The organism is Streptomyces sp. NRRL S-350 (genome assembly GCF_000719705.1).
Classification (GTDB): domain Bacteria; phylum Actinomycetota; class Actinomycetes; order Streptomycetales; family Streptomycetaceae; genus Kitasatospora.
The window spans coordinates 1-57,671 of sequence record NZ_JOHO01000039.1; the positions used below are offsets into that span (position 1 = coordinate 1).

Consider the following 57,671-nt stretch of genomic DNA (forward strand, 5'->3'; position numbering starts at 1 on the left):
TCCAGCTCTTCGGTCGTCACAACCCGAATGCTGGACACCCTCCCCGCATGTCCGGAGCAGAACCGGCAAACCCAGCTGACTTCGGAACTACTCGTCTAGGGTCGGGGCATGCACGGTCGCGACGCCCACAGTGAGGAACCCGTCCGGGTCACCGCCTGGGTCCGGGGGAAGGTCCAGCAGGTCGGGTTCCGCTGGTGGACCAGGGCACGGGCGCTGGAGACCGGCTTGACCGGCTACGCGAGCAACCTCGGCGACGGCCGGGTGCAGGTGGTGGCCGAAGGGCCCGCGGCCGACTGCGAGCGACTGCTGGCCCTGCTGCGCGGCCCGGACACCCCCGGGCACGTCAGCGGTGTGACCGAGATCTGGACGGCCGTCGGCCCTGGCTACCAGGGTTTCGAGATCCGCTGAACCGCCGCCCGCCGCCGCTTTCCCCGCCCGCCCGGGAAAGCGGCGAAAAGATCGGGAACTGTCGGTGTCACGAGGTTGCCATCCGGGCAGACTCGTGGTTGACTCCGCATCGAACGATGATCCACGAGCACGTGGTGGACCCGCCCCGATGGCCCCCCAGGCGTGAGCACTCCGCCGGGCAGGTGACAGGGGCGCGGTAGCGTGCGGTGATCGTGTTGACCCGTACCGTCTTTGGTGAGACGCTGGAAGCCCGCGCACACGACCGCGTTTTCCCGGCAGGCGCCTGCCCTCGTGAGCCCAGCTCACGGTGCTCGCGCCGAAGTGCCCAGCCAGCACTTCCGGTGACGCGCCGCGCGTGCGTCCCCCTTCCCCCTAGACCTGGACCATTCCGGTTCGGTCACTCAGCGTGGAGGACCATACATCATGGCAAAGGCGCTTCTCGGGTACGTCGGCGGCCCCGACCCGCGAATGCTCTCCGAGATGCGACGGCTTCAGCAGCGCGTCCAGGACCTTGAATCCGAGCTCCTTCGGATGCAGGCCGAGAACGACGCGCTCACCGCTGTCGCTGACGAGCACTCGCTGCTCAACAGCATCGATCTGGATCAGCGGGAGCCGGCTCTCACCTGAGTCCCGCCCGGTCCTCGCAGATCGACGCCGCTGTGCACTGAGCCGCCCCGAAAGGGACGCAGCTTGCAAGGGACGCCCGGATGTGGCGTCCCTTCGTCGTGTCCGAGTCCGGATACAGTCGCACGCTGGGGCCCCTGGCGAGCGACGAGGAGACCGGCGCGTGCACCTGAAGAGCCTGACGCTGCGCGGCTTCAAGTCCTTCGCGTCCAGCACCACCCTGCGCTTCGAGCCGGGCATCACCTGCGTGGTCGGCCCCAACGGCTCCGGCAAGTCGAACGTGGTGGACGCGCTGTCCTGGGTGATGGGGGAGCAGGGGGCCAAGACGCTGCGCGGCGGCAAGATGGAGGACGTCATCTTCGCCGGGACCAGCGGGCGCGCCCCGCTCGGCCGCGCCGAAGTCAGCCTCACCATCGACAACACCGACGGCGCCCTGCCGATCGACTACGCCGAGGTGACGATCACCCGGACCATGTTCCGCAACGGCGGCAGCGAGTACGCGCTCAACGGCGAGACCTGCCGCCTGCTGGACATCCAGGAACTGCTCTCCGACTCCGGCATCGGCCGGGAGATGCACGTCATCGTCGGGCAGGGGCAGCTGGACTCCGTCCTGCACGCCGACCCGATGGGCCGGCGCGCCTTCATCGAGGAGGCGGCCGGCGTCCTCAAGCACCGCAAGCGCAAGGAGAAGGCGCTGCGGAAACTGGACGCGATGCAGGCCAACCTCAACCGGATCCAGGACCTGGTGGCCGAACTGCGCCGCCAGCTCGGCCCGCTCGGCCGACAGGCCCGGATCGCCCGGCGGGCCGCCGGCATCCAGGCCGAGCTGCGCGACGCCCGGCTGCGGCTGCTCGCCGACGACCTCTCCACGCTCCGCCGGGCCGTCGAGGCCGAAGTCGCGGACGAACTGGCGCTGCGGCTGCGGCGGACCACCGTCGAACAGGAACTGGCCCGCGCGGTGCAGCGCGAGCGCGTCCTGGAAGCCCAGGTCCAACAGCTCGGGCCGAGCCTGGAGACCGCCCGGCAGACCTGGTACCGGCTCTCCGCGCTCGCCGAGCGCACCCGCGGCACCCTCGGGCTGGCCGAGGCCCGGGCCCGGCACGCCGCAGCCGGCGGCCACGGCGAGGAGCGGCGCGGACGGGACCCGGAAGAGCTGGAACGGGAAGCCGAACGGGTCCGCGAGGAGGAGGCCGCGCTCGCCGAGGCACTGGAGGAGGCGCAGTACGCGCTCGCCGAGGCCGTCGAGCGCAAGGACGGACTGGAACGGGAGCTGGCCGCCGAGGAACGCCGGCTGCGCGACGCCGCCAAGGCCATCGCCGACCGCCGGGAGGGCCTCGCCCGGCTGCAGGGACAGGCCGCCGCCGCCCGCTCCGGGGCCGCCTCGGCGCAGGCCGAGATCGGCCGGCTCACCGAGGCCAGGGACGAGGCGCTGCTGCGCGCCGAGGCCGCGCAGGGCGAACTGGACCAGCTCCGGCAACAGGTGGACGGCCGCGCCGGGGACGACCGGCAGGCCGAGGCCGACCACCAGGCGGCGCGCGAACGGCTGGCCGCCGTCGAGCGCGAACTCGCCGCCGCCCGGGAGACGGCCGGCGCCGCCGAGCGCGAGCGGGCCGGACTGACCGCGCGGCACGAGGCGCTCTCCCTCGGACTGCGGCGCAAGGACGGCACCGGCGCGCTGCTGGCCGCAGGGGAGCGGCTGGGCGGGCCGCGCGGCCCGGCGGCCGTGCAGCTGCGGATCGAGGCCGGGTACGAGACGGTGGTGGCGGCGGCGCTCGGCGCGGCGGCCGACGCGGTGGCCGTCGAATCGCCGTCCGCCGCCGTCGAGGCACTGCGGCTGCTGAGGGCGGACGACGCCGGCCGGGCCGCGCTGCTGATCGCGGGTGCGGCCGAAGCCCCCCACCACGGCGTCGAGTTGCCGGACGGTGCCCGTTGGGCCGCCGAACTGGTCGACGGCCCGGCCGAGTTGACCGCCGCCGTCCGGCAGCTGCTGGCCGGGGTGGCGGTGGTCGCGGACCTGGACGCGGCGCTGCGGCTGCTCGACGAACACCCCCGACTGCCCACCGCCACCCCGGTGACCGCCGTGACCATGGACGGCGACCGGCTCGGCACCGGCTTCGCGCACGGCGGCTCCGGTGGCGCGCCGAGCCTGCTGGAGACCCAGGCCGCGGTGGACGAGACGGCCCGGGCGATCGACGAACTCGCCGCCCGCTGCGCCGAATCGGCCGAACGGCTGGCCGAACTCACCGAACGGCGCCGGGAGTCGGCCGCCGAAGTGGAGCGGCTCGCCGAGCGGCGGCGGCAGGCGGAGCAGGAACGGGCCCGGGTCGCGGGCGCGCTCGGCCGGCTCGGCGGGCAGGCCCGCGCCGCCGCCGGCGAGGCGGAGCGGCTGTCGGCCGCGGCCGCCCGCGCCGAGCAGGGCCTGGCCGGCCTGCTGGCCACCGCCGAAGAACTGGCGCAACGTCTGGCCGCGGCCGAGGAGTCGGCGGACGCCGGCGCGGACGAACCGGACGGCGGAGAGCGCCGGCGGCTGGCCGCCGCCGCGAGCGACGCCCGGCAGGCCGAGCTGGAGGCCCGGCTCGCGGTGCGCACCCACGAGGAGCGGGTCCGCGCGCTCACCGGCCGGGCGGACCAGCTGGACCGGGCCGCCCGGGCCGAGCGCGAGGCGCGCGCCCGGTCCGCCGAGCGCCGGCGGCGCGCCGAGCACGACGCCGCGGTGGCGAACGCCGTCGCCGCGGGCGCCCGGCAGCTGCTCGCCTGCCTGGAGGTGTCGCTGGCCCGCGCGGACGCCGAGCGGGCGGCCGTCGAGCAGGCGCGCACCGAGCGCGAGCAGGAGCTACGGGAGCACCGCGAGCACGGCCGCGGCCTCAAGGAGGAACTCGACAAGCTGGTCGACGCCGGGCACCGGGACGAGGTGCTGCGCGCGGAGAAACGGCTGCGGACCGAGCAGCTGGAGGCCCGGGCGCTGGAGGAGTTCGGCATCGACGGCGGCGAGCTGCTGGCCTCCTACGGGCCGGACCGGCCCGTCCCGCCCGCGACGCCGGAGGACGGGCAGGAGCCGGGGGAGCCGTACCCGTACGTCCGGGCCGAGCAGGAGAAGCGGCTGAAGGCCGCCGAGCGGGCGTACCAGCAGCTCGGCAAGGTCAACCCGCTGGCGCTGGAGGAGTTCGCCGCGCTGGAGGAGCGGCACACGTTCCTCGGCGAGCAGCTGGACGACCTCAAGCGCGGCCGGCGCGACCTGCTGGACATCGTCCGGGACGTGGACCAGCGGGTCGAGCAGCTGTTCACCTCGGCGTACCACGACACCGCCGCCCAGTTCGAGGGCGTCTTCGCCCGGCTCTTCCCGGGCGGTGAGGGCCGGCTGGTGCTGACCGACCCGGACGACATGCTCGGCACCGGCGTCGAGGTGGAGGCCCGGCCGCCGGGCAAGAAGGTCAAGCGGCTGTCGCTGCTGTCAGGCGGCGAGCGCTCGCTGACCGCGGTGGCGCTGCTGGTGGCCATCTTCAAGGCCAGGCCCAGCCCGTTCTACGTGATGGACGAGGTGGAGGCCGCGCTCGACGAGACCAACCTGCGCCGGCTGATCGGGATCATGGAGGAGCTGAGGGAGAGCTCCCAGCTGATCGTGATCACCCACCAGAGGCTGACCATGGAGTCCGCCGACGCCCTCTACGGCGTGACGATGAAGGGCGACGGCATCTCGCAGGTGATCAGCCAGCGGCTGCGCGCGGCAGGACCTCCCGGCCGGCGAGCCCCCGGAGAGCCCCGGGAACGGCGGAGCGCACCGCTCCTTTCGTGACGGTCCAGGGCGGCTGCGGTCCATCCGGGCTCCGGTCGCGGATACTGGAGCGGATATGGAATACGTGATCCTTGCCGTAGTCATCGCCGTGGTCGCCGTCGGCGCGATCGCGGGCCTCGTCGTTTCCGGCAGACGACGCCAGCAGCTGCCCCCCAAGTCGCAGGCGCCGGTCATCACGGCGCCGAAGCCCACCCCGCGGGAGCCCCAGGTCGGCGAGGAGTCCGCGCCGCCGACCGAGGAGCCCCGCCGCACCGTCGAGGAGGTGGAACTCCCGGCGGATCCCGAGGCCGCCGGGGCCGTGGAGGTCGTCGAGGTCGAGCCGGCCGAGGCCGAGGCGGCTCCGGCCGTCGAAGTCCCCGAGCCCACCGCCGGCCGGCTGGTCCGGCTGCGCTCGCGGCTCTCCCGCTCGCAGAACTCGCTCGGCAAGGGCCTGCTCTCGCTGCTCTCCCGCGAGCACCTGGACGAGGACACCTGGGAGGAGATCGAGGACACCCTGCTCACCGCCGACGTCGGCGTCGCCCCCACCCAGGAGCTGGTCGAGCGGCTGCGCACCCGGGTGAAGGTGCTCGGCACCCGGACACCCGACGAGCTGCGCGCGCTGCTGCGCGAGGAGCTGGTCGAGCTGATCGGCAAGGACGCCGACCGCACCGTCCGCTCCACCAAGCACGAGGAGGGACCGGCCGTGGTCCTGGTCGTCGGCGTCAACGGCGTCGGCAAGACCACCACCACCGGCAAGCTGGCCCGCGTCCTGGTCGCCGACGGCCGGACGGTGGTGCTCGGCGCCGCCGACACCTTCCGTGCCGCCGCCGCCGACCAGCTGCAGACCTGGGGCGAGCGGGTCGGGGCACGCACCGTGCGCGGCCCCGAGGGCGGCGACCCGGCCTCGATCGCCTTCGACGCCGTCAAGGAGGGCATCGCCGAGGGCGTCGACACCGTGCTGATCGACACCGCCGGCCGGCTGCACACCAAGACCGGCCTGATGGACGAGCTGGGCAAGGTCAAGCGGGTCGTCGAGAAGCACGGCCCGGTGGACGAGGTGCTGCTGGTGCTGGACGCCACCACCGGCCAGAACGGCCTGATCCAGGCCCGGGTCTTCGCCGAGGTGGTCGACATCACCGGCATCGTGCTGACCAAGCTGGACGGCACGGCCAAGGGCGGCATCGTGGTCGCCGTGCAGCGCGAGCTGGGCGTGCCGGTCAAGCTGATCGGCCTGGGCGAGGGCGCGGACGACCTGGCGCCGTTCGAGCCGGGTGCGTTCGTGGACGCGCTGATCGGGGACTGACCGGGTACCACCCCGCCGGTGAGGGTCCGCTCCTTCGGGGGCGGGCCCTTTCGCGTGCCCGGCCTCCTGCGGGCGCGCGCCAAGTTTCTGCCGGGTTTTCCTACGGCGCGTGCCGGGGCTCGCTACGAGGCCAGCCAGGCCGGCTCGGCGGTGCGCTCGCGGCTGCGGTGGCAGGCGTACGCGAGGGTGCCGAGCAGCAGCCGGGCCTCGGGCGGGCAGCCGGCGTTGTCGCGGGTGGGGCGGCGCAGCCAGCGGACCGGGCCGAGGCCGCCGAGGACGGTCGGCGGGGCGGCGACGTAGCTGCCCTCGCCGTGGCAGGTGAGGTCGAGCGCGGCGTCGTCCCAGCCCATCCGGTACAGCAGGTCGGGCAGCCGGCGGGCGGCGCCGGCGGCGACCAGGAACTGCAGCCGGCCGGTGGGCGCGGCGAGGACCGGCCCGACCTGGGTGCCCATCCGCTCCAGCCTGACCAGCGCCTGCAGACCGGCCTGCTCGGGGACGTCCAGGACGTCGAAGGCGCGGCCGGTGGGGAACAGCACCGAGCCCTCGGCGCCGCGGGTGGCGCGGCTGCGGCCCTCGGTGCCCGGTACGGGGTGCAGACCGGGCGCGGCGCAACGGGCGGAGCCGCAGGGACAGCGGGTCGGGGCGGTGGCGGCGTCGGCGGGGCCGCCGGTGGCGACCGCCCAGCCCCAGCGGCCGGTGTACTCCGCGGCGGCCCGGGACGCGGTGGCCTTGGTGCGGCGGCGCGCGCCCAGCGGTGCCAGTCGCAGGTGCCCCAGCCGGAGTTCGCCGAACAGGTTGTCCATGCCTCCCCCAACAGGTTCTCGTTGCCGATGGTTACGGGATGGTGACTGTGTGTTGATTGTCAGCTGCGTGGTGCGTGGTGCGGTGGCGGCGCGCAGCGCGTGGCGTGCGCCTCTTCCGGGGGTGTGCCTCGGGCGCCGCCTTGTCGGGGCGGCGCGGATGCCGGATCGTCGTGGGCGCGGGACTGGTGCCGCCCGGAGTGGGTGGTGAACTCGCCTGTGGCTGCGGGGTATTGCCGGGTCTGCCGGGTCCGCCGGGATGAGCCGGAGGACTTGGCGGCCCGCATATGCCGGACCGTCGCGACTATCCAGTGAAGCGTGTGCCCCCTGACTTCGGTTCACTCCTGGGGGTGGCGAAAGGTGGCGTTTCGCCAGGGCCGCTCCCACGGGCCCCTCGCGGGGCATTACGTTCAGCACGCGGATGTCGTCAGGGAGTCGGCTCCTGGCCTTTCGGGGAACGGGAGTTGGGAAGCTGACGGGTCGTCCGCGACGATGGCACACCAGTACGACGACAGTACGACGACGACAGCACGACGACAGCACTGAACTGACGACAGCACGACGACGCGGCACGGCAGCACCTCAGGCACGGCACGTCTGGCAAGAGCCCGCAACCGTCGGGCGTCACGATCGGGGGCCCCGCGAGGGGCCGGGCGGGATGGGACGTTCCCATGGCAGAGAAGCAACCCAATGAGAAGCTGACCACGTGGTTCGCCCGCAGCGGCTGGTCCAAGGGCGAGTTGGCCCGCCAGGTCAACCGCCGGGCCCGGCAGATCGGCGCCCACCACGTCTCCACCGACACCTCGCGGGTGCGCCGCTGGCTCGACGGCGAACAGCCGCGCGAGCCGATCCCCAAGATCATGTCGGAGCTCTTCTCCGAGCGGTTCGGCTCGGTGGTCTCGATCGAGGACCTCGGCCTGCGCGCCGCGATCCCGGTCTCCACCGTGGGCGGCGGCGTCGACCTCCCGTGGAGCGGCCCGCAGACCGTCCAGCTGATCAGCGACTACTCCCGCAGCGACCTCATGCTGAACCGCCGGGGCTTCCTCGGCACCTCGCTCGCGCTGACCGCCGGCGCCGCCCTGATCGAGCCCATGCAGCGCTGGCTGGCCCCCGGCCCGACCGGCATCCCCACCCCGATCCTCACCGCCGCCAACGGCGGCGAGGCCTTCACCGGCCGGCTCTCCGAGCCCGAGCTCGAACTGCTCGAGCAGACCACGGTCATGTTCCGGCAGTGGGACGCGCAGAACGGCGGCGGGCTGCGCCGCAAGGCCGTCGTCGGCCAACTCCACGAGGTCACCGACCTGCTCCAGGAGACGTACAGCGAGGACACCACCCGGCGGCTGTTCCGACTCACCGCCGAACTCGCCCACCTGGCCGGGTGGATGTCCTACGACGTCGGGATGCACCCAAGCGCCCAGAAGTACTACGTGCTGGCCCTGCACGCGGCCAAGGAGGCCGGCGACCGGCCGTTCGGCGCGCTGATCCTCACCGACATGAGCCGCCAGATGATCCACCTCAACCGGGGCGAGGACGCCCTGGAGCTGATCCACCTGGCCCAGTACGGCAGCCGCGACACCGCCACCCCGCGCCAGCAGTCCCTGCTGTACGCGATGGAGGCGCGCGCCTACGCCACCATCGGCGAGGTCAACCGCTGCGCCCGCGCGATCCGGCTGTCCGAGGACACCTTCACCGACATCCGCGAGGGGGACGACGAGCCGGACTGGCTGAAGTTCTTCTCGCCGGCCGAGCTGAACGCCGAGAACGCGCACTCCTTCCGCGACCTCGCGTACCACTCCGACAACGCCCGGCTGTACGCCTCGATGTCCGCGCCGGTGATGGAGCGCGCGGTCGACCTTTTCCGGCAGGACGGCGACCACGTGCGCTCGTACGCCTTCAACCTGATCGGCATGGCCAGCGTGCACCTGCTGCAGAACGAGGCCGAGCAGGCGGCCGTGATGGCCGAGCAGGCGGTCGACATCGCCACCAAGGTGCGCTCGGAGCGGCTGAACTCCCGGGTGCGCAAGACCACGGAGGCCGCGGCGGCCCGGTTCAAGGGCGTGGACGCGGTGAGCCGGCTCAAGGAGCGGGTCGTCCAGGACATCCCGGAGTACGTCTCGGTGGTCTGAGCGGCCGCGCGCTCCTCCTGGCTCCGCCGCTCTTCCCTGGCTCCGCCGCTGCTCCCGGGCTCCGCCGGGCCCTCCCGACCCCACCGACCGTGGCGGCCGCCGCCGCCACGGCCGGTGGCGTTCCACCGGTGCGGCGTCCCCCCGCCGGACGGGTCGGCGGCCCGTGCGGCGGCACGGTAGCCCGTCCGGACGACGGCGGGGACGCGGTTCACGCAGCCGTAACCCGGGCGTCGCACGCGTCACGGCCGCGAAACAACCGGCCGCACTGGCCGAAACCAGCCTTCGGCACGCTCCTGTTCATCGCCGACACCCCGGGTGGCACGGGACAGGTACCCGGGTGCGGATCGGCTTTGACGCAGAGGAGACGCCGATGCCGGACGGCTTCAGCGCAGGCGACACCGCCTTCGTACTCATCAGTGCGGCCCTGGTCATGCTGATGACCCCGGGCCTGGCCTTCTTCTACGGGGGCATGGTCAGGGCCAAGAGCACGCTCAACATGCTGGCGATGAGCTTCCTCTCGCTGGGCATCGTCACCGTGCTCTGGGTCCTCTACGGGTACTCGCTCAGTTTCGGGCCCGACTCGTTCGCCGGACTGATCGGCAACCTGGACTTCCTCGGGATGCGCGGGATCGGCCTGAACGAGCTGACCGGGAGCATCCCGATCACCGCCTTCGCGGTCTTCCAGCTGATGTTCGCGATCATCACCCCGGCGCTGATCAGCGGTGCCATCGCGGACCGGGCCAAGTTCGCCGCCTGGGGCCTGTTCATCGCGCTCTGGGTGACGATCGTCTACTTCCCGGTCGCGCACTGGGTGTTCTTCTTCGACGGCGGCCACGGCGGCTGGCTCGGTGACCGGAACGGCGTGATCGACTTCGCCGGCGGGACCGCCGTGCACATCAACGCCGGGGTCGCGGGCCTCGCGCTCTGCCTGGTGCTGGGCAAGCGGGTCGGCTTCAAGAAGGACCCGATGCGCCCGCACAGCCTGCCGCTGGTGATGCTCGGCTCCGGGCTCCTGTGGTTCGGCTGGTTCGGCTTCAACGCGGGCTCGGCGCTGGCCGCCAACGGGGTCGCCGCGATGGCACTGGTCAACACCCAGGTCGCCACCGGTGCGGCGCTGGTCGGCTGGCTCGTCTTCGAGAAGCTCAAGCACGGCGCGTTCACCACGCTGGGCGCCGCCTCCGGCGCGGTGGCCGGGCTGGTCGCCATCACCCCGGCCTGCGGCTCGGTCAGCCCGCTCGGCGCGGTGGCGATCGGCCTGATCGCGGGCGCCGTCTGCGCCGCCGCGGTCTCCCTCAAGTACCGCTGGGGCTTCGACGACTCGCTGGACGTGGTGGGCGTGCACGCGGTGGGCGGGGCGATCGGCTCGCTGCTGGTCGGCCTGTTCGCCACCGGTGGCGTCGGCCAGGCGGCCAAGGGCCTGTTCTACGGCGGCGGGCTGGGGCAGCTCGGCAAGCAGGCGCTGGGTGTGGCCGTCGTCGCGGCGTACTCCTTCGTCCTGTCCTGGCTGCTGGCCAAGGCGGTCGACAAGCTGGTCGGCTTCCGGGTCGCCGAGGAGGTCGAAGTGGCCGGCATCGACCAGGCCGAGCACGCCGAGTCCGCCTACGATTTCAGCGCCGTCGGGGCTGGTCTGGCCCGGGCCCTGCCGGGCCTGGCCGCCGCCGCGCCGGCCGGCCCGTCCGCCGGGAAGCCCGCGGCGGCGTCCGCCGGGAAGAGCGCCGAGAAGCCCACCGAGAAGGCCGCCGGAACGACGGCCGAGAAGACCGAGGTCGACGCCTGATGAAGCTCATCACCGCCGTGATCAAGCCGTACCGCCTGGACGAGGTGAAGGCCGCGCTGCAGGCCTTCGGGGTCCACGGCCTGACCGTCACCGAGGCCAGTGGCTACGGCCGCCAGCGCGGCCACACCGAGGTGTACCGGGGCGCCGAGTACACCGTGGACCTGGTGCCGAAGATCAGAATCGAGGTCCTGGTCGAGGACGAGGACGCCGACGACCTGATCGAGGTCCTGGTGAAGGCCGCCCGGACCGGGAAGATCGGCGACGGCAAGGTCTGGAGCATCCCGGTCGACACCGCCGTACGGGTCCGCACCGGCGAGCGCGGCCCGGACGCCCTGTAGCCCCCACACCCATGGCGGGCCCGTGACCCCCGGGGAGGGGACGCGGGCCCGCCCACGGCGTCCCTCCGCTCACCCGGACGGCGGCGCCCACCCGGAGGACGGCCTCCCCGCGGGGCGGGCCGCCCGTAGGACGGCCTCAGCCGGCGGACGGCTCACCCGTAGGACGGCCTCACCCGTAGGACGGCCCCACCCGCAGGACGGCTCACCCGCACGACGGACGGGACTCACGCGCATGACCACCGAGACCAGGCCTTCCGGCCCCGCCGACCCCGCCGACCACGCCGCCGCCCTGGCCGCCCGGGCCGCGCTGCTCGCCGACCCGGGCCCGGTCGGCCGCCCCCGCCGCGAGGCGCTCGCCAAGCTCACCGACGACTGGCTGGCCGGCCTGCTCGCGGCCGCAGGCGCCCCGCCCGGCGTCGCTCTGGTCGCCGTCGGCGGGTACGGCCGCGGCGAGCTGTCCCCGCGCAGCGACCTGGACGTCCTGCTGCTGCACGACGGCCCGATCTCCCCCGAGCTGCCCGAACGGATCTGGTACCCGGTCTGGGACGCGGGCGCCAAGCTCGACCACTCGGTGCGCACCGTCACCGAGGCCCGGGCGGTCGCCGCCGCCGACCTCAAGGCCCAGCTCGGCCTGCTGGACGCCCGCCACCTCGCCGGCGACCCGGCGCTCACCGCCGAACTGCGCTCCGCGGTGTTCACCGACTGGCGCGCGAACGCCCCCGTGCGCCTGCCCGAGCTGCGCGAGCTGGGCCGCGAGCGGGCCGAACGGCACGGTGAGCTGTCCTTCCTGCTGGAACCCGACCTCAAGGAGGCCCGCGGCGGCCTGCGCGACGTCGTCGCGCTCAACGCCGTCGCCGCCAGCTGGCTGGCCGACGCGCCCCGGGACGGCCTCGACGCCGCCGCGATCCGGCTCGCCGACGTGCGCGACGCCCTGCACCTGGTCACCGGCCGCGCCACCGAGCGGCTCAGCCTGCAGGACCAGGACCAGGTCGCCGAGCGGCTCGGCGTGCTGGACGCCGACACCCTGCTGCGCCAGGCCTACGAGGCCGCCCGCACCATCGCCTACGCGAGCGACGTCACCTGGCGGGCGGTGGACCGGGTGCTCGCCGCCCGGGCCGGACGGGGCCGCCGCGCGGTGCGGCGCGCGTTCCCGTTCACCGGGCAGTTCACCGCCCCGTTCACCGGCGCCGGCCGCGGCGCGGGCGCCGTGGCCCGGGGCGACGTCGAGCGCCGCCCGCTCGCCGAGGGCGTGGTCGAACAGGACGGCGAGGCGGTGCTCGCCCAGGGGGCCCGCCCGGCCGCCGACCCGGTGCTGCCGCTGCGCGCCGCGGCCGCCGCCGCGCAGAACGGGCTGACCGTCTCGTACGCGACGGTGCGCCGGCTGGCAGCCGAGTGCCGTCCGCTGCCGGTGCCCTGGCCCGACGAGGCGCGCGAGCAACTGGTCACCCTGCTGGGCGCGGGGGAGGCGGCCGTCCCGGTGTGGGAGGCGTTCGAGGCCGAAGGCCTGGTCACCCGGCTGCTGCCGGACTGGGAGCGGGTGCGCTGCCGTCCGCAGCGCAACGCCGTGCACCGCTGGACGGTGGACCGGCACCTGGTGGAGACGGCGGTGCGGGCCGCGGCGATGACCCGCAGGGTCGCCCGGCCGGACCTGCTGCTGGTCGCCGCGCTGCTGCACGACATCGGCAAGGGCTGGCCCGGGGACCACAGCGAGGCCGGCGAGGTGATCGTCCGCGACCTCGCCGCCCGGATGGGCTTCGGCCCCGAGGACACCGAGACCCTGGCCGTGCTGGTCCGCCAGCACCTGACGCTGGTCGACACCGCGACCCGGCGCGACCCGGACGACCCGGCCACCGTCGAGGCGATCACCAAGGCCGTCACCACCCTGCCGGAGCTGGAGCTGCTGCACGCGCTCACCGAAGCGGACGCACTGGCCACCGGCCCGGCCGCGTGGAGCAGCTGGCGGGCCTCCCTGGTGGACGGCCTGGTGGCCCGGGCCGCGGACCGGCTGGCCGGGGCGGCCGCGGCCCCGGTGGAGGCGGCCCCGACCGCCGAGCAGGAGCGGCTCGCGGTCGAGGCCGCCCGCACCGGCGAGCCGGCGCTGTCGCTGCGGGCCCAGGCCGAGGGGGCGGGCCAGGGCACCGAGCCGATGGGCGTCGAGCTGAACCTGGCCGTCCCGGACCGTCCCGGGCTGCTCGGCGCCGCCGCCGGGGTGCTCGCCCTGCACCGGCTGACCGTCCGCTCGGCCGGGCTGCGCGGACTGGACCCGGTCGGCGCCGGGCCGGTGCTGCTGCTGTCCTGGCGGGTGGCCGCCGAGTTCGGCGAGCTGCCGGAGGCGGCCCGGCTGCGGGCCGACCTGCGCCGGGCGTTGGACGGCTCGCTGGACGTCGCCCGCCGCCTCGCCGAGCGGGACGCCGCGGCCCCGCGACGCAAGGGCATCCCCACCCCTCCGCCGCTGGTCTCGGTGGCGCCCGCGGTGGCCTCGGCGACCGCCACCGTGCTGGAGGTCCGCGCGCACGACGCACCCGGCCTGCTGCACCGGATCGGCCGGGCGCTGGACGGGGCGGGCGTCCGGGTGCGCACCGCGCACGTCTCCACGCTCGGCGCGGACGCCGTCGACTCGTTCTACCTGACCGACGAGGCGGGCCGTCCGCTGGCCGCCCAGCGGGCCGGGGAGGTGGCGGCGGCGGTCCGGGCGGCGCTGGGCTGAGGGGCTCCGGGAGCGGGGCGGGGAGCTTGGGGAGCGGGGGTGGAGACCGTACCCGGGGCGGCCGGATACCCTGGGGACGACGACCGTACCGTTACCGATGCCGCAGAGGACCCGCGACGACGTGTTCGACACCCTTTCCGATCGCCTCGCAGCGACGTTCAAGAACCTCCGGGGCAAGGGCCGCCTGAGCGAGGCGGACATCGACGCCACCGCCCGCGAGATCCGCATCGCGCTGCTGGAGGCGGACGTCGCGCTGCCGGTCGTCCGGGCCTTCATCAAGCGGGTCAAGGAGCGGGCGCTCGGTGCCGAGGTCTCCGGCGCGCTGAACCCGGCGCAGCAGATCATCAAGATCGTCAACGAGGAGCTCATCGCGATCCTCGGTGGCGAGACCCGACGGGTGCGGTTCGCCAAGAACGGCCCGACGGTCATCATGCTCGCCGGTCTGCAGGGTGCCGGTAAGACCACCCTCGCGGGCAAGCTCGGCCACTGGCTGAAGCAGCAGAAGCACACCCCGCTGCTGGTCGCCTGCGACCTCCAGCGCCCCAACGCGGTCAACCAGCTCCAGGTGGTCGCCGAGCGCGCCGGCGTGGCCTTCTACGGCCCGCAGCCGGGCAACGGCGTCGGCGACCCGGTGAAGGTGGCCGAGGACTCGATCGAGTACGCCAAGCAGAAGCAGTACGACGTCGTCGTCGTCGACACCGCCGGCCGCCTGGGCATCGACGCCGAGCTGATGCAGCAGGCCGCCGACATCCGCGCCGCGGTGAACCCGGACGAGGTCCTGTTCGTCGTCGACGCGATGATCGGCCAGGACGCGGTCACCACCGCGCAGGCCTTCCTCGACGGCGTGGACTTCACCGGTGTCGTGCTCTCCAAGCTCGACGGCGACGCCCGCGGCGGTGCCGCCCTGTCGGTCGCGCACGTCACCGGCCGGCAGATCATGTTCGCCTCCAACGGCGAGAAGGTCGACGACTTCGACGCCTTCCACCCGGACCGGATGGCCTCGCGCATCCTCGGCATGGGCGACGTCCTCTCGCTGATCGAGAGGGCCGAGCAGACCTTCTCGCAGGCCGAGGCGGAGAAGATCGCCGCCAAGCTCCGCGGCGGCCCGAAGCAGTTCACCCTGGACGACTTCCTGTCGCAGCTGGAGCAGGTCCAGAAGATGGGCTCGATCTCCAAGCTGCTCGGGATGCTGCCCGGCATGGGCCAGATCCGCGAGCAGATCAACAACATCGACGACAAGGACGTCAACCGGGTCGGCGCGATCATCAAGTCGATGACGCCGACGGAGCGCGCCGAGCCGGAGCTGATCAACGGCTCCCGCCGGGCCCGCATCGCCAAGGGTTCCGGCGTTCAGGTCGGCGAGGTGAAGAACCTGGTCGAGCGGTTCTTCGAGGCCCGCAAGATGATGTCCGCGATGGCCTCCGGCAAGGGCATGCCCGGCATGCCGGGGATCCCCGGCATGGGCGGCGGCGGGAAGAAGTCCGGCAAGAAGGCCCCGCAGGCCAAGGGCAAGCGCAAGAGCGGCAACCCGCTGAAGCGGGCGCAGGAGGAGGCCGCGGCCGCCGAGCGCCGCGCACTCGGCCCGGGCGGCGACCAGGCACCGGCCGGCGGCGGCGCCTTCGGCCTCGGCGCGGGCAAGGGCCCGGCCGACTTCGAACTGCCCAAGGAGTTCAAGGACCTGCTGTAGTCCTCGGGCGGCCCGGGGCCTGCCCCCGATCCGCCTTGAGCGGCCTTGACGGACTCTGTCCGGCCTGCCGGCCTGCCGGCCTGTTGGGTCCGTCGGGCTGGTGGGCCCGTTCGGCCCGTTCGATCCATGCGGCCCGTCGTCCGGCAATTCCGGGCGGCGGGCCGATCGCGTGTCCGATGATGGGGGCATGCGAGTGATGATCAAGGCCCCGAGGGCCGAGGACGCGGTCGGGTACGCCGAGGCGGTCCGGCGGTCCGCCGACCACATCGGCCGGTGGAACCCGGTCGAGCCGGACGGACTGCCCGAACTGCTGGAGCGCCAGGGCACAGGCCTGCGCACCTTCCTGATCGTCGACCGGGAGACCGGCGGGCTGGTCGGCAAGGTGAACGTCGCCAACATCGTGATGGGCCGCTTCTGCAACGCCACGCTGGGCTACGACTCGTACCTGCCGTTCGCCGGCACCGGGCGGATGTCCGAGGGCATGCGGCTGGTCCTGGACCGCTGCTTCGCCCCGCAGTCAGCCGACGGCCTCGGGCTGCACCGGCTGGAGATCAACGTCCAGCCGGAGAACGAGCGCTCGATCGCGATGGCCAAGCGGCTGGGGTTCCGGCACGAGGGCTTCTCGCCGCGGATGCTGTTCCTGCAGGGCGACTGGCGCGACCACGAGCGGTTCGCCCTCACCGCGGAGGAGTGGCCGGGCGCCTCGGCGTAGCAGCCGCCGGTGGCGGGCCCCGGCGCGGCTCAGGGCGCCGGCCTGGCGAGGCTGTCCGGGTGACCTGGCGGGGCTGTCCGGGTGGCCGGGCGGGCGGCCGGGCGCGGCGTTGCGGTTGGCCCGCCCGAGCGCCTGTCCGTATCGTCCGGTGGGTGACCGAACCCGTGCCGCCGCGTCAGACCCCGGACCAGCCCTGGCGCTCCGAGGGCGCCCCGCCCCCGCCGCCGCCCCGCCGTCGGATGCCCGGTGGCTGGACCGGGCTCGTCCTCACCGCCCTCATGGTGTTCCTGATCTCGGACGTGCTGCTCTCGTTCTTCGGCAACGAGGGCGCCACCACGGTCTCCTACACCGAGTTCAACAACCAGCTGAACAAGGGCAACATCACCAAGATCTACGCCAAGGGCGACGCGATCGAAGGCACCCTCAAGAGCGCCCAGCCCAAGCCGGACGGCGGCAAGGGCGACTACACCGAGTTCGCCACCCAGCGGCCCTCCTTCGCCGGTGACAACCTCTGGACCACCCTGCAGCAGCAGGGGGTAGAGGTCACCGCGACCTCGCCCGTCCAGCAGCGCAGCTTCCTCACCAACCTGCTGCTCTCGCTCGCCCCGATGCTGCTGCTGGTCTTCATCTGGGTGCTGCTCGCCCGCCGGATGGCCGGAGGCCTCGGCGGCGGGCCGCTCGGCCGCAAGGCCCCGCCCAAGCCGGTCACCGCCGAGCAGGGCAGGCGCACCACCTTCGCCGACGTGGCCGGAATCGACGAGGTCGAGGCCGAACTCACCGAGGTCGTCGACTACTTGAAGAATCCCGAGCGGTACCGCAGGCTCGGCGCCAAGATGCCGCGCGGCGTCCTGCTGAGTGGCCCGCCCGGGACGGGCAAGACCCTGCTGGCCCGGGCCGTGGCCGGCGAGGCGGACGTGCCGTTCTTCTCCGCCTCCGCCTCCGAGTTCATCGAGATGATCGTCGGCGTCGGCGCCAGCCGGGTCCGCGAGCTGTTCGCCGAGGCCCGCAAGGTCGCCCCGGCGATCATCTTCATCGACGAGATCGACACCATCGGACGCCAGCGCGGCGCGGGCGGTGGCATGGGCGGGCACGACGAACGCGAGCAGACGCTGAACCAGATCCTCACCGAGATGGACGGTTTCACCGGCTCCGAGGGCGTCATCGTGATCGCCGCGACCAACCGGGCGGACGTGCTCGACCCGGCACTGCTGCGCCCCGGCCGCTTCGACCGGCGGATCACCGTCAGCCCCCCCGACCGGGAGGGCCGCGCCGCGATCCTGCGCATCCACACCCGCACCGTCCCGCTGGCCGGCGGCACCGACCTCACCCAGCTGGCCAAGGTCACCCCGGGGATGACCGGCGCCGAACTCGCCAACCTCGTCAACGAGGCCGCCCTGCTGGCCGTCAAGCGCGAACAGGACGCGGTCGGCGAGCGGGACCTCTCCGACGCCCTGGAGAAGGTCCAACTCGGCGCCGTGCGGCCCCTGGTGATGCCGCAGGAGGAGCGCGAGCGGACGGCGTACCACGAAAGCGGGCACGCACTGCTCGGCATGCTCCAGCCCGGCGCGGACCCGGTCCGCAAGATCACCATCGTGCCGCGCGGCCGGGCGCTCGGCGTCACCCTCTCCACCCCGGAGAACGACCGCTACTCGTACACCGAGCCCTACCTGCGCGGCCGGATCATCGGCGCACTCGGCGGCATGGCGGCCGAGCAGGTCGTCTACGGGGTGATCACCACCGGCGCGGAGAGCGACCTGGAGCAGGTCACCAACATCGCCCGCGGCATGGCCGGGCGTTGGGGGATGAGCGAGCGGGTCGGCCGGCTCACCGCGGTGCCCTCCGACCCGCAGGGCGCGTACGGGCTCTCCGCCGCGCCGACCACGCTGGACGCGGTGGACGAGGAGGCCCGGCGGATCGTCTCGGAGTGCTACGACGACGCGGTGCGGCTGCTGACCGAGCAGCGGCCCCGGCTGGACGCGCTGGCGGCGGCCCTGCTGGAGGCGGAGACGCTGGACGAGGAGGCGGCGTACCGGGCGGCGGGGATGCCCCCGGCGGGGATGCCCCGGGAGGGGGCCTCGGAGGAGGCCGGCGGCTCCACCGGGGCTGTTGGCTCTGACAGCTCTGACAGCTCTGACAGCTCTGACAGCTCTGACGGCTTTGACAGCTCTGACAGCCCCGGCGGGTCTGTGGGCCCCGGCGGGCCGGACGGGAAGGCGCTCGACCAGGCGTGAAGCCCGTCGCCGGGGGCGCTCGCCGACCTGGCGGGCGCCCCCGGTTTGCGTTCCCTACCGCGGCCGCTCGGCGATCAGGTAGCGGAAGACGTTCTCCATCCGGACCGAACCGTCCGGGCGCAGGTGCGGCTGCAGCGCCTCCTCCAGCTCCTTGGCCACCAGCGAGGCGCCGGAGAACTCCTCGGCCGCCTCGAACAGGCCGGTGGAGAGCAGGCCGCGCACCGCGCTGTCCAGGTCCGGGTAGGCGAACGGGCAGCTCACCCGGCCGCTGCCGGCCGGGCGCAGGCCGGCCGGGTCGAGCAGGTCCTCCAGCGCCCCGGGCGTGCTCAGCTCGAACGGGTCGCGCGCGGTGGTCCGGCCCGCCATCCGCCGGGCCACGTCCAGCACCGGGGCGCTCTCGCAGCGCTCCGGCGGCCCCCAGGCGGCGAGCACCACGTGGCCGCCCGGGAGCGTGAGCCGGGCGGCCTCGGCCACCACCGGCGCCGACTCCCCGGCGCCCGGCAGCTGCTCGAAAACCGTCACCAGCGAATGGGCCGAGCGGGGGACGGCGGCGGCCGGCCGGGCCCCGGCGCACACCCGCAGCCGGCGGTCGTGCGCCAGTGCGCGCAGCTCCTCGCGAGGCTCCTGCCCGGAGACCTGGGCGCCCCTCCCGGCGGCGAGCAGCAGCGCCAGGCCGGACCGGCAGCCCAGGCCCAGCACGCTGCTCGCCGGCCCGACCTCCAGCCGGTCGTAGACCGCCTCGTAGAGCGGCACCAGCATGCGTTCCTGGATCTCGGCCCAGTCGCGCGCCCGCGTGGGCCGGGGCCCCGCGGGCTGCGGGTGGTGCGCGCGTGCGCCGGTTGGTCGTGCGGTCGTGCCGGTCGTGCGAGCTGAAGCCATCGCGGCCTCCCATCCGGTCCTTCGGTGTGCTGCTACGGCTCCCCCAAAGTCCCGCCCCGCTCCAAGCGAACAGCGGGTCGGGCCCGGCGTCCAGAGGGGTGCAGGGTGGTGCGCGCGTCTCGCGGTGGTGCGCCCCCCTGCGGTCGGCCCGGCTCGTCACCGGCCACGGGTGTGATACCGATTCGAAGTCAGGGGGCCGCTCCCCGTACGATTCGCCCATGGCTAAGGCACCCGTTCTCACCCCTCAGGCGGAAGACTTCCCGCGCTGGTACCAGGACCTCATCAACAAGGCCGAACTGGCCGACAACGGTCCGGTGCGCGGCACCATGGTCATCCGACCGTACGGCTACGGCCTGTGGGAGCGGATGCAGCAGGAGATGGACGCGCGGATCAAGAAGGCGGGCGCGCAGAACGCCTACTTCCCGATGTTCATCCCGCAGTCCTACCTGACCAAGGAAGCGGAGCACGTCGAGGGCTTCGCCCCCGAGCTCGCGGTGGTCACCCACGGCGGCGGCAAGCAGCTGGACGAGCCGGTCGTCGTCCGGCCGACCTCCGAGACGATCATCAACGAGTACTTCTCGAAGTGGGTGCAGAGCCACCGCGACCTGCCCCTGCTGATCAACCAGTGGGCCAACGTGGTCCGTTGGGAGCTGCGCCCGCGCGTCTTCCTGCGCACCACCGAGTTCCTCTGGCAGGAGGGCCACACCGCCCACGCCACCTACGAGGACGCCCGCGAGTACGCGTCGATGATCCACACCCAGGTCTACGGCGACTTCATGACCAACGTGCTCGGCATCGACGTCGTGCTCGGCCGCAAGACCGCCAAGGAGCGCTTCGCCGGCGCCATCAACACCCTCACCCTCGAAGGCATGATGGGTGACGGCAAGGCCCTGCAGATGGGCACCAGCCACGAGCTGGGCCAGAACTTCGCCAAGGCGTTCAACACCACCTACCAGCTGCAGGGCGCCGAGCGCGAGTACGTCTGGCAGACCTCCTGGGGCGTCTCGACCCGCATGGTCGGCGGCCTGATCATGTCCCACGGCGACGACAACGGCCTGCGGGTGCCCCCGCGCCTGGCCGCCGTCCAGGCCGTCGTGCTCGCGATCAAGGGCGACGACGCGGTCATCGCCAAGGTCCGCGAGATCGGCGCCCAGCTGGAGGCCGCCGGCATCCGGGTCGTGGTGGACGACCGCACCGACACCCCGTTCGGCCGCCGCGCCGTCGACTGGGAGCTGAAGGGCGTCCCGCTGCGCATCGAGGTCGGCCCGCGCGACCTGGAGAACGGCACCGCGATGCTGGCCCGCCGCATTCCGGGCGGCAAGGAGCCGGTCTCCATCGACGCCCTGGCCGCGCTGCTGCCCGGCGTCCTGGAGGAGGACCAGGCACTGCTGCTGCGCCAGTCGCGCGAGCGCCGCGAGGCCCGTACGGTCGACGTCGCGACCATCGACGAGGCCGTCGAGGCCGCCGCGACCGGCTGGGGCCGGATCTCCTGGGCGGACCTCGGCGCGGAGGGCGAGGCCAAGCTGGCCGAACAGGGCGTCTCGGTGCGCTGCATCGTCGCGGCCGACGGTTCGGTGCCGCAGTCGGACGACCAGGACGGCAATATCGCGATCGTCGCCCGCGCGTACTGACACCGGTTCGGCGTCTGTTCCGTATCCGTTCCACCCCCGGGCGATGTCCGCCGGATGTCCGTTACCAGCGGGTAATGACCGTCGGCGGCGACATTTGCCCGGAATGCGGATGGGTAAGAATCCGGTAACTCTTCCGAGCGGGTCCCGGCCGGGACATCCCTACTGGCCGGTCAACTCCCGGTATTAACCGAATAGCGGTACGGTGTACGGCCCGTGGCCCTGTCAATCCGGCAGGACCGCGGGCCGTACGTCCTGGGGCGACAGCCCGCTCCCGGACGGAATTCCTCAGGCCCGCCGACTCTGCGACGGGCCGAAACCGGCAGGGGGTTGGTCTTGCGTCAGATCCGGAGCGCGCAATTCGCGCGCGGCCTTGCATTCCTGGGAGTTCCCTGTGAATTCCCGAAGGACGGGAACATGCGGAACATCGGCTCGCACTCCATCGTTGGTCTAGCGTGAGCACGACACAGCCCCTCGTTCTCGCGGCCGAACTGGCCGCCGCCTGGAGTGACATCCAGGCCTACCACCAGGATCTCCCCGACCTGGCCTCGCCCGAGGCCCTGATCGGCGAATCCTCCTCGGCCTGTGGGACGCGGCTCGGTTTCGAGCGGCTCCTCCACGAGGCTGCCCACGGTCTGGCCGCGGCCCGGGACATCCGGGACACCTCGCGGGCCGGCCGCTACCACAACCGGCGCTTCCTGATGCTCGCCTCCGAGCTGGGTCTGGCGCACCCGGTCGAACCGCACGCAAGCAGCGGCTTCTCCCAGGTGACCATGCTCAAGGAGACCCAGGAACGCTACGCCGGCACCATCGAACGCCTGGACCGCGCCCTCGGCGCGCACCAGGAGGCGGTGACCGGCGATGGCGCGACGCGTGCCTTCCGCGGCCCGGCCGCCCGGCACGGCTCCTCGGGGGGCGGCGTCCGGGTCAAGGCGGTCTGCGGCTGCGGGCGCAACGTCCGGGTCGTGCCGTCCGTGCTCGCGCAGGCGTCCATCGTCTGCGGTGCGTGCCAGCAGCCGTTCAAGATCGCGTAAGCGGTCGGCGGCTTGGCGGTCGTCGGCCCAGTGGTCCGGCGGTCCGGCGGCTCGGCCATCGGTTGCTCGGCCACCCGGCCACTCGGCGGACTGCTGTGCGGGCAGCGGTCCGGCAGTGCCGGCGCGTACGAGCAGGTGCGGCCACGCACGGGCGAGAGTGGCGCGAATGGCGTCGCGCAGGCGCGAGCGGGGTCGAGCAGGGTTGAGCAGGCGTGAGCGGCCAGGTGCTGGGCGACGGGACGGTCGTGCGGCACACCAGTGCCGAACGCGCCAGTGGTGAACACATGGTGAACGCGTGGGGTGGACCGGGAGCGGGGGCTCCCGGTCGAGCCCTGATCGGTCCCCGGGCCCGTGTGCGGGCGGTTCGCGCCGGTATGGCAGAATGGACAGCTGAGTACTCGGCAGCCGGGCAAGGACCCCTCTCTCCTACGGCTGGCGTGTCCCTTGAACGGTCCGCCCCGCAACCCCACGCGACGGCGAGCCCGCTCACCCACGTCAACACCAGGAGAATCCACTCCCGTGGCAGTCAAGATCAAGCTGAAGCGTCTCGGCAAGATTCGCTCCCCGCACTACCGCATCGTCGTCGCCGACGCCCGCACCAAGCGTGACGGTCGCGCGATCGAGGAGATCGGCATCTACCAGCCGACCTACAACCCCTCGAAGATCGAGGTCGACAGCGACCGCGCCCAGTACTGGCTGTCCGTCGGCGCCCAGCCGACCGAGCCGGTCCTCGCCATCCTCAAGCTGACCGGTGACTGGCAGAAGTTCAAGGGCCTGCCGGCTCCGGAGCCGCTGAAGGTCGCGGAGCCGAAGGTCGAGGACTTCTCGCACCTGTTCGCCAAGGCCGTCGCCGGCTTCGAGGACGCCACCACCGGTGTCGCCATCACCCCGAAGGCCAAGAAGTCGGACAAGGCCGAGGCTGAGGCCGACGCCGCCGTCGAGGCCTGAGCGTGATCGAGGACGCCCTCGACCACTTGGTGAAGGGCATCGTCGAGCACCCCGACGAGGTGCAGGTGCGCTCGCGCAACCTGCGTCGGGGGAACACCATCGAGGTGCGAGTGCACCCCGATGACCTCGGCAAGGTGATCGGCCGGGGTGGCCGCACGGCGCGCGCTCTGCGCACCGTGGTCGGCGCCCTCGGCGGTCGCAACGTCCGGGTCGACCTGGTCGACGTGGACAACATTCGCTGACGCAGCTGCTCGTTCAGCCGTCAGGGCTTGGGGCCGACCGGGACGCATGCCGTCCCGGTCGGCCTTTTCTCGTTTCCTCGCACCACCGTTTCGCGTCACCGCTTCATCCCAGCGCCTCATCCCAGCGCTTCGTACCAACGCTTCGCACCATCCTTCGCATCACGGCTTCCGTTTCGTCGTGCTTTTCGATTCGGCCCAGGAACTCCAGGAGAACGATCACCGTGCAGCTCGTCGTCGGCCGGATCGGCCGTGCCCACGGCATCAGGGGGGACGTCAGTGTCGAGGTCCGCACCGACGAGCCGGAACTCCGGCTCGGCCCGGGTGCCGTCCTGCTCACCGACCCCGCGTCGACCGGGCCGCTCACCGTCGAGTCCGGTCGGGTGCACAGCGGGCGACTGCTGCTGCGCTTCGTCGGCGTCAAGGACCGCAACGCGGCCGAGGCCCTCCGGGGCACCGTGCTCATCGCCGAGGTCGACCCGGAGGAGCGACCCGACGACCCGGAGGAGTACTACGACCACCAGCTGATCGGCCTGGACGTGGTGCTGCTCGACGGCACGCTGGTCGGTGAGCTGACCGAGGTGGTCCACCTGCCGTACCAGGACCTGCTCACGGTCAAGAAGCCGGACGGGACGGAAGTGCTGGTGCCCTTCGTCCACCAGATCGTGCCGACCATCGACCTGGAGAACCAGCGCGCGGTGATCACCCCGCCCGGCGGCCTGATCGACCCGGAGCAGGCCGACGTCGCCGGGACGTCCTCGGTCGACCAGGCGGACGAGGCAGGCGAGGCGGGCGAGGCCGAGGGCCCGGAGGAGTCGGAGTGACCGTCGAGGAGAGCGGCGGTACACAGGGCAGCGGTGCGCAGAGCGGCAACGCACACGGTGGCGGTGCGCAGAGCGGCATGCGGATCGACGTCGTCTCGATCTTCCCCGAGTACCTGGAGCCGTTGAACGTCTCGCTGGTCGGCAAGGCGCGCGCCCGCGGCCAGCTGGACGTGCACGTCCACGACCTGCGCGAGTGGACGTACGACGTGCACCGCACGGTGGACGACAGCCCGTACGGCGGCGGCCCCGGCATGGTGATGAAGCCCGAGCCGTGGGGCGAGGCCCTGGACGCGGTGGTCGCCGGGGGCCCCGAGGGCGAACTGCCCACCCTGGTCGTGCCCACCCCCAGCGGGCGCCCCTTCACCCAGGAGCTCGCGCAGGAACTGGCCGGCCGCCCCTGGCTGGCCTTCGCCCCCGCGCGCTACGAGGGCATCGACCGTCGCGTGATCGAGGAAGCCGCCACCCGCATGCCGGTGGTCGAGGCCTCGATCGGCGACTACGTGCTGGCCGGCGGCGAGGTCGCGGTGCTGGTGATGGTCGAGGCGATCGCCCGGCTGTTGCCCGGGGTGCTCGGCAACGCCGAATCCCACCGCGACGACTCCTTCGCGCCCGGGGCGATGGCCGACCTCCTGGAGGGCCCGGTGTACACCAAGCCCGCCGAGTGGCGCGGCCGGGTCGTGCCCGATGTGCTGCTCAGCGGCAACCACGGCCGGATCGCCCGCTGGCGGCGCGAGCAGGCCTTCGCCCGCACCCTGGCGAACCGGCCCGACCTGGTCGAGCGCTGGCAGTACGGCGCCTTCGACAAGAAGGACCGCGAAGCGCTCAGCATCCTCGGCCTGGCCTGGGACGAGCGGCTCGGCCGATTTCGGTCCGCGGCCGGTGATGTGGAAGAATAGGCGGCTGCTGTCTGTCGCTGGTCCCCTCTCGTAGGGGGCACGTGGACCGGCGCCCCCGCCACGGGGGGATCGCCGCCAGCCGATGCGGCCCGCAGCAGACCCCATTGTGACTATTTCCGTGGGCGGCCCGTGGCGCCTGCGATGGAGAGCAACATGAGCAACAAGCTCGCTGCTGTCGACGCGGCCTCGCTGCGTACCGACATCCCGGCCTTCCGTGCCGGTGACACCCTGAAGGTCCACGTCCGGGTCATCGAGGGCAACCGCTCCCGTGTCCAGGTCTTCCAGGGCGTCGTCATCCGTCGTCACGGCGCCGGCGTCGGCGAGACCTTCACCGTTCGCAAGGTCAGCTTCAACGTCGGCGTGGAGCGCACCTTCCCGGTGCACACCCCGGTCGTCGAGAAGATCGAGGTCGTGACCCGCGGTGCGGTTCGCCGCGCCAAGCTGTACTACCTGCGTGACCTCCGCGGCAAGGCCGCGAAGATCAAGGAGAAGCGCGACCGCTGATCCACCGGCCCCCGGCCCTGCCGGGGGATCGGATCGCTCTGGGGGCGTGAACCGCCGCAAGGTAAGCTCACCCCCCGATGAGCACGCACGAACCACCCGCGGACCGCGACGGCAGTCCCGCACCCACCGGTGCGGACTCGCTGTCGCGGTCCGCGGTCGTTCCCGGGGTCGTTCCCGTGGCCGGTCCCGCTGTTGTTCCCGGGGAGGCTTCCGGGAACGTCTTCCAGGAGTCGGTGACCGGTACGGCTGCTGCTTCCGAGCGCACCGCCGGGAGCGCCACCGCGAGCACCGCCGGGAGCACCGCCGCGGGCGGCACGGAGAGCACGACCGTGGGCGCCACGGAGAACGTCACCGCGAGCACCGCCGTGGGCTCGGAGCCGCACGAAGAGCCGGACGAGGAACCCGGCGAGGAACCCGGCGAGGAGCCAGGCCGTTCGCACTCGCGCGACCTGCTGCTGTTGGTGGGGATCTGCCTGGCAGCCCTCCTGCTGGTGAACGCCTTCGTCGCGCGTCCGTTCTCGGTGCCCTCCGGATCGATGGAGGACACCCTTCGCCCGGGCGACCGGCTGATCGCGAACCAGCTCGCCTACGCCTTCGCCGGCCACCCGCAGCGGGGCGACGTCGTAATCTTCGACGGGACGGGCTCCTTCCTTCCGGAGACGGCGAAACCGCAGGGCTTCTGGGAGGGCCTGCGCTCGTTCGCCCAGGACCTCGGGCTGGCCCCGGCAGGGGACACCGTCTACGTCAAGCGGGTGATCGGCGTCGGAGGGGACCGGGTGACCAGTGCCGGCCCGGGCAAGCGGATCACCGTCAACGGTGTGCCGGTGGACGAGACCTCCTACCTGGCGGCGGGGGACGACCCGTCCAGCGTGGCCTTCGACGTGGTGGTGCCGGCCGGCGAGCTGTGGGTGATGGGCGACCACCGCAGCGCCTCCCGTGACTCCCGGGACCACCTCGGGGAGCCCGGCGGCGGCTTCGTGCCCGAGGAGAAGGTGATCGGCCGGGCGGACTGGGTGGTGTACCCGTTCTCGCGCCTGACCGGCCTGAACCGGCCCGCGGCCTTCGCCGCGACTGCGGGGACGGGCGGTCATGGGGACCAGAGGTAGGGGGAGGCTCGCCGACCGCCCGACCCGGACGCCGGGTGGTACCGGACCGGCGGACACCGGGACCGCCGAAGCCCGGGCGGCCCAGGGCCGGGCCGAGCGCCGTCGCCGTGCCCGAAGGGTGGCCCGTCGGCGCAAGCGGTCGCTGGTGCGCGAGGTCCCGCTGATCATCCTGGTGGCCCTGCTGGTGGCCCTCGTGATGAAGACCTTCCTGGTCCAGGTGTTCGTGATCCCGTCGGGTTCGATGGAGCAGACCATCCAGGTCGGGGACCGGGTGGTGGTGGACAAGTTGACCCCCTGGTTCGGCAGCGAGCCGCAGCGCGGCGACGTGGTGGTGTTCAAGGACCCGGGCGGTTGGCTGGAGCAGGACCGTAAGCCCTCTGCCGACGGCGCGGTGCTCGGCGCGGTCAAGCGGGTGCTGACCTTCGTCGGGCTCCTGCCGTCCGACAACGAGCAGGACCTGATCAAGCGGGTGATCGGCGTCGGCGGCGACACCGTCGAGTGCTGCGACGCGCAGGGGCGGCTGAGCGTCAACGGCCACCCGGTGGACGAGCCCTACCTCGCCCCCGGCAACCCGCCGTCCCGGCAGCCCTTCAAGGTGCAGGTGCCGCAGGGGCGGCTGTGGGTCATGGGCGACCACCGGGACGTCTCCGCCGACTCCCGCTTCCACATGGGCAATCCGGGACAGGGCACGATCCCGCTGAGCGGCGTGGTCGGCCGCGCGTTCGTGATCGCCTGGCCGCTGGACCGCTTCCATCAACTCGACGTGCCGGGTTCACTCTCCTCTCTTGCGCAGGCTCCGCAGCCCGCCGGAACTGCCGCGGAATCCGTGCCCGTTGGGCCGGTTCCTCTGGAACCCCCGCTCGTTATGGGTGTGTTGGGCATCCTTCCGCTCGTCGTTCGTCGGCGGGGCCGGCCTCCGGAGTGAGCCGCGCCGTTCGCCGACCGGCCGGGCCTCGCGTGTGGAACCGCGAGCCGGATGCCTTGGAGTGATAGAGAAGTGCAGGTGCGGCCGGGAGTGCTCCCGGCCGTCCGCCGAGGCCGTGCCGGTGTCAGAGGAGCCCGCGGTGGGCAACCCTGAGGCGTTCATGGTCATGGCGAGCGTGGTGCCCGCTGTGCGGCACTTTGAGCGCGGGCGCGCGGGCGTCCGCACAGCAGGGAGGAGACGTTGTGGGGGATTTGGTGATCGGTGCCCGCTCGGGCGCTGGAGAGCCCGAGGGCCCAGGCCGTCGGGCGGCCCGGTCCGCCGAGCCCGCCGCGTCCTCGGCCGCGGTCGAGGACACCGCGGCCCAGACGGCGGACGAGCACGGCGCCGGGGCGGACGACGCCCCGGAACCCTCGCACTTCGAGAGCGAGTCGACGGACGGCTCGGAGTCGGAGACACCGGCCAAGCCGCGCAAGCCGCGCTCCTTCTGGAAGGAACTGCCGATCCTGGTCGGCATCGCGCTGATCCTCGCGCTCGTGATCAAGACCTTCTTCGTCCAGGCGTTCTCCATTCCGTCGGAGTCGATGCAGAACACGCTGCAGGTGGGCGACCGCGTCCTGGTGGACAAGCTGACCCCCTGGTTCGGGGCCGAGCCCGAGCGCGGCGAGGTCGTGGTGTTCCACGACCCGGGCGGCTGGCTGAACGACGAGCCGAGCCAGCAGAGCAGCAACTCCTTCGTGCGCGGTGTGCAGGACGTGCTCAGCTTCGTCGGCCTGATGCCCTCCGCCGATGAGAAGGACCTGATCAAGCGGGTCATCGCAGTCGGCGGGGACACCGTCGAGTGCGAGGGTGTCGGGCCGGTCAAGGTCAACGGCGTCGCACTCGACGAGCCGTACGTCTACCAGGGCAACACTCCTTGCGGGGACCACCCCTTCGGGCCGGTCAAGGTGCCCGACGGCCGGATCTGGGTGATGGGCGACCACCGCGCCGACTCCCTGGACTCCCGCTTCCACATGGACCAGCCGGGCGGCGGCACGGTCCCGGTGGGCAACGTGATCGGGCGCGCCTTCGTGGTGGCCTGGCCGGTCGACCACTGGTCGACGCTGTCCGTGCCGGGCACCTTCGACCAGAAGGGCCTGGCGGCGGCCGCGCCGTTGGCACCCCCCGTGGCCGGGGCGGTGGGGGCCGTCGCCCTGCTCCCCCTGGTGCGTCGGGCACGGGGCCGGGTGGAGCGCCGGAAGGAGTCCTGAATTCCTCCGGGTCGTCGCCGACTCTTGCGCGGGCCGTGGTACCGACGAGTAATCTGCTCGGACGTGCCACGGCCCGTCGGCTTTTCCGCCGGTGCCCCCGGCGTGCCAGTGGTGTTCTCCGGTCGGCCAGAGGTGGACGGTTTCGATGAGCGGTGTCGTGGAGCAGGCGGCCGACCACCCGGTCGTGCCCACCGGTGGGCGCCGCGGGCCGGCCGCGATCCTGCAGGGCGTCGCGCTGGCGCTCGGATTGCTGATGATGATCGGCGGCTTCGCCCTCATCGCGGTCGACTACCGGCCGTACGACATCCCCACCCCCTCGATGCACCCGACGCTGCAGGCCGGGGACACCGTGCTGGCCCGCAAGGTCGGTGGCGGTGCCATCGGGCGGGGCGACGTGGTGGTCTTCCGGGACCGGGACTGGGGCGGTGAGCTCATGGTCAAGCGGGTGGTCGCCGTCGGTGGCGACACCGTGGCCACCAACGGGGACAACCGCCGACTGACGGTCAACGGACAGCCGGTGGACGAGCCGTACCTCGCGGCCCAGGGCCGCCAGGGCGAGTCGTTCAGCGTCACGGTGCCGCCGGGCCGGCTGTTCCTCCTGGGCGACAACCGGGTGGGCTCGCTCGACTCGCGGACCCACCTGGAGGTCGACGGCGGGAGCGTACCGGCCGATGCCGTCGAAGCCAGGGTCGAGGCCACCGTGAAGCCCTTCGGGCGGATGGGTCTGCTGGCCCGTACCGCGGCCTTCGACGGCTTCGCGGGCCCGAAGGCGTCGCAGCCGGGGCCGCTGGAGCCCGCCGCCTACGCCGCCGTCGCGGGTGCGGCCCTGATCATCGTGACCTCGGCGGTGGGCGGGGTGGCGGGCCTGGCCCGCCGGCTCCGCCGGGGGCGCAGCTCCTGAGCGGTGCCGTCGCGACGCGGGCCGCTCTGCCGAACATCGCCCCGGACGACCGCGCCGGGTGGCAGGATCGGTAGCGCGACCGATGCGAACGGAAGGAGCGTGGAGCGCAGCCATGACAGCACAGCGCCGCCGGGCGGCGCGGATCCTGCTGCTGGACGGGCTGGATCGCATCCTCCTCTTCCTGGGTGCCGATCCCGCGGTACCCGGCGAGACGTGGTGGTTCACGCCCGGGGGCGGCTTGGAGGCGGGGGAGGACGTGCGCGAGGCGGCGGAGCGGGAGCTCGCGGAGGAGACGGGCTTGCGGGGCGTGGACCTGGGGCCCTTGGTGGCGTACGGCACGGTGTCGTTCTCCTTTCGGGGACAGCACTACGAGCAGGAGCAGTGGTTCCACCTGGCCCGGACCACGGAGACGGGGCTGGACCACTCGGACATGGGCGCGGAGGAGCACGCCCAGCTGCTCGGGGCGCGCTGGTGGACGGTCGAGGAACTGAGGGGGACCGCCGAGACGGTCTATCCGGTCGGTTTGGCGGACTTCCTGGAACGGCTGCTGGTCGAGGGCCCGCCGGTGGAACCGGTACGGCTCTGACCGTGGGTGCGGTGGTCCACAATGGGTGGACGTGACAAGTTGAGGGGACGCCTGGGATGAGTGCCGAAGATCTCGAGAAGTACGAGACCGAGATGGAGCTCAAGCTCTACCGGGAGTACCGGGACGTCGTCGGCCTGTTCAAGTACGTGATCGAGACCGAGCGACGGTTCTACCTCACCAATGACTACGAGATGCAGGTGCACTCGGTCCAGGGCGAGGTGTTCTTCGAGGTGTCGATGGCGGATGCGTGGGTCTGGGACATGTACCGGCCGGCCCGGTTCGTCCGCAAGGTCCGGGTGCTGACCTTCAAGGACGTGAACATCGAGGAACTCGCGAAGAGCGATCTGGAGCTGCCTTCGGACGAGTCCGGCTTCGGGAACTGACGTTGAACGACTCCGTCCCGCGTTGTCCAGTCGAATTTCGCGGTACGGGGGCTTCTCACCCCTGCGGGTGACAAAAGTTGTCCACAGGCCCGGGTTATCCACAGGGAACGAGAATTTCCGGGCCCCGCCGAGCGCATTGGTGCAGCCTCCTCGGCGGAGGTGGTCACCATGCAGCACACCGTTGTGCAGGACCAGGCCGTACCGGATGCGGCCGCATCGGCCACGGCCGGGCCGAACCCGGCCACGCCGGCCACGGCCGGGCCGGGAACTCCCGGGCTCGACGCTTCCGGGCCCGGGAAGAGGACACGGGTCGTCCCGGACCGCACCACCAGGAGCGGGCTCGGTCGCTACGGCGAGCGGGTCGCCGCCCGCCACCTCGTGGAGGCCGGGCTCCGCATCCTCGACCGCAACTGGCGCTGCGTCGAGGGCGAGCTGGACATCGTCGCCCTCGACGGCGACACCATCGCGGTCTGCGAGGTGAAGACCCGCTCCGAGCGGGGCTTCCAACAGCCCAGTGAGGCCATCGACCAGGCCAAGGCCGCCCGGCTGCGACGCCTGGCCGAGCGCTGGATGGTGGAGCGTTGGCCCGGCCACTTCGCCCGCCTGGCCGGGCTCGACCACGACGCCGGCCCGACGGATCCGCACTGGCCGCCCGCCCCACCGGGTGGTGTGCGGATCGACCTGGTCGCGGTGGTCAACCGGGCGCGGGGTGCGGCCCTGGTCGACCACCTGCGGGGGGCGGTCTGAGATGGCCTTCGCCCGTACCTGTTCCGTCGCGCTGGTCGGCGTCGACGGCGTGATCGTCGAGGTCCAGGCCGATCTGGAGCCCGGGGTGGCCGCGTTCGCCCTGGTCGGCTTGCCCGACAAGGCGCTCACCGAGGCCCGCGACCGGGTCCGTGCCGCGGTCGTGAACAGCGGGGAGTCCTGGCCGCAGCGCAAGCTGACGGTCGGCCTCAGCCCCGCCTCGGTGCCCAAGAGCGGCAGCGGCTTCGACCTCGCGGTGGCCTGCGCCGTGCTGGCCGCCGCCGAACGGCTCGACCCATCCGTCATCGCCGACCTGCTGATCATCGGCGAGCTGGGGCTGGACGGCAGGGTGCGGCCGGTCCGCGGGGTACTGCCGTCGGTGCTGGCCGCGGCGGACGCCGGGTACGAGCGGGTCGTGGTCGCCGAGCAGACCGCGCCTGAAGCCTCGCTCGTCCCCGGGGTGACGGTGATCGGCGTCCGCAGCCTGCGCCAACTGGTCGCCATCCTGACCGGTGAGGCGCCGCCGGAGGAGCCGCCCGATCCGATCGCCGGCCGGCCCGATCCGCTGATGGCCGGGCTGATGCTGCCCAGCGCGAGCGTGCGCGGCCTGGCCGACGACAAGGCGGCCCGCCTCGACATGGCCGACGTGGCCGGCCAGTACGAGGCCCGGCGGGCACTGGAGATCGCCGCCGCCGGGGGCCACCACCTCTACTTGAAGGGGCCGCCGGGTGCCGGCAAGACCATGCTGGCGGAGCGGCTGCCCTCGCTGCTCCCGCCGCTGACCCAGAAGGAGGCGTTGGAGGTCACCGCCGTCCACTCGGTGGCCGGCCTGCTCCCGGCGGGGCGCCCGCTGATCTCCGTCCCGCCCTACTGCGCTCCGCACCACTCCACCACGATGCCCGCGATCGTCGGCGGCGGCAGCGGCCTGCCGAGACCGGGCGCCGTGTCGCTGGCCCACCGGGGAGTGCTGTTCCTGGACGAGGCCCCGGAGTTCCCCGTCCGGGTGCTCGACGCGCTGCGCCAGCCGCTGGAGGCCGGCGAAGTGGTGATCGCCCGCGCGGCCGGGTCGCTCAGGCTCCCGGCCCGCTTCCTCCTCTGCCTGGCCGCCAATCCCTGCCCGTGCGGCCGCTACTCGCGCCGGGGAGAGGGCTGCGAGTGCACCCCGGCGATGGTCAGCCGCTACCAGGGGCGGCTCTCCGGGCCGCTGCTGGACCGGGTCGACCTCCAGGTCCAGGTGGCGCCGGTGACGAGGGTCGAGCTGATGGAACGGGACAGCACGGCGGAGACCACCGAGACCGTCGCGGCCCGGGTGCTGGCGGCACGGGAACGGGCGGCGGCCCGGCTGGCGAACACGCCCTGGCGGACCAACGCGGAGGTGCCGGGCCACGAACTGCGCACCCGCTGGCAGCTGGAGTCCGGCGCGCTCAACGACGTCGCGCATCAGTTGGAGCGGGGGGTGCTGACGGCCCGAGGCCTGGACCGGGTGCTCCGGGTCGCCTGGACGGTCGCCGACCTGGCCGGCCGCGACCGGCCCGACCAGCGGGACGTGCGGACGGCCCTGGTCCTGCGCACCGGCGTGGAGCACGGCCTGCCGCTGACCGAGCGGATGTTCGGCCGCCTCGGACGCATCCCGGCCCGGCGCACCGGCCGGCCCGACGACGGCCGGCCCGACGACGCCAGGCCAAATGACGGCCGGTCCGACGACGGCCGTCCCAGTACGGGCGAAGAGTGTTCGGAGAGGGCGGAGGGCCCGGCATGAACCAGTTGTTCAGGTACCCCCGAGCAACCTGCACGACCGGGGTTGCGGGCGACGGCGTGGCAGCGCCCGAACCCGAGCGCCTCGCCCGTGTCGTGCTCAGCCGGCTCAGCGAGCCGGGGGACGCGGTGGTGGGCCGCTGGCTCGACCGGCTTCCCGCCGCCGACCTGGTCGAGGCGATCCGGACCGGGACGGTGCCCGACCACCCCGGGCTGGACGCCACCCGCCTGGCCGGCTACCAGGCACGGCTCCCGGGCCTGGACCCGGAGACGGACCTGAAACGGGTACGGCACACCGGTGGCCGATTCATCATTCCGGGGGACACGGAATGGCCCAGCCAGCTCGACGATCTGGGCGACGGACGCCCGGTCGGGCTCTGGGCGGTCGGCACCGGCTCGCTGCGGCTGCTTGCGCTGCGCTCGGTCGCCGTCGTGGGCTCCCGCGCTTGCACGGCCTACGGCGCCCATGTCGCCGGGGAGCTGTCGGCCCAACTGGCCGAGCGCGGCTGGGTGGTGGTCTCGGGCGCCGCCTACGGGATCGACGCGGCCGCCCATCGAGGGGCGCTCGCCGTCGGCGGGATGACCATCGGGGTGCTCGCCTGCGGCGTCGACGTGGCCTACCCGAAGGGCAACGCCGAACTGATCCGGCGGATCGGCGTCCAAGGGCTGCTGGTCAGCGAACTCCCGCCCGGGGAGCACCCGAACCGCTTCCGCTTCGTCCTCCGCAACCGGGTCATCGCGGCGCTCACCCGGGGCACCGTTGTGGTCGAGGCGGCCGTGCGCAGCGGCGCACTGAGCACGGCCCGACGGGCACGGGACCTCAACCGCCACACCATGGGCGTGGCCGGCCCGGTGACCTCGGAGCTCTCGGCCGGGGTGCACGCCCTGATCCGCAGCGGCGGTGCCACGCTGGTGACCGACGCGGCCGAGATCGGCGAACTGATCGGGGCGATCGGGGACGACCTGGCCCCCCAGCGCAGCGGACCGGTGCTGCCGCGCGACCTGCTGGAGCCTCCGGTGGCCCGGGTGCTGGAGGCCGTGCCGGCGACGGCGGAGGGTGCACCGGTCGAGCGACTGGCCCGCCGGTCCGGGCTCCCGCCGGACGAAGTGCTGCAGCGGCTCTACGAGTTGGGCTCGCTCGGCTTCGTCGAGCGGCACGGTGCGCACTGGCGCTTGGTACGGAGGAGGTGAGCGTCCGCACGGAGAACACCTGTGCGCAGAGGGTGGCGCCGCGGAGACGGCCCAGCTGACCTGCTGATCCGCTTCTTCCGCTCGTGTGCACGGATCCGGTGAGTGAACGCCACCGGATCGGGGGACGACTGAGTGGCGGTAGCGCTTTGCAGTGAGTCGGTCACGCTACGCTCCACATGCCTTCCCTATCAGCACATGACTCGGCAGAACGGCGCAGACCCACGCATGCCCACACACATTCCCGGACACAGAGTGACCGGCGGTGCTCGGTCCTCGGGAGGGCCGCGGACCGAGCGGCGCTCCGCGACCGAGTTCCCGTCCAAGTCGGCGGGGACGAGGGGAGGCCTGTCGCGCCAGGGCGGCCGGCCGACGGTGGTGCCAGGTCAGTCCGCGGACGCGGACCGGAGCACCGAGGAGACGAGCGGTGCTGAGGCGGCGCGTGCCGCTGACACCCCCGCCGACGCGCCCGCGCCCGTACCGGTGGACGCGCCCGCCGGTACCGGCGCCGGACCGGGCACCGCCGTCGACGGCGCGGCTCGGTCACCCGGAACCGCGCGGTCACCCGGAACCGCGCGGCCGCCGGACGCCGCCGTCCAGGGGCGCAGCGCGCTCGAAGACCTCTGGCGCTCGTACAAGGGGAGCGGGGACCAGCGCCTGCGCGAGCAACTGATCCTGCACTACTCACCGCTCGTCAAGTACGTGGCGGGGAGGGTCGGGGTCGGGCTGCCCTCCAACGTCGAACAGGCGGACTTCGTCTCCTCCGGGGTCTTCGGGCTGATCGACGCGATCGAGAAGTTCGACATCGACCGCGCCATCAAGTTCGAGACCTACGCGATCAGCCGCATCCGCGGTGCGATCATCGACGAGTTGCGCGCCCTGGACTGGATCCCCCGCTCGGTGCGGCAGAAGGCGAAGGCGGTCGAGCGGACGTACGCGACGCTGGAGGCCCGGCTGCGCCGGACCCCCCACGATCCCGAGGTCGCGGCCGAGATGGGCATCGCGATCGAGGACCTGCACGCCATCTTCAGCCAGCTGTCGCTCGCCAACGTCGTGGCGCTGGACGAACTGCTCCACCCGGTCGGAGAGGGCGGCGACCGGCTGAGTCTGATGGAGACCCTGGAGGACCACGGCGCGGACAACCCGGTCGAGGTCGCCGAGGACCGCGAGCTGCGCAGGCTGCTGGCCCAGGCGGTCAACACCCTTCCTGAGCGGGAGAAGACCGTGGTGACGCTCTACTACTACGAGGGGCTCACCCTCGCCGAGATCGGCCAGGTGCTGGGGGTGACGGAGAGCCGGGTGAGCCAGATCCACACCAAGTCGGTCCTCCAGTTGCGGGCCAAGCTCTCGGACGTCCGGTAGCGGGCCCGCCCCCGGGCGGCCCCGGGCAGCCCCCTGCACCTCCATGCGCGGCGCCGTGTCGGCCGCAGGTAGGGCTCCGTACAGTGGGACCGTGCCGAAGATCCGAGCGGCCACGGTGGCCGAGCATCGCCAGCTGCAGCGCGCAGCCCTCCTCGATGCTGCCCGCATCCTGCTCACCGAGGGCGGCATGGAGGCCCTGACCTTCCCCGTGCTCGCGGCGCGCACCGGGCTGGCGCGCTCCTCGGTCTACGAGTACTTCCGTTCCCGCGCCGCCGTGGTGGAGGCGCTCTGCGAAGTGGACTTCCCGCTCTGGGCGGCCGAGGTCGAAGCCGGGATGGAGAGTTGCGACACCGCTGCCGAGCGGATCGAGGCGTACGTCCGGGGGCAGCTGGCGCTGGCCTCCGATCCGCGCCACCGCGCGGTCGTGGCGATCTCGGCGCTGGAGCTGGACGAGGCCGCGCGCGAGCGGATCCGGGCTGCGCACGGCAGGCTGGCCGGTCTGGTCGTCCAGGCGCTGGAGGACCTGGGCCACGAGCAGCCCCGGCTGGCGGCGGCACTGCTGCAGGGGGTCGTGGAGGCGGCCGTCCGCCGGGCCGAGCAGGTGGCCGCCGGGACTCGCGCCGGGTGCCCGGCCGAGGGGCCCGAGCAGATCGCCGACGCCGCCGTCGCCCTGGCGCTGCACGGACTCGGCCGGGCCTGAGCCGGCCTACTCGCCTCCGCCCCCCAAGGGCAGCAGCCGTGCCGCGCCCGCGCCGAACAGCGCCAACGGGTCCAGGTAGCGGCTCCCGCGCAGCAGCCCCCAGTGCAGGCAGTCGCGCGCGGCGCAGTGCCGCCCGTCCGCGGCGAGCTGCCCGATCACCTGCCCGGCGGCCACCGCGCTGCCGACCGGAACGGTGCCGGTGACGGGCAGGTAGGTGGTCCGGAGCGGGGGAGAGCCCGAGCCCGGATGGCTGACAGTCACCACGGGACGGCCCGCGACCAGTCCGGAGAAGGTGACCACTCCGGCGGCGGCCGCCCGTACCTCTGCTCCGGGGGAGGCGACGAGGTCCACGCCCCGGTGCCCGGCGGCCCAGGGTTTCGCCGGCGGCTCGAACCGTCCCAGCACTCCGCCGGGACCGCCCACCGGCCAGGCCCGCGTGCCGCCCCGGTCGAGCCCGCCACCCGAGCCACCCTTATCGCCCGATCCCCCGGATCCCCCGGATCCCCCGGATCCCGTGGAACCTTCGGAGGCCCCGGACCTCTCGGAAGGCCCCGAAGGCCCCGAAGCCCCGGAAGCCCCCGGAGCGGCCGACAGCACGAGCGTCACCCCCACCACCGCGGAGAGCACCCACCGGACCCCGACGAACCACGCACGAGCAGTCATGCGGGAAGGCTCGTGCTCGCGCCGCCTCCCGTGCCACCCACATCCGGATTCCTGTGGACAAACCGCCCCCACGCCCGACCGTCGTCCCCCCAACGGGTGTACGGACGCCGCCATCCGGTGTATGGGCGGCATACCCGCATCCGGCGGAGGGCAGGCACCCGAGCAGCCCGCACCCGCGCTCCACCCGCGGCGGGGCGGCTCTTTCCAGCCGTTTCCCGGGCTCTTCCCAAGCCCCCGGCAGGCTCCCGGCCGCTCGCGAAGTCGCTCGTCGCTCGGCGCTTCCCGTACACTTCACACGCGACCCGGTCCGCTGGGTCGACTTCGCACGCCCCGCCACCGGTGGTCGGACGCGGTTCGTCCGCAACGTCGCCAGGTGCGAGTGCCGCTCGGTCCGCCGAGCCCGACCGGCCCCAGGCCGAGCGGGTGGAGCGGCTCGGCACGTTCGGGGCGTCAGGCGTGGCTGTCACCTGGCCGCCACGGACAAACCGAGCCTGACCCGGCTGTGGGCGATCGCCGCGACGCGGTGCCGCTGCCGGGCCGTAACACCTGAGGAGCACGGCAATGGCCGTCGTCACGATGCGGGAGCTGCTGGAGAGCGGCGTCCACTTCGGTCACCAGACCCGCCGCTGGAACCCGAAGATGAAGCGCTTCATCATCACCGAGCGCAACGGCATCTACATCATCGACCTCCTGCAGTCGCTGAACTACATCGACCGCGCCTTCGAGTTCATCAAGGAGACCGTTGCCCACGGCGGCAGCGTCCTCTTCGTCGGCACGAAGAAGCAGGCCCAGGAGGCCATCGCCGAGCAGGCCACCCGCGTGGGCATGCCCTACGTGAACCAGCGCTGGCTCGGCGGCATGCTGACCAACTTCTCGACCGTCTACAAGCGCCTGCAGCGCCTGAAGGAGCTCGGCGAGCTGGACTTCTCGGACGTGGCCGGCTCCGGCCTCACCAAGAAGGAGCTCCTGGTCCTCCAGCGCGAGCACGACAAGCTGGAGAAGACCCTCGGCGGTATCCGTGACATGCAGCGCGTTCCCAGCGCCGTGTGGATCGTGGACACCAAGAAGGAGCACATCGCGGTCGGCGAGGCCCGGAAGCTGAACATCCCGGTCGTCGCCATCCTCGACACCAACTGTGACCCCGACGAGGTCGACTACAAGATCCCGGGCAACGACGACGCGATCCGCTCCGTCACCCTGCTGACCCGCGTGATCGCCGACGCCGTGGCCGAGGGCCTGAAGTCCCGCGCCGGTGTCGCCAAGGGCGACACCAAGGCCGAGCCGGGCGCCGACCAGCCGCTGGCCGACTGGGAGAAGGACCTCATCGAGGGCGAGAAGAAGGCCGAGGAGGCCCCCGCCGCCGCCGAGGCTCCGGCCGCTGAGGCCCCCGCCGAGGCTCCGGCCGCCGAGGCTGAGGCCACCGAGGCCCCGGCCGAGCAGGCCTGACGCACCAAGGGTGAGGGGCAGCCGCCGGCACGAAGCCGGCGGGTGCCCCTCTCTCCCGCGCCGGGGCCGAACCACCGGTCCCGGCGGCACCCCACGCAGACACGCGAGACGCGAGAAGAGATTCACACCATGGCGAACTTCACCGCCGCGGACGTCAAGAAGCTCCGTGAGCTCACCGGCGCCGGCATGATGGACTGCAAGAAGGCCCTGGACGAGGCCGAGGGCAACGTCGAGAAGGCCGTCGAGCTCCTGCGCATCAAGGGCCAGAAGGGCGTTGCCAAGCGCGAGGGCCGTGACGCCTCCAATGGCGCCGTCGCCGCGCTGATCGCCGAGGACAAGAAGTCCGGCGTGCTGGTCGAGCTGAACTGCGAGACCGACTTCGTCGCCAAGGGTGACAACTTCGTCAAGGTCGCCGACGCGATCGCCGCCCACGTGGCCAAGTCCGCCCCGGCCGACCTGGACGCCGCCCTGGCTTCCGAGATCGAGGCCGGCAAGACCGTCCAGCAGTTCGTGGACGAGGCCAACGCCACCCTGGGCGAGAAGATCGTCTTCCGTCGCTTCGCCCGGTTCGACGGTGAGGGCTTCGTCGCCGTCTACCTCCACAAGACCAGCCCCGACCTGCCGCCGGCCGTCGGCGTCCTGGTCGAGCTGGACAAGGAGAACGCCGAGGTCGCCAAGGACGTCGCGCAGCACATCGCCGCCTTCGCGCCGAAGTACCTGTCCCGCGAGGAGATCCCGGCCGAGGAGCTCGACAACGAGCGCCGCGTCGCCGAGGCCACCGCCCGCGAGGAGGGCAAGCCGGAGGCCGCCCTGCCGAAGATCGTCGAGGGTCGCGTCACGGGCTTCGTGAAGGAGAACTCCGTCCTGGAGCAGGCCTTCGCGAAGGACAACAAGAAGACCGTCGCCAAGGTCCTCGAGGAGAACGGCGTCGCCCTCAAGCGCTTCGCCCGCTTCCGCGTCGGCGCCTGAGCCACGTTCCACCTGGTCCCCGGTCCCTTTAGGCTGGGAACCGCCCCCGCCCGCTGACCGGGGCGGGAGGACGCCGAACGGGCTCACCCAGCGCCAACCGCCCACGGGCGGGCTCGCGTCGGCACCATGAACGACGAGGAGGCCATTGCCGTGCAGGACACCGAACCGGTTCCCGCGGCAGTGGCCTCCTCGCGTGTACGCGCAGGCGGGGCATCCGCACACCCGCGCCTGTGACCAGTAGGTGCAAAAAGGAGAAGTCCATGCAGGAGACGCAGGAGACCGCGCAGGACCCCGAAGCCGGCTCGCGCCGCCGGGTGCTGCTCAAGCTGTCCGGTGAAGCCTTCGCCGGTGGCGGCGGCCTCGGCGTCGACCCGGACGTCGTGCACGCGATCGCCCGGGAGATCGCCACGGTCGTCCGCGCCGGTACCGAGGTCGCGGTGGTCATCGGGGGCGGCAACTTCTTCCGGGGGGCCGAGCTTCAGGTCCGCGGCATGGACCGGGCCCGTTCCGACTACATGGGCATGCTCGGCACCGTCATGAACTGCCTGGCGCTGCAGGACTTCCTGGTCAAGGAGGGCATCGAGACCCGGGTCCAGACCGCGATCACCATGGGTCAGGTCGCCGAGCCGTACCTGCCGCTGCGGGCCGTCCGGCACCTGGAGAAGGGCCGCGTGGTGATCTTCGGCGCCGGTATGGGCATGCCGTACTTCTCCACCGACACGACGGCCGTCCAGCGCGCGCTGGAGATCCACGCGGACGTCCTGCTGATGGGTAAGAACGGTGTGGACGGCGTCTACGACTCCGACCCGCGGACCAACCCGGACGCGGTCAAGTTCGACGCGCTGGAGTACTCCGAGGTCATCGCCCGCGACCTCAAGGTCGCCGACCTCACCGCGATCACGCTGTGCAAGGACAACAACCTTCCGATGCTGGTCTTCGAACTGCTGGCGGAGGGCAATATCGCGCGTGCGGTGAAGAGTGAGAAGATCGGCACACTCATCAGCCAGGATTCTGTCCGGGCCTGAGCAGCAACCAGCCGTACGGAACGGCGCGGGCGCCGCGACCGGCCACCGCGCCGACACCGGTCGGAACAACAGCAGATGAACCGGACAGGGAGACCACAGTGATCGAAGAGACCCTCCTCGAAGCCGAGGAGAAGATGGAGAAGGCCGTCGGCGTCGCCAAGGACGACCTCGCGGCCATCCGCACGGGCCGCGCGCACCCGGCGATGTTCGCCAAGATCGTCGCGGAGTACTACGGCACCGTGACGCCGATCAACCAGCTGGCCTCGTTCTCGGTGCCGGAGCCCCGGATGGCGGTCGTCTCGCCGTTCGACAAGACCGCGCTGAAGGCCATCGAGCAGGCGATCCGCGACTCCGACCTGGGCGTCAACCCGTCGAACGACGGCTCCATCATCCGCGTGGTGCTGCCCGAGCTGACCGAGGAGCGCCGCCGGGAGTTCATCAAGATCGCCCGGACCAAGGGCGAGGACGCCAAGGTCTCGATCCGTTCGGTGCGCCGCAAGGCCAAGGACGCCATCGACAAGCTCGTCAAGGACGGCGAGGTCGGCGAGGACGACGGCCGCCGCGGCGAGAAGGAGCTCGACGACACCACGGCCAAGTACGTGGCCCAGGTCGACGAGCTGCTGAAGCACAAGGAATCCGAGCTGCTCGAGGTCTGATGAACGACGCCCCTGACGCCCCTGGCTACTGGGGCCCGTCCGACCAGCAGTTCCAGCCGTACCGCCCGGCGCCGCAGCCCGAGGCACCCCGTACCCCGGCCCACCCGGCGCCGGGATACGGGGCGCAGTCGGCGCCGCTCCCGGGACACCCGGGACACCCGGGACACCCGGGACACCCGGGACACCCGGGACACCAGGGACACCAGGGCGGCCACGGCGTGTCCCCGGGCGCGCCGGGCGCGCCGGGCGCGCCCGACGCGCAGGGCACCGGCCCGGGGCGTCACGGCCTCCGTTCGGATCACTCGCAGCAGCCTCCGGTGTACTGGGGCGGCGACGCGGAGGAGACTCAGGTCATGCCTCCCGTACCGGCCGACCCCGGCCCGCCTCCCGGTGTGCCCGGACCCGGTCGGTCGGCCGCGCGCCATGCCGCCGCGGCCCCCGGTCGGTCCGCGGCCGGCGGCCCGGGCGACCCCGCGGCGGAGCCGGCCCGGGAGGCCGGCCGACTGAGCGGTCCGCTGTTCCGGGACGAGCAGCCCGAGTCGGCGCCGTCCGGCGTGACGGAGACGGTCGTGCTCCGCGCGATATCGCCCGATGCCGCCCCCGCCCCCGCTCACGGCGCCCCGCCGCACCCGGGGGCACCGGTGCATCCCGGGCCGCCGCCCAGCCACCCGGCGGCCGGACAGCCCCGCTTCGTGCCGTCGTCCCATCCAGGGCAGGAGACACCCGTGGCCGCCCAGCCCGATCCGCAGCCGCAGCCGCCAAAGCAGCGCGGCGGCCGTAACCTCCAGGCCGCCATAGGCGTGGGGGCCGGCCTCGGCGTGGTGATCATCGCCTCGCTGTTCGTGGTGAAGGCGCTGTTCCTGGTCGTCGTGATGGCCGCGGTCGCCGTCGGCGTCTGGGAGCTGACCAGTCGGCTCGCCGAGCGCAAGCAGATCAAGGCGCCGCTGGTCCCGTTGGTCGTGGGCGGCATCGCCATGGTCGCGACCGGCTACTGGTCCGGGATCCAGTGGGCTGCGGCCTCGTTGGCGCTGACCGGGCTGGCGGTGATGGTCTGGCGGATGTTCGAGCCGCCGGAGGACTACCTGCGGGACATGACGGCGGGCGTGTTCACCGCCTTCTACGTGCCGTTCCTGGCCACTTTCGTGGCGATGATGCTGGCGTCCGACGACGGTGCGCAGCGGATCGTGCTCTTCCTGATCGTCACGATCTGCAGCGACACCGGCGCCTACGCGGTGGGCTACAAGTTCGGCCGCACCAAGCTGGCGCCGACGATCAGTCCGGGCAAGACCCGTGAGGGCCTGGCCGGCGGCATCGCGCTGTCGATGCTCGCGGGCGCCCTGCTGATGCAGCTGATCATCGACGACGGCACCTGGTGGCAGGGGCTGATCCTGGGCGGCTGCGCGGCGGTCACCGCGACTCTGGGCGACCTGGGAGAGTCGATGATCAAGCGCGACCTCGGGATCAAGGACATGGGCACGCTGCTGCCCGGCCACGGCGGGATCATGGACCGGCTGGACTCGCTCCTGCCGACCGCCCCGGTGGTCTGGCTGCTGCTGGCGGCCTTCGTCGGGACCTGATCCGCGGGCACGGCGGAGGGCCCCGGACGCCTGGCGTCCGGGGCCCTCGCGCGTCTGCGACACTGGAACAACCATGCCTAAGCCCGGAGAACTCACCTTTGTCGCGCCGCGCGGCGCCAAGCCCCCGCGACACCTCGCCGACCTGAGCCCCGCCGAGCGCAAGGAGGCCGTCGCCGAGCTGGGCGAGCAGCCGTTCCGCGCCAAGCAGCTCTCGAACCACTACTTCGGCCGGATGTCGAACGACCCGGCGGGCTGGACGGACATCCCCGCCGCCAGCCGGGAGAAGCTCACCGGGAGCCTGCTGCCGGAGCTGATGTCGGTGGTGCGGCACGTCTCCTGCGACGAGGACACCACCCGCAAGACGCTCTGGAAGCTCTTCGACGGCACCCTGGTGGAGTCCGTGCTCATGCGCTACCCGGACCGGGTGACCATGTGCATCAGCTCGCAGGCCGGCTGCGGCATGAACTGCCCGTTCTGCGCCACGGGCCAGGCAGGGCTGACCCGCAACCTCTCCACTGCCGAGATCGTCGAGCAGATCGCCGCCGGGATGCGTGCGCTGAAGGCCGGGGAGATCCCGGGCGGCGAGGCCCGGCTGTCCAACGTGGTCTTCATGGGCATGGGCGAGCCGCTGGCCAACTACAACCGGGTGCTGGCCGCGATCCGCCGACTGACCGATCCGGCGCCGGACGGCTTCGGCCTGTCCCAGCGCGGCATCACCGTCTCCACCGTCGGCCTCGTCCCGGCGATGCACCGCTTCGCCGACGAGGGCCTCAGCTGCCGCCTCGCGCTGTCGCTGCACGCCCCGGACGACGAGCTCCGCGACGAGCTGGTGCCGGTGAACACCCGGTGGAAGGTCGACGAGGTGCTGGACGCGGCCTGGAACTACGCGGAGAAGTCCGGTCGCCGGATCTCCATCGAGTACGCGCTGATCAAGGACATCAACGACCAGGCCTGGCGGGCCGACCTGCTGGGCCGGCTGATCAAGAACCACCGGGTGCACGTCAACCTGATCCCGCTGAACCCGACGCCGGGTTCCAAGTGGACCGCCTCCCGGCCCGAGGACGAGCGCGAGTTCGTCCGGCGGCTCCAGTCGCACGGGGTGCCGACGACCGTCCGCGACACCCGCGGCCAGGAGATCGACGGCGCCTGCGGCCAGCTCGCCGCGGCGGGCTAGCAGAGGCGGTAGCGGATCGGCGGAAGGTCGGCGGAAAGCCGTCGGCAGCCGCGGTCCGTTCGGTGCCGGCGGGTCAGCGCAGCCCGGCGGCCGCCAGCGCGGCGGTCGCCCCGCCGGTCAGCAGCAGCGTGGTGCCGACCGCGAGGCCGCGCAGCGCGACGGCGCCGAACAGCAGCCGGGGCGAGGCACCGAGGCGCAGCAGCGCGTCGCTGACGTCCCGGCGGTCGGTACGGATCTCGGCCAGCCGGGCGATCACCGCGGCGGTCGCGCACCCGATCACCAGACAGGCCTCGACGGCCGGCAGCGCGTCGGCGCTGCCGGGGGTGCCAATCCAGTAGCGGATGGTGGTGAGCACCAGCGCGACGGCGAGGGTGAGGACGGCCAGTGGCGCGCCGAGGCGCGGGGCCTGGGCGGTGAGTCCGCGTCCGGCCAGCAGCCGTAGCGGGGTGGGTCGGCCGAGGGCGAGCAGGCGTCCGGCCCAGGCCAGCAGCGGGCCGGTGAGCAGGGCGAGGCCCAGCGCGCCGGCCGCCCAGCCGCCGAGGGCGGCGGTGCTGGTGGTGCCGAGCCCGGCGGGGAGGTGGATCGGGCGGCCGTCGGCGGCGGCGCCGGGCCGCAGCGCGATGAGTTCGAGTGCGGCGCCGATCACGCCCAGTCCGATCGGCAGCGCGATCCGCCAGACGCCGAAGCCGGTGCGGTGGCGGGTGCGGCCGCGGGGCAGGTGTTCGGTGGCGGGAACCGCGCAGGCGGCGGCGAGGCCGGCGGTGAGCGGGACGAGGGCGAGCAGGGTGACCGGTGCGGCGGCCGGCAGCGGTACGCCCATGCCGAGGTCGGGGCCGAGGGTGGGCCCGGCGATGTCGTTGCGCAGCACGAGGAAGACCAGCAGGGTGAGGACGCTGCCGAGGGTGCAGGCGAGGGCGACCTCGCCGGCGATCAGCGTCCGGATCCGGCGGGAGCCGGCCCCGGCGGCGGTGAGGCCGGCGATCCGTTCGGGCCGCCGGGCGGGCACCGAACGGGCGGCGACGGCCGCGAACCAGGCGACGGCGGCGAGCGGCGGCAGGCACCAGAGCAGCCGGACCAGTGGGTCGGCGCCACCGTGCGGGTCGCTCATCGCCCGGCCGAGGGAGCGCAGCAGGAAGGCGGCCACCACGGCGGCGGCCAGCGCGGTGAGCAGCCAGCGGCCGAAGTCGGGCACCCGGTAGCCCCGGGCCAGACGGAGATAGAACACGTCGACTCTTTCAGGGGCTCGGCGTCGTCAGCGGCGGGTGGCCGTGACGGCGGACGCTCCGGAGGCCCCGGACGCGACGGTGCCGCGCGGGACGGGGGCGGCGGGGGCGGTGAGCCGTCCGTCGACGAGGGCGACGGCGCGGTCCGCGAACCGGACGAGCTCGGGGTCGTGGGTGGCGAGGACGAGGGTGAGCTGGTGGGAGCGGGCCGCGCTGGTCAGTATCCGCAGGACCTGGTCGGCGGCCTCGCGGTGCAGCGGGGCGGTGGGGTCGTCGGCGAAGACGACGGGCGGCAGCGGGGCCAGGGCGCGGGCGACGGCGACCCGTTGGCGCTGGCTCTGGACCAGTCGTTCGGGGCGCTGTCCGGCGAAGTCGCCGACGTCCAGGCGCTCCAGCCACTCGTCGGCGGCGGTGTATGCGGCCTTGTTGCCGGCCCCGGCGAGCAGCAGCGGCAGGGCGACGTTCTCCCGGGCGGTCAGTTCGGGGACGAGGTGGGGTTCGGAGCCGACGAAGCCGAAGCGGTCGCGGCGCAGCCGTTCGCGGCCGGCCCGGGTGAGGGTGTGCACGGGCGCGCTGTTGAACCAGACCTCGCCCTCGTCGACCGGGAGTTGGGCGGAGAGGCAGTCCAGCAGGGTGCTCTTGCCGGAGCCGCGCGGGCCGGTGACGGCGAGCACCTCGCCCTCACGGACGCCGAGCGAGATGCCGCGCAGGGCGGGGGTGCCGTGATGGGACTTGACGATCCCCCGGGCCCACAGCACGTCGTTGTCAGGCGGTGCCGCTGACATGAGGTTCCATCCTGGGTGGCCGCAGGGATATGACAGTCGTCAGATTAGAACGACCGGGGCGGGGCGCGGTTGCGGCGCACTGGTCCATCACGGGCAAATCACCCGCATTCAGGCATGTTTGGTCGTGCGACTGTGATGTTGTGGGTGCGGAGAGCCAGGACCGGGGCCGGGAGTGGGAGCGCCGAAGGGCGGCCCCGCGGGGAGCGGGGCCGCCCTTCGGCGGAGGGTGGGGAAGGAGGATCAGGTGGTCAGATCTTCGCCCACGCGTCGGTGAGGCTGGTCCGCAGGATCTGCTCGATCTCGTCGAAGGTCGACTGGTCGGAGATCAGCGGCGGGGCCAGCTGGATGACCGGGTCGCCACGGTCGTCGGCGCGGCAGTACAGGCCATTGTCGAAGAGCGCCTTCGACAGGAAGCCGTAGAGCACGCGCTCGACCTCGTCGTCGTTGAACGACTCCTTGGTGACCTTGTCCTTCACGAGCTCGATGCCGTAGAAGTACCCGTTGCCGCGGACGTCGCCGACGATCGGCAGGTCGCGCAGCTTGTCCAGGGTGCCCAGGAAGGCGGCCTCGTTGTCGAGGACCTTCTGGTTCAGGCCCTCGCGCTCGAAGATGTCGAGGTTGGCCAGCGCCACCGCGGAGGAGACCGGGTGGCCGCCGAAGGTGTAGCCGTGCAGGAAGGTGTTGTCGCCCTTGTAGAACGGCTCGGCCAGGCGGTCCGAGATGATCGTGGCGCCGATCGGGGAGTAGCCCGAGGTCATGCCCTTGGCGCAGGTGATCATGTCGGGCTGGTAGCCGAACTTGTCGGCGCCGAACATGGTGCCGAGGCGGCCGAAGGCGCAGATGACCTCGTCCGAGACCAGCAGCACGTCGTGGCGGTCGCAGATCTCGCGCAGGCGCTGGAAGTACCCGGGCGGCGGCGGGAAGCAGCCGCCGGCGTTCTGCACCGGCTCGACGAAGACGGCGGCGACGGTCTCGGCGCCCTCGTTGAGGATGGCCACCTCGATCTCGTCGGCGCACCAGCGGCCGTAGGCCTCGGGGTCGACGGTGCCGTCCGGGCCCTCCAGGAAGGCGGGGGCGCGGTAGATGTTGGTGTTCGGCGCCTTGTGGGTGCCCGGCACCAGCGGCTCGAACGGGGCCTTCAGCCCCGGCAGGCCGGTGATGGACAGGGCGCCCTGCGGGGTGCCGTGGTAGGCGACGGCGCGCGAGATGACCTTGTACTTGGTCGGCTTGCCGGTCAGCTTGAAGTACTGCTTGGCGAGCTTCCAGGCGGTCTCGACGGCCTCGCCGCCACCGGTGGAGAAGAAGACCTTGTTCAGGTCGCCCGGGGCGTAGTGGGCCAGGCGCTCGGCCAGCTCGACGGCCTTCGGGTGGGCGTAGCTCCACACCGGGAAGAAGGCGAGCTCCTTGGCCTGCTTGGCGGCGGCCTCGGCGAGCTCCTCGCGGCCGTGGCCGGCCTGGACGACGAACAGGCCGGCGAGGCCGTCGAGGTACTTGCGGCCCTTGTCGTCCCAGACGTAGGTGCCCTCGCCCTTGACGATCGTCGGCACGGGGGAGTTCTCGTACGACGACATGCGGGTGAAGTGCATCCACAGGTGGTCGTAGGCGGTCTTGGAAAGGTCCTTCTGCGCCGGGTCGGCTGTCATCGGGTGCCCCAGGTGTAGGTCTGTTTCCGGAGCTTCAGGTAAACGAAGCTCTCGGTGCTCCGCACGCCGGGAAGCGCGCGGATGCGCTTGTTGATCAGTTCGAGCAGGTGCTCGTCGTCCTCGCAGACCAGTTCGGCCAGGAGGTCGAACGAGCCCGCGGTGCAGACGACGTAGTCGACCTCGTCGAGGGCGGCCAGCGCGTCGGCGACGGGCTCGATGTCGCCCTCGACCCGGATGCCGACCATCGCCTGGCGGGTGAAGCCGACGGTGAGCGGGTCCGTGACGGCGACGATCTGCATCACGCCTTGGTCGAGCAGCTTCTGGACGCGCTGCCGTACGGCTGCCTCGGACAGGCCGACGGCCTTGCCGATGGCGGCGTACGGGCGGCGCCCGTCCTCCTGGAGCTGCTCGATGATCGCCTTGGAGGCGGCGTCGAGGGGAACGCTGGCGTTCCGGTCGCGGTTGGCCACGCCGCCACTGTGCCTGATCGTTCTCGTGTTCGCAAGCGTGGATGCTGCTGATTTCGTCGTGATCTTGGAAAACACGTACGGATTTCATCGCCTACGCGTATGCGGCCTGTCGATAACGGCAGAAGTGCGGCTACCCTGGCACGGTACGCGCGTGGCCCCGGGGGATGCCGCGCGTACCGCCACCAGTGGACCGTGCCGTTTCGGGCCCGGCCACTCGGCACCCTTCGTGCGTCGGATCCGCCGACGTACCATGGCGCCGGAATCTGCAATGCCGCAGGCCCCGACCGAGGAGAGATCCGTGAGCGACCTTCGTACGCTGCGCAACTACATCAACGGTGAGTTCGTCGACGCGGCTGACGGCCGCACCCTCGACATCGTCGACCCGACCACCGGTGAGGTGTACGCGACGTCGCCGCTGTCCGGTGCCGCGGACGTGGATGCCGCCATGGCCGCCGCCGCCGCCGCGTTCCCGATCTGGCGGGACGCCACCCCGAGCACCCGGCAGAAGCTGCTGCTCAAGATCGCCGACGCGGTCGAGAGCCGGGCCGACGAGATCGTCGACGCCGAGGTTCGCAACACCGGCAAGCCCCGCGCGCTGACCCTCTCCGAGGAGATCGGCCCGATGGTGGACCAGATCCGCTTCTTCGCCGGTGCCGCCCGCCTGCTGGAGGGCAAGGCCGCCGGCGAGTACATGGACGGGATGACCTCGATCGTCCGCCGCGAGCCGGTCGGCGTCTGCGCCCAGGTCGCGCCGTGGAACTACCCGATGATGATGGCCGTCTGGAAGTTCGCCCCGGCCCTCGCCGCGGGCAACGCCGTCGTGCTGAAGCCCTCGGACACCACCCCGGCCTCGACCGTGCTGCTGGCCGAGATCATCGGCGGCATCCTCAAGGACATGGAGCTGCCGGCCGGCGTCTTCAACGTCATCTGCGGGGACCGCGAGACCGGCAGGCTGATGGTCGAGCACAAGACCCCGGCGATGGCCTCCATCACCGGGTCGGTCCGGGCCGGCATCCAGGTCGCCGAGTCGGCCTCCAAGGACGTCAAGCGCGTCCACCTGGAGCTGGGCGGCAAGGCACCCGTCGTGGTCTTCGAGGACGCCGACATCGCCGAGGCCGTCGAGGGCATCTCGGTGGCGGGCTACTTCAACGCCGGCCAGGACTGCACCGCCGCCACCCGCGTGCTGGTGCACGAGTCGATCCACGACGCCTTCGTCGAGGCGCTGGCCAAGGCCGCGGCCGAGACCAGGACCGGCGGCGTGGACGACGAGGACGTGCTGTACGGCCCGCTGAACAACGCCAACCAGCTGAAGCAGGTCTCCGGCTTCATCGAGCGGCTGCCCGCGCACGCCAAGGTCGAGGCCGGTGGCCACCGGGTCGGCGACAAGGGCTACTTCTACGCCCCGACCGTCGTCTCCGGCCTGAACCAGGACGACGAGATCGTCCAGAACGAGGTCTTCGGCCCGGTCATCACCGTGCAGAAGTTCACCGACGAGGAGCAGGCCGTCGAGTACGCCAACGGCGTCGAGTACGCGCTGGCCTCCTCCGTGTGGACCAAGGACCACGCCCGCGCCATGCGGATGTCGCGCCGCCTGGACTTCGGCTGCGTCTGGATCAACACCCACATCCCGCTGGTCGCCGAGATGCCGCACGGCGGTTTCAAGAAGTCCGGCTACGGCAAGGACCTGTCGTCGTACGGCTTCGAGGACTACACCCGCGTCAAGCACGTGATGACCGCGATCTGACACAACGATCACCGGTCGACATGACGGTGGGCCCGGGGCCGGCGGACCCGGGCCCACCGTCTTTGCATCCTGTCGACGGATCGCGCGACCGGCTGACAGGATGAAACTGCACTTCGGGGGCGGGCCGCCCTAGCCTTGCCGCATGAGCATCCCCACCGCTGACTCAGCCGCCGGCCAGGCCGTCAAGGCCGCCGACCGCGCGCACGTCTTCCACTCGTGGTCCGCCCAGGCGCTGATCGACCCCCTCGCGGTGGCCGGCGCCGAGGGCTCGTACTTCTGGGACTACGACGGCAACCGCTATCTCGACTTCTCCTCGCAGCTGGTCAACACCAACATCGGCCACCAGCACCCGAAGGTGGTCGCCGCGATCCAGGAGCAGGCGGCGAAGCTCTGCACCATCGCCCCCGGCTTCGCGGTCGAGTCGCGCAGCGAGGCCGCCCGGCTGATCGCCGAGCGCACCCCGGGCGACCTCGACAAGATCTTCTTCACCAACGGCGGCGCCGAGGCCAACGAGAACGCCATCCGGCTGGCCCGGCTGCACACCGGCCGGCAGAAGGTCCTGGCCACCTACCGCTCGTACCACGGCGCCACCGCCAACGCGATCGCCCTCACCGGCGACCCGCGGCGCTGGGCCAACGAGACCGGCGTCTCCGGCGTCGTGCACTTCTGGGGCCCGTACGCCTACCGCTCCAACTTCCACGCCGAGAACGAGGCGCAGGAGTGCGAGCGCGCGCTGCGGCACCTGGAGGAGCTGATCGCGTTCGAGGGGCCCGGCACCGTCGCGGCGGTCATCCTCGAGACGGTGGTCGGCACCGCGGGCATCCTGATCCCGCCGCCCGGCTACCTGGCCGGGGTGCGGGAGATCTGCGACCGCCACGGCATCGTGTTCATCCTCGACGAGGTGATGGCGGGCTTCGGCCGCACCGGCGAGTGGTTCGCCGCCGACCACTGGGGCGTCACCCCCGACCTGCTCACCTTCGCCAAGGGCGTCAACTCCGGCTACGTGCCGCTGGGCGGCGTGGCGATCAGCGCCGAGATCGCGGCCACCTTCGCCGAGCGGCCCTTCCCCGGCGGGCTCACCTACTCCGGCCACCCGCTGGCCTGCGCCTCGGCCGTGGCCACCATCAACACCATGGCGGAGGAGGGCATCGTCGAGAACGCCAAGCACATCGGCGAGACCGTGCTCGGCCCCGGCCTGCGCGAGCTGGCCGAGCGGCACCCGTCGATCGGCGAGGTCCGTGGCCTCGGCGTGTTCTGGGCGCTCGACCTGGTGAAGGACCGGGCGACCCGCGAACCGCTCGTCCCCTACAACGCCTCGGGCGCCGCCAACGCGCCGATGGCCGAGCTGGCCGCCGCCTGCAAGCAGCGCGGGCTCTGGCCGTTCGTCAACATGAACCGCTTCCACGCCGTCCCGCCGTGCACCGTCACCGAGGAGGAGGCCAAGGCCGGCCTCGCGGTGCTGGACGAGGTGCTCTCGCTCACCGACGCGCACACCGTCTGACGAACCTCCCAGGACGGCCCCGGGCACCCGCGTGCCCGGGGCCGTCCCACGCTCCGGAAGGCTCCCCATGACCAGCAGCTCCACCCCGACCCGCCGTTCGACCCCCGACCGCCCGAAGGGCCCCGTCCCCATGCGCCGGCGCTCCGTGCTCGGCGGGGCCGCGCTGCTCGGCGCCGGCACGCTGGCCGGCTGCGGGATCCCGTCCGCGTACGTCGCCGAGGACCGCCGCTCGGCGCCGGACCGCTCGGACAGCGACAAGCGGCTCGTCTTCTCCAACTGGACGCAGTACATCGACACCGACGACCAGGGCGGCCGGCCGACCCTGGACGCCTTCAGCGAGAAGACCGGGATCGCCGTCACCTACACCGAGGACATCAACGACAACGACGAGTTCTTCGGCAAGATCAGCCCGGTGCTCACCGAGGGCGCCGATCCCGGCCGGGACCTGATGGTGGTCAGCGACTGGATGGCCGGACGGTACGTCTCGCTGGGCTGGGTGCAGGCCATGGACCGGGCCAACCTGCCCAACGTCACCGCCAACCTGGACCCGCAGCTCGCGAACCCGGCCTTCGACCCCGGGCGCCGGCGCAGCGTGCCGTGGCAGTCCGGGATCACCGGCATCGCGTACAACCGCAAGGCGCTCGGCCGGGAGATCAAGTCCACCGCCGACCTGTGGGCGCCCGACCTGAAGGGCCGGGTCACGCTGTTCGCCGGGCTGGACGAGGCGCTCGGACTCCTGATGCTCTCCCAGGGCGCCGACATCGGGAGGTTCACCGGGGACGACGCCGGCAAGGCGATGGACCTGGTGCAGAAGATGGTGGACACCGGCCACATCCGCCGCTTCACCGGCAACGACTACACCAGCGACCTCGCCTCCGGTGCGGCGCTCGCCTGCCAGGCCTACTCCGGCGACGCCGTCCAACTCACCGCCGAGAACCCGGACATCGGGTTCGTGGTGCCGGAGGAGGGCGGCGAGCTGTGGGCGGAGAGCCTGATGGTGCCCAACCGGGCCGTCCACAAGCGCAACGCCGAAATGCTGGTCGACTACTACTACCAGCCCGAGGTGGCCGCCGAGCTCGCCGCGTTCGTCCAGTACATCTGCCCGGTGCCGGCCGCCCGCGACGTGCTGGCGGCCGGCGGCGACAAGGAGAAGGCCGAACTCGCCGAGAATCCGCTGGTGTTCCCGACCGAGGAGCTGCGCGCCCGGCTGAGCACCATGCGCGACGTCAGCGCGGCCGAGCGGCCCGGGCTGCACAAGGTCTGGGGCCGCATCACCGGGGTGTAGGGAATCGGGGAGAGAGCGCGGAGAGAGCGCGGAGGGGGCGCGGGAGGGGCGGGCGCCAGGGCGGGGACCGCTAGCGCCGTACCGCGTCGAGGGCGAGCAGCGCCACGTGCAGGGAGAGGCAGGACTCCACCTGGTCGAGGTCGACGCCGAGGATCCGCTCGACCTTGTGCAGCCGGTCGTAGAACGACGGCCGGGACAGGTGTGCGGCGTCCGCCGCGGCCGACTTGTTCCGGCCCTGCTCCAGGTAGATCCGCAGCATCTGCACCAACTGGCCGTTGTGCTCGGCGTCGTGGGCCAGCAGCGGGCCCAGCTCGCGCTCCACGTAGGTCTGCAGCCGGGCGTCGTCGCGCAGCAGGTGGAGCAGGCCCCGCAGCCGGACGTCCGGCAGCCGGTAGTAGGAGGAGCGGCCGCCGCCGGGCCCGTCGTGCAGGGCGGCGTCGGCGACCTGGGCGGCCTCCAGCAGGGTGCGCCGGGCGTCGCGGACCGAGCCGACCGAGGAGCCGACCGCCACCACCGGGCCCGCCGGGTCGGCGCCCTCCCGGCCGGCCTCGGCGGACATCCGGCGCAGCGTGGCCGAGAAGGTGTCCAGCGAGGCGTGCTCCTCCTGCTGGGCGCCGAGCGAGATCAGCAGGCCGACGGCCTCGTCGTCGAGCGCGCCGACCAGGGCGGAGAGCCGGCTGGCCCGGACGGCGCTCGCGGCCAGTTCGGTGAAGTCGCGCAGCCGCGCCTGGGCCTCCAGCGCGGCCGGGATCGGACCGCGCCGCTGCCGCAGCACCACGCCGACCAGCCGTCGGCCCTCCAGTGGGACGCCGAGCGCCTGGGCGCGCAACGCGGCCTCGGAGACGGTCAGGGCGTGGGTGAGGATGCCGGAGAGCAGGGTGCGGTGGGTCTGCCGCTCCAGGCTCTCCCGGTCGCGCACCACCAGCCGGTTGAGCGCCAGCGCGGAGGCGCCGCGCTCCAGCAGCATGGCGTGCGGGTGGGTCTCGCCCACAGGCAGCGGGCCGGGCTCCTGGACCAGCACCAGCCGGCCCCAGTCCTGGCCGCGGGCGCCCACGGTGGTGACCAGCCAGCCGCTGCGCGGGTCGTGGCCGGTGCGGCCGGCCGGACGGACCCCGCGGGAGCGGCGCTCCCAGTCCTCCAGCACCTCGGCCTCCGGGCGCCCGGCGGTGTCGTGGGCGAGTACCTGGTGGGCCAGGTTCTCCAGGACGACCGGCCCGCCCGCCATCCGGGCCACCTGGCGGACCACCTCGGGCGGCTCGGCGCCCTCCACCACCAGCTCGTTGAACACATGGTGGACGGATTCGGAGATGCGCAGCTGCTCCAGCTGGGAGTTGACCACCAGGGCGTGCACGGCCTCGGTCACGGCGACGAAGCGCAGCTCGCGGCGGAGCGTGACGAGCGGTAGCCCGCGCTGCTCGGCGGCGTTCACCAGGGCCCGGGGGAGCGCGTCGAAGTAGCGCCGCCCGTACTCGACGACCAGGCCGGCCACGCCGACCTCGTCCAGCTCGCGGACGTAGCGGGCCAGGCCCTCGCGGTCCTCGGGCAGGGCGATGCCGGTGGTCAGCACCAGCTCGCCGCCGCTCAGCATCCCGGCGACGTCGGGCAGTTCGCTGACGTGGACCCAGCGGACCGGCCGCTCCAGGTGGTCGGCGCCGGCCACGACCTGGGGGAGGCCGCGCCGCATCACCTCCAGGTCGAGCACGCGGGCGACGGTGGGGAGCATCGCGGGGCCTCCGGGGCCGGGACTGGTCACTGTGTCAGGTAAATCATCCATCGCCGCGACGACCTGTCGCCCTGCTCGCGCCCTTGCACCCTGTAAGGCCCTGCGGGTCGAGGCTGTCGCAGTGACCCTTGTCACGCCCTGACGGCAGCGGGCATGGTCAGCGGGTCGGCTGTGGCGGAAACCCGGTCCCGCGCCGGAATCCGTAGCGGTAACCAGAACGCAACCGTGGAATCCCTTGTCCGGAGCCATCCGGACTGTCAGGATCGCCCAACCCCGATGATCGACCTTGACGGATTCCCGCACCTCCCGCGAAAACCCCCGCGGAGGCGGCGATCCGTCGCTCAGTCGTACCACCGGCACCTGGAGGAACCAGATGGACCTGACCGACTTCGGCGCGGGCGCGCAGTACATCGCGGGCCGCCAGACCCGGGGGAGCGGCGAACCCTTCCAGGTCGTCAACCCCGCCGACGGCAGCGTGGTCGAGCAGGTCGCCCTGGCCACGCCCGGGGACGTCGACGCCGCCGTCGCCGCGGCGAAGGCCGCCCTGCCCGGCTGGTCCTCGGCCACACCAGGCGCCCGCGCCGAGGCGCTGACCAGACTGGCCGCCGTGCTGACCGACGCCTGCGGCGACCTGGCCCGGGTGGAGACCGCGCAGACCGGCAAACCGGTCAAGCTCGCCACCGAGTTCGACGTCCCCGGCACGATCGACAACGCCGCGTTCTTCGCCGGCGCCGCCCGCAACCTGGAGGGCAAGGCGGCCGGCGAGTACTCCGGCGACCACACCTCCTACGTCCGACGCGAGGCGATCGGCGTGGTCGGCTCCGTCTCGCCGTGGAACTACCCGCTGCAGATGGCCGCCTGGAAGATCCTCCCGGCGATCGCGGCGGGCAACACCATCGTCCTCAAGCCCGCCGAGCTGACCCCGCTGACCTCGCTGATGTTCGCCCGGGCGTGCACGGCGGCGGGCATCCCCGACGGCGTGGTCAACGTGGTCACCGGCGCCGGGCGCACCGCCGGCGAGCACCTCGTCGGGCACCCCGACGTCGCGATGGTCTCCTTCACCGGCTCCACCGCGGTCGGCCGGAGGGTCGCCGAACTCGCCACCGCGAGCGTCAAGCGCACCCACCTGGAGCTCGGCGGCAAGGCCCCGTTCGTGGTCTTCGACGACGCCGACCTGGACGCCGCCGTGCACGGCGCCGTCGCCGCCTCGCTGATCAACGGCGGCCAGGACTGCACCGCCGCCACCCGCGCGTACGTCCAACGGCCGCTGTACGAGGCCTTCGTGGCCGGCGTCGCCGAGCTGTTCACGGCCATCCGCATCGGTGACCCGCTGAACCCGCGCACCGACCTCGGCCCGCTGGTCTCGTACGCCCACCGGGACCGGGTGGCCGGCTTCGTGGAGCGCGCCCGCTCGTACGCCACCGTCGTCACCGGCGGCCGCGTGCCCACCGTCGGCCACGACGGCACCGACCTCACCCGCGGCGCGTACCACCCGCCCACCCTGATCACCGGCGCGGCCCAGGACAGCGAGGTCGTGCAGGGCGAGATCTTCGGCCCGGTGCTGGTCGTGCTGCCCTTCGACGGCGACGACGAGGGCCTGCGGCTGGCCAACGACACCCCGTACGGCCTGGCCGCCTCCGCCTGGACGAGCAACGTGCACCGCTCGCTGCGCGCCACCCGGGAGCTCGCGGCCGGGTGCGTCTGGGTCAACGACCACATCCCGATCATCAGCGAGATGCCGCACGGTGGCTACAAGGCGTCCGGTTACGGCAAGGACATGTCCCAGTACTCGCTGGACGAGTACACCCAGGTCAAGCACGTCATGTTCGACACCACGGCGGTGGCCCGCAAGGACTGGCACCGCACCGTGTTCGGAGACAGATGACCCCCGGGCCGGGGCGCTTCCCCCTTCGCCCTTACGCCCTCTTCGCTCCACGCCCTCTTCGCCCCACGCCCCCCTTTCCCCCAGGAGGCCCGTTCCATGGCGTTCAACGAGCTCACCGACGGCCTGCCCGAACCGGTCCGCAGGGCCTGGGAGCGCAGCCTGACCAGCGGCCGGGCCGCACTGGGCCGCCGGGCCCTGCTGCGCGCCGCCGCCCTGACCGCGGGAGCGGGCACCCTGGCCGCCTGCGGCATCCCGGCGGCCTCCCGGACGACCGGTGACTCCACCGCCAACGCCGCCAAGGACCTGTCGGACACGGAGAAGGAGGTCGACTTCTCCAACTGGCCGCTGTACGTCGACACCGACGAGAAGGACAAGGAGAAGCACGGCACCCTGGAGGCCTTCACCCAGGCCACCGGGATCAAGGTCAGGTACAACGAGGACGTCAACGACAACGTCGAGTTCTTCGGGAAGATCAAGCCGCAGCTCGCCTCCGGCCAGGACACCGGCCGCGACCTGATGGTGCTCACCGACTGGATGGCCGCCCGGATGATCCGGCTCGGCTGGGTGCAGAAGCTCGACCCGGCGAACGTCACCACCGCGATCACCAACGTCGAGGCGCGCTTCCGCGCCCCGGACTGGGATCCGGGGCGGCTCTACTCCTACCCGTGGGCGGGCATCCAGGTCGTCGTCGCGTACAACCGGAAGGCGACCAGGGGGAAGGAGGTCACCAGCGTCTCCCAGCTGCTGGACGACCCCGAGCTGAAGGGCCGGGTCACCTTCCTGTCCGAGATGCGCGACAGCATCGGGATGGTCCTGCTGGACATGGGCAAGGACCCGGCGAAGTTCACCGCCGACGACTACGACGCCGCGATCGCCCGGGTGCAGAAGGCCGTCGACAGCAAGCAGATCCGCCGCTTCACCGGCAACGACTACGGGCAGGAACTCTCCTCCGGAGACATCGCGGCCTGCGTCGCCTGGGGCGGGGACCTGATCCAACTGCGCGTGGACAACCCCGACATCGAATTCGTCGTCCCGGAGAAGGGCTTCATCTCCTCGACCGACAACCTGCTGGTTCCGGCGAAGGCGCGGCACAAGACCAACGCGGAGAAGCTGATCGACTTCTACTACCAGCCGAAGATCGCCGCGCAGCTGGTCGCGGGCATCGGCTACGTCTCCGCCGTCACCGGGATGAAGGACGAGCTCGCCACCCTCGCCCCGGACACCGCGGCCAACCCGCTGGTCGTCCCCACCCCCGAGATGACGGCCAAGGCACACGTGTTCCGCACGCTCACCGAGAGCGAGGAGAGCGACTTCGAGCAGAAGTTCTCCAAGCTCATCGGCGCCTGACCCCCCTCCCGGCAGAGAACCCAGGAAGACACCCACCCCATGACAGACCAGCAGCGTGACGCGGCCGCCGGCGGCGACGTCCGGCTCACCGGCATCGGCAAGACCTACGGCTCCTTCACCGCCGTCCACCCGCTCGACCTGACCGTCCCCCAGGGCTCCTTCTTCGCCCTGCTCGGCGCCTCCGGCTGCGGCAAGACCACCACCCTGCGCATGATCGCCGG

At 72.6% G+C, this 57,671-nt stretch carries 49 protein-coding genes (1 of these 49 running past the window's edge); 41 read left to right on the top strand and 8 right to left on the bottom strand.

The features are described 5' to 3' along the window. Positions 1–108 precede the first annotated feature (108 nt). From IF30_RS0127680 to ftsY, 4 genes are all read left to right on the top strand, one after another. Positions 109–408 carry an acylphosphatase gene (locus IF30_RS0127680; RefSeq protein ID WP_030243473.1) on the top strand — a complete coding sequence of 100 codons (300 nt, stop codon included), beginning with the start codon at positions 109–111 and terminating at the stop codon, positions 406–408. Positions 409–831: 423 nt separating this feature from the next. Further along, a complete protein-coding gene (locus tag IF30_RS0127685) occupies positions 832–1,035 on the top strand; it encodes a hypothetical protein (RefSeq protein ID WP_030243474.1) in 204 nt (67 codons plus the stop codon). A 160-nt stretch (positions 1,036–1,195) separates the two neighbouring features. Next, positions 1,196–4,825, top strand: a complete 3,630-nt coding sequence (gene smc, locus IF30_RS0127690; protein WP_078891756.1) for a chromosome segregation protein SMC — start codon at positions 1,196–1,198, stop codon at positions 4,823–4,825. A gap of 55 nt (positions 4,826–4,880) precedes the next feature. Continuing rightward, on the top strand, positions 4,881–6,107 hold the full coding sequence (gene ftsY, locus IF30_RS0127695) for a signal recognition particle-docking protein FtsY (RefSeq protein ID WP_030243477.1): 1,227 nt from the start codon (positions 4,881–4,883) through the stop codon (positions 6,105–6,107). 122 nt (positions 6,108–6,229) lie between these two features. Here the strand turns inward: ftsY and IF30_RS0127700 are convergent, their stop codons facing one another. After that, positions 6,230–6,910 carry a bifunctional DNA primase/polymerase gene (locus IF30_RS0127700; protein ID WP_030243479.1) on the bottom strand — a complete coding sequence of 227 codons (681 nt, stop codon included), beginning with the start codon at positions 6,908–6,910 and terminating at the stop codon, positions 6,230–6,232. Between the two features lie 668 nt (positions 6,911–7,578). Between IF30_RS0127700 and IF30_RS0127705 the strand changes: the two genes are divergently transcribed. From IF30_RS0127705 to ftsH, 7 genes are all read left to right on the top strand, one after another. Continuing rightward, positions 7,579–9,033 carry a hypothetical protein gene (locus tag IF30_RS0127705; RefSeq protein WP_030243480.1) on the top strand — a complete coding sequence of 485 codons (1,455 nt, stop codon included), beginning with the start codon at positions 7,579–7,581 and terminating at the stop codon, positions 9,031–9,033. Positions 9,034–9,403: 370 nt separating this feature from the next. Continuing rightward, positions 9,404–10,810: an ammonium transporter gene (locus IF30_RS0127710; RefSeq protein WP_078891757.1), complete on the top strand. Its 1,407-nt coding sequence runs from the start codon at positions 9,404–9,406 to the stop codon at positions 10,808–10,810. Next, on the top strand, positions 10,810–11,148 hold the full coding sequence (locus IF30_RS0127715; protein ID WP_030243483.1) for a P-II family nitrogen regulator: 339 nt from the start codon (positions 10,810–10,812) through the stop codon (positions 11,146–11,148). Before IF30_RS0127710 ends, IF30_RS0127715 begins: the two co-directional genes overlap by 1 nt. Positions 11,149–11,380: 232 nt before the next feature. After that, complete coding sequence (locus IF30_RS0127720) at positions 11,381–13,855, top strand: [protein-PII] uridylyltransferase (RefSeq protein ID WP_030243485.1); 2,475 nt, start codon at positions 11,381–11,383, stop codon at positions 13,853–13,855. Positions 13,856–13,976: 121 nt separating this feature from the next. Continuing rightward, positions 13,977–15,542: a signal recognition particle protein gene (ffh, locus tag IF30_RS0127725; RefSeq protein WP_030243487.1), complete on the top strand. Its 1,566-nt coding sequence runs from the start codon at positions 13,977–13,979 to the stop codon at positions 15,540–15,542. Positions 15,543–15,729: 187 nt separating this feature from the next. Continuing rightward, the gene (locus IF30_RS0127730) at positions 15,730–16,254 is read left to right on the top strand and encodes a GNAT family N-acetyltransferase (protein ID WP_030243488.1); all 525 of its coding nucleotides are present in this window, start codon (positions 15,730–15,732) and stop codon (positions 16,252–16,254) included. Between the two features lie 152 nt (positions 16,255–16,406). Further along, positions 16,407–18,485: an ATP-dependent zinc metalloprotease FtsH gene (gene ftsH / locus IF30_RS0127735; protein WP_078891758.1), complete on the top strand. Its 2,079-nt coding sequence runs from the start codon at positions 16,407–16,409 to the stop codon at positions 18,483–18,485. A 54-nt stretch (positions 18,486–18,539) separates the two neighbouring features. On the opposite strand, the gene IF30_RS0127740 is transcribed toward ftsH, so the two are convergent. Next, positions 18,540–19,364, bottom strand: a complete 825-nt coding sequence (locus IF30_RS0127740; protein ID WP_078891759.1) for a class I SAM-dependent methyltransferase — start codon at positions 19,362–19,364, stop codon at positions 18,540–18,542. A gap of 218 nt (positions 19,365–19,582) precedes the next feature. Here IF30_RS0127740 and proS point away from each other — a divergent pair, with 218 nt between their 5' ends. The 18 genes from proS (at position 19,583) to IF30_RS0127835 (ending at position 36,334) form a co-directional block, all read left to right on the top strand. Then, entirely contained in the window at positions 19,583–20,995 is a 1,413-nt protein-coding gene (proS, locus tag IF30_RS0127745; protein WP_030243494.1) for a proline--tRNA ligase, read from the top strand. 452 nt (positions 20,996–21,447) lie between these two features. Continuing rightward, positions 21,448–22,026: a hypothetical protein gene (locus IF30_RS0127750; protein ID WP_030243495.1), complete on the top strand. Its 579-nt coding sequence runs from the start codon at positions 21,448–21,450 to the stop codon at positions 22,024–22,026. A gap of 519 nt (positions 22,027–22,545) precedes the next feature. After that, positions 22,546–22,974: a 30S ribosomal protein S16 gene (gene rpsP, locus IF30_RS0127755; RefSeq protein WP_030243497.1), complete on the top strand. Its 429-nt coding sequence runs from the start codon at positions 22,546–22,548 to the stop codon at positions 22,972–22,974. Positions 22,975–22,976: 2 nt separating this feature from the next. After that, positions 22,977–23,216, top strand: a complete 240-nt coding sequence (locus IF30_RS0127760) for an RNA-binding protein (RefSeq protein ID WP_030056773.1) — start codon at positions 22,977–22,979, stop codon at positions 23,214–23,216. Between the two features lie 221 nt (positions 23,217–23,437). After that, a complete protein-coding gene (gene rimM, locus IF30_RS0127770) occupies positions 23,438–24,037 on the top strand; it encodes a ribosome maturation factor RimM (RefSeq protein WP_030243499.1) in 600 nt (199 codons plus the stop codon). A 77-nt stretch (positions 24,038–24,114) separates the two neighbouring features. Beyond that, positions 24,115–24,933 (top strand): tRNA (guanosine(37)-N1)-methyltransferase TrmD, encoded by an 819-nt coding sequence (gene trmD / locus IF30_RS0127775; RefSeq protein ID WP_030243501.1) that lies wholly within the window; start codon positions 24,115–24,117, stop codon positions 24,931–24,933. Positions 24,934–25,086: 153 nt separating this feature from the next. Next, positions 25,087–25,437: a 50S ribosomal protein L19 gene (rplS, locus tag IF30_RS0127780; protein ID WP_030243502.1), complete on the top strand. Its 351-nt coding sequence runs from the start codon at positions 25,087–25,089 to the stop codon at positions 25,435–25,437. Between the two features lie 233 nt (positions 25,438–25,670). Further along, on the top strand, positions 25,671–26,543 hold the full coding sequence (gene lepB / locus IF30_RS48785) for a signal peptidase I (protein WP_234322867.1): 873 nt from the start codon (positions 25,671–25,673) through the stop codon (positions 26,541–26,543). Further along, a complete protein-coding gene (gene lepB, locus IF30_RS0127790; RefSeq protein WP_078891760.1) occupies positions 26,527–27,468 on the top strand; it encodes a signal peptidase I in 942 nt (313 codons plus the stop codon). Before lepB (IF30_RS48785) ends, lepB (IF30_RS0127790) begins: the two co-directional genes overlap by 17 nt. Positions 27,469–27,710: 242 nt before the next feature. Further along, positions 27,711–28,715 (top strand): signal peptidase I, encoded by a 1,005-nt coding sequence (gene lepB / locus IF30_RS0127795; RefSeq protein ID WP_030243507.1) that lies wholly within the window; start codon positions 27,711–27,713, stop codon positions 28,713–28,715. A gap of 145 nt (positions 28,716–28,860) precedes the next feature. Next, a complete protein-coding gene (gene lepB, locus IF30_RS0127800) occupies positions 28,861–29,616 on the top strand; it encodes a signal peptidase I (protein WP_107054535.1) in 756 nt (251 codons plus the stop codon). A gap of 112 nt (positions 29,617–29,728) precedes the next feature. Continuing rightward, a complete protein-coding gene (locus IF30_RS0127805; protein ID WP_030243511.1) occupies positions 29,729–30,202 on the top strand; it encodes an NUDIX hydrolase in 474 nt (157 codons plus the stop codon). Positions 30,203–30,258: 56 nt separating this feature from the next. After that, a complete protein-coding gene (locus IF30_RS0127810; protein ID WP_030243512.1) occupies positions 30,259–30,585 on the top strand; it encodes a DUF2469 domain-containing protein in 327 nt (108 codons plus the stop codon). Positions 30,586–30,753: 168 nt separating this feature from the next. Then, positions 30,754–31,332 carry a YraN family protein gene (locus tag IF30_RS50345; RefSeq protein ID WP_078891764.1) on the top strand — a complete coding sequence of 193 codons (579 nt, stop codon included), beginning with the start codon at positions 30,754–30,756 and terminating at the stop codon, positions 31,330–31,332. A 1-nt stretch (position 31,333) separates the two neighbouring features. Beyond that, entirely contained in the window at positions 31,334–33,088 is a 1,755-nt protein-coding gene (locus tag IF30_RS0127820) for a YifB family Mg chelatase-like AAA ATPase (protein WP_078891761.1), read from the top strand. Between the two features lie 56 nt (positions 33,089–33,144). Beyond that, on the top strand, positions 33,145–34,275 hold the full coding sequence (dprA, locus tag IF30_RS0127825) for a DNA-processing protein DprA (RefSeq protein WP_037901433.1): 1,131 nt from the start codon (positions 33,145–33,147) through the stop codon (positions 34,273–34,275). Positions 34,276–34,755: 480 nt separating this feature from the next. Then, the gene (gene whiG, locus IF30_RS0127830; RefSeq protein WP_051711335.1) at positions 34,756–35,634 is read left to right on the top strand and encodes an RNA polymerase sigma factor WhiG; all 879 of its coding nucleotides are present in this window, start codon (positions 34,756–34,758) and stop codon (positions 35,632–35,634) included. Between the two features lie 115 nt (positions 35,635–35,749). After that, the gene (locus IF30_RS0127835; RefSeq protein WP_030243521.1) at positions 35,750–36,334 is read left to right on the top strand and encodes a TetR/AcrR family transcriptional regulator; all 585 of its coding nucleotides are present in this window, start codon (positions 35,750–35,752) and stop codon (positions 36,332–36,334) included. A gap of 6 nt (positions 36,335–36,340) precedes the next feature. Here IF30_RS0127835 and IF30_RS49690 read toward each other — a convergent pair whose 3' ends face one another. After that, on the bottom strand, positions 36,341–36,685 hold the full coding sequence (locus IF30_RS49690; RefSeq protein WP_234322868.1) for a M23 family metallopeptidase: 345 nt from the start codon (positions 36,683–36,685) through the stop codon (positions 36,341–36,343). An 873-nt stretch (positions 36,686–37,558) separates the two neighbouring features. On the opposite strand from IF30_RS49690, the gene rpsB reads away from it, so the two are divergent. The 6 genes from rpsB to rlmN all read left to right on the top strand — a co-directional run bounded on the left by rpsB (position 37,559) and on the right by rlmN (position 43,844). Then, positions 37,559–38,443 (top strand): 30S ribosomal protein S2, encoded by an 885-nt coding sequence (gene rpsB / locus IF30_RS0127845; protein ID WP_030243524.1) that lies wholly within the window; start codon positions 37,559–37,561, stop codon positions 38,441–38,443. Positions 38,444–38,572: 129 nt separating this feature from the next. Continuing rightward, positions 38,573–39,412, top strand: coding sequence for a translation elongation factor Ts (tsf, locus tag IF30_RS0127850; protein ID WP_030243525.1), 840 nt, complete (start codon positions 38,573–38,575; stop codon positions 39,410–39,412). Positions 39,413–39,672: 260 nt separating this feature from the next. After that, entirely contained in the window at positions 39,673–40,437 is a 765-nt protein-coding gene (pyrH, locus tag IF30_RS0127855) for a UMP kinase (RefSeq protein ID WP_030243527.1), read from the top strand. 98 nt (positions 40,438–40,535) lie between these two features. Beyond that, the gene (frr, locus tag IF30_RS0127860; RefSeq protein ID WP_030243528.1) at positions 40,536–41,093 is read left to right on the top strand and encodes a ribosome recycling factor; all 558 of its coding nucleotides are present in this window, start codon (positions 40,536–40,538) and stop codon (positions 41,091–41,093) included. A gap of 353 nt (positions 41,094–41,446) precedes the next feature. Continuing rightward, positions 41,447–42,670, top strand: coding sequence for a phosphatidate cytidylyltransferase (locus IF30_RS0127865; protein WP_199807936.1), 1,224 nt, complete (start codon positions 41,447–41,449; stop codon positions 42,668–42,670). A 73-nt stretch (positions 42,671–42,743) separates the two neighbouring features. Further along, positions 42,744–43,844, top strand: a complete 1,101-nt coding sequence (rlmN, locus tag IF30_RS0127870; RefSeq protein ID WP_030243532.1) for a 23S rRNA (adenine(2503)-C(2))-methyltransferase RlmN — start codon at positions 42,744–42,746, stop codon at positions 43,842–43,844. Between the two features lie 73 nt (positions 43,845–43,917). Here the strand turns inward: rlmN and IF30_RS0127875 are convergent, their stop codons facing one another. The 4 genes from IF30_RS0127875 to IF30_RS0127890 all read right to left on the bottom strand — a co-directional run bounded on the left by IF30_RS0127875 (position 43,918) and on the right by IF30_RS0127890 (position 47,965). After that, complete coding sequence (locus tag IF30_RS0127875) at positions 43,918–45,069, bottom strand: hypothetical protein (protein ID WP_051711325.1); 1,152 nt, start codon at positions 45,067–45,069, stop codon at positions 43,918–43,920. 27 nt (positions 45,070–45,096) lie between these two features. After that, entirely contained in the window at positions 45,097–45,852 is a 756-nt protein-coding gene (locus IF30_RS0127880) for an ABC transporter ATP-binding protein (protein WP_051711327.1), read from the bottom strand. 248 nt (positions 45,853–46,100) lie between these two features. After that, on the bottom strand, positions 46,101–47,495 hold the full coding sequence (locus IF30_RS0127885; RefSeq protein ID WP_030243537.1) for an aspartate aminotransferase family protein: 1,395 nt from the start codon (positions 47,493–47,495) through the stop codon (positions 46,101–46,103). Next, the gene (locus IF30_RS0127890) at positions 47,492–47,965 is read right to left on the bottom strand and encodes an Lrp/AsnC family transcriptional regulator (protein ID WP_030243538.1); all 474 of its coding nucleotides are present in this window, start codon (positions 47,963–47,965) and stop codon (positions 47,492–47,494) included. Before IF30_RS0127890 ends, IF30_RS0127885 begins: the two co-directional genes overlap by 4 nt. A gap of 268 nt (positions 47,966–48,233) precedes the next feature. Between IF30_RS0127890 and IF30_RS0127895 the strand changes: the two genes are divergently transcribed. The 3 genes from IF30_RS0127895 to IF30_RS0127905 all read left to right on the top strand — a co-directional run bounded on the left by IF30_RS0127895 (position 48,234) and on the right by IF30_RS0127905 (position 52,495). Further along, positions 48,234–49,709: a gamma-aminobutyraldehyde dehydrogenase gene (locus IF30_RS0127895; protein WP_030243540.1), complete on the top strand. Its 1,476-nt coding sequence runs from the start codon at positions 48,234–48,236 to the stop codon at positions 49,707–49,709. Positions 49,710–49,851: 142 nt separating this feature from the next. Then, positions 49,852–51,210, top strand: a complete 1,359-nt coding sequence (locus tag IF30_RS0127900) for an aspartate aminotransferase family protein (protein WP_030243541.1) — start codon at positions 49,852–49,854, stop codon at positions 51,208–51,210. A 130-nt stretch (positions 51,211–51,340) separates the two neighbouring features. After that, entirely contained in the window at positions 51,341–52,495 is a 1,155-nt protein-coding gene (locus IF30_RS0127905) for a polyamine ABC transporter substrate-binding protein (RefSeq protein WP_030243543.1), read from the top strand. A 70-nt stretch (positions 52,496–52,565) separates the two neighbouring features. On the opposite strand, the gene IF30_RS0127910 is transcribed toward IF30_RS0127905, so the two are convergent. Beyond that, positions 52,566–54,218 (bottom strand): PucR family transcriptional regulator, encoded by a 1,653-nt coding sequence (locus tag IF30_RS0127910; protein ID WP_030243544.1) that lies wholly within the window; start codon positions 54,216–54,218, stop codon positions 52,566–52,568. Positions 54,219–54,591: 373 nt separating this feature from the next. Between IF30_RS0127910 and IF30_RS0127915 the strand changes: the two genes are divergently transcribed. The 3 genes from IF30_RS0127915 to IF30_RS0127925 form a co-directional block, all read left to right on the top strand. Further along, positions 54,592–56,103, top strand: coding sequence for a gamma-aminobutyraldehyde dehydrogenase (locus tag IF30_RS0127915; protein WP_030243546.1), 1,512 nt, complete (start codon positions 54,592–54,594; stop codon positions 56,101–56,103). 96 nt (positions 56,104–56,199) lie between these two features. Continuing rightward, entirely contained in the window at positions 56,200–57,450 is a 1,251-nt protein-coding gene (locus tag IF30_RS0127920; protein WP_051711329.1) for a polyamine ABC transporter substrate-binding protein, read from the top strand. Between the two features lie 39 nt (positions 57,451–57,489). Continuing rightward, positions 57,490–57,671, top strand: partial view of an ABC transporter ATP-binding protein gene (locus IF30_RS0127925; protein ID WP_030243549.1) — the beginning only. 961 nt of this gene lie beyond the right edge of the window; 182 of the gene's 1,143 nt are visible here — the first part of the coding sequence; the start codon lies at positions 57,490–57,492; its stop codon lies beyond the right edge, outside the window.

Coding starts and splice junctions, on each gene's coding strand:
- IF30_RS0127680 (WP_030243473.1), top strand. CDS start 109: ATGCACGGTCGCGACGCCCACAGTGAGGAACCCGTCCGGGTCACCGCC.
- IF30_RS0127685 (WP_030243474.1), top strand. CDS start 832: ATGGCAAAGGCGCTTCTCGGGTACGTCGGCGGCCCCGACCCGCGAATG.
- ftsY (WP_030243477.1), top strand. CDS start 4,881: ATGGAATACGTGATCCTTGCCGTAGTCATCGCCGTGGTCGCCGTCGGC.
- IF30_RS0127700 (WP_030243479.1), bottom strand. CDS start 6,910: ATGGACAACCTGTTCGGCGAACTCCGGCTGGGGCACCTGCGACTGGCA.
- IF30_RS0127705 (WP_030243480.1), top strand. CDS start 7,579: ATGGCAGAGAAGCAACCCAATGAGAAGCTGACCACGTGGTTCGCCCGC.
- IF30_RS0127710 (WP_078891757.1), top strand. CDS start 9,404: ATGCCGGACGGCTTCAGCGCAGGCGACACCGCCTTCGTACTCATCAGT.
- IF30_RS0127715 (WP_030243483.1), top strand. CDS start 10,810: ATGAAGCTCATCACCGCCGTGATCAAGCCGTACCGCCTGGACGAGGTG.
- IF30_RS0127720 (WP_030243485.1), top strand. CDS start 11,381: ATGACCACCGAGACCAGGCCTTCCGGCCCCGCCGACCCCGCCGACCAC.
- IF30_RS0127730 (WP_030243488.1), top strand. CDS start 15,730: ATGCGAGTGATGATCAAGGCCCCGAGGGCCGAGGACGCGGTCGGGTAC.
- IF30_RS0127740 (WP_078891759.1), bottom strand. CDS start 19,364: ATGGCTTCAGCTCGCACGACCGGCACGACCGCACGACCAACCGGCGCA.
- proS (WP_030243494.1), top strand. CDS start 19,583: ATGGCTAAGGCACCCGTTCTCACCCCTCAGGCGGAAGACTTCCCGCGC.
- trmD (WP_030243501.1), top strand. CDS start 24,115: ATGCGGATCGACGTCGTCTCGATCTTCCCCGAGTACCTGGAGCCGTTG.
- rplS (WP_030243502.1), top strand. CDS start 25,087: ATGAGCAACAAGCTCGCTGCTGTCGACGCGGCCTCGCTGCGTACCGAC.
- lepB (WP_078891760.1), top strand. CDS start 26,527: ATGGGGACCAGAGGTAGGGGGAGGCTCGCCGACCGCCCGACCCGGACG.
- lepB (WP_107054535.1), top strand. CDS start 28,861: ATGAGCGGTGTCGTGGAGCAGGCGGCCGACCACCCGGTCGTGCCCACC.
- IF30_RS0127805 (WP_030243511.1), top strand. CDS start 29,729: ATGACAGCACAGCGCCGCCGGGCGGCGCGGATCCTGCTGCTGGACGGG.
- IF30_RS0127810 (WP_030243512.1), top strand. CDS start 30,259: ATGAGTGCCGAAGATCTCGAGAAGTACGAGACCGAGATGGAGCTCAAG.
- IF30_RS50345 (WP_078891764.1), top strand. CDS start 30,754: ATGCAGCACACCGTTGTGCAGGACCAGGCCGTACCGGATGCGGCCGCA.
- IF30_RS0127820 (WP_078891761.1), top strand. CDS start 31,334: ATGGCCTTCGCCCGTACCTGTTCCGTCGCGCTGGTCGGCGTCGACGGC.
- rpsB (WP_030243524.1), top strand. CDS start 37,559: ATGGCCGTCGTCACGATGCGGGAGCTGCTGGAGAGCGGCGTCCACTTC.
- tsf (WP_030243525.1), top strand. CDS start 38,573: ATGGCGAACTTCACCGCCGCGGACGTCAAGAAGCTCCGTGAGCTCACC.
- pyrH (WP_030243527.1), top strand. CDS start 39,673: ATGCAGGAGACGCAGGAGACCGCGCAGGACCCCGAAGCCGGCTCGCGC.
- IF30_RS0127865 (WP_199807936.1), top strand. CDS start 41,447: ATGCCTCCCGTACCGGCCGACCCCGGCCCGCCTCCCGGTGTGCCCGGA.
- rlmN (WP_030243532.1), top strand. CDS start 42,744: ATGCCTAAGCCCGGAGAACTCACCTTTGTCGCGCCGCGCGGCGCCAAG.
- IF30_RS0127880 (WP_051711327.1), bottom strand. CDS start 45,852: ATGTCAGCGGCACCGCCTGACAACGACGTGCTGTGGGCCCGGGGGATC.
- IF30_RS0127885 (WP_030243537.1), bottom strand. CDS start 47,495: ATGACAGCCGACCCGGCGCAGAAGGACCTTTCCAAGACCGCCTACGAC.
- IF30_RS0127895 (WP_030243540.1), top strand. CDS start 48,234: ATGCCGCAGGCCCCGACCGAGGAGAGATCCGTGAGCGACCTTCGTACG.
- IF30_RS0127900 (WP_030243541.1), top strand. CDS start 49,852: ATGAGCATCCCCACCGCTGACTCAGCCGCCGGCCAGGCCGTCAAGGCC.
- IF30_RS0127905 (WP_030243543.1), top strand. CDS start 51,341: ATGCGCCGGCGCTCCGTGCTCGGCGGGGCCGCGCTGCTCGGCGCCGGC.
- IF30_RS0127910 (WP_030243544.1), bottom strand. CDS start 54,218: ATGCTCCCCACCGTCGCCCGCGTGCTCGACCTGGAGGTGATGCGGCGC.
- IF30_RS0127915 (WP_030243546.1), top strand. CDS start 54,592: ATGGACCTGACCGACTTCGGCGCGGGCGCGCAGTACATCGCGGGCCGC.
- IF30_RS0127920 (WP_051711329.1), top strand. CDS start 56,200: ATGGCGTTCAACGAGCTCACCGACGGCCTGCCCGAACCGGTCCGCAGG.